48 protein-coding genes and 2 pseudogenes (2 of these 50 cut by a window edge) are annotated in these 57,671 nt (G+C 71.3%); 34 read left to right on the top strand and 16 right to left on the bottom strand.

Translation table 11 applies throughout. The features are described from left to right. Positions 1-153 carry the 5' portion of a hypothetical protein gene (locus tag ACIBCU_RS28635; protein ID WP_362931936.1) on the bottom strand. It extends 630 nt beyond the left edge of the window, so the window shows 153 of its 783 coding nt (coding positions 1-153); the start codon lies at positions 151-153; its stop codon lies beyond the left edge, outside the window. Between the two features lie 312 nt (positions 154-465). On the opposite strand from ACIBCU_RS28635, the gene ACIBCU_RS28630 reads away from it, so the two are divergent. Both ACIBCU_RS28630 and ACIBCU_RS28625 read left to right on the top strand, forming a co-directional pair. Further along, the gene (locus tag ACIBCU_RS28630) at positions 466-1,743 is read left to right on the top strand and encodes a glycosyltransferase (protein ID WP_399234940.1); all 1,278 of its coding nucleotides are present in this window, start codon (positions 466-468) and stop codon (positions 1,741-1,743) included. Between the two features lie 348 nt (positions 1,744-2,091). Further along, a complete protein-coding gene (locus ACIBCU_RS28625; protein ID WP_356716230.1) occupies positions 2,092-2,307 on the top strand; it encodes an I78 family peptidase inhibitor in 216 nt (71 codons plus the stop codon). Positions 2,308-2,400: 93 nt separating this feature from the next. Here ACIBCU_RS28625 and ACIBCU_RS28620 read toward each other — a convergent pair whose 3' ends face one another. Beyond that, positions 2,401-3,453 carry a phosphatase PAP2 family protein gene (locus tag ACIBCU_RS28620; protein WP_399234937.1) on the bottom strand — a complete coding sequence of 351 codons (1,053 nt, stop codon included), beginning with the start codon at positions 3,451-3,453 and terminating at the stop codon, positions 2,401-2,403. A gap of 478 nt (positions 3,454-3,931) precedes the next feature. On the opposite strand from ACIBCU_RS28620, the gene ACIBCU_RS28615 reads away from it, so the two are divergent. Together ACIBCU_RS28615 and ACIBCU_RS28610 are read left to right on the top strand one after the other, a co-directional pair. After that, the gene (locus ACIBCU_RS28615) at positions 3,932-5,665 is read left to right on the top strand and encodes an MFS transporter (RefSeq protein WP_399234935.1); all 1,734 of its coding nucleotides are present in this window, start codon (positions 3,932-3,934) and stop codon (positions 5,663-5,665) included. A gap of 89 nt (positions 5,666-5,754) precedes the next feature. Continuing rightward, entirely contained in the window at positions 5,755-6,984 is a 1,230-nt protein-coding gene (locus ACIBCU_RS28610; RefSeq protein WP_399234933.1) for an acyl-CoA dehydrogenase family protein, read from the top strand. 22 nt (positions 6,985-7,006) lie between these two features. Here ACIBCU_RS28610 and ACIBCU_RS28605 read toward each other — a convergent pair whose 3' ends face one another. Beyond that, positions 7,007-7,447: a cell division protein SepF gene (locus ACIBCU_RS28605; RefSeq protein WP_362931899.1), complete on the bottom strand. Its 441-nt coding sequence runs from the start codon at positions 7,445-7,447 to the stop codon at positions 7,007-7,009. A gap of 307 nt (positions 7,448-7,754) precedes the next feature. On the opposite strand from ACIBCU_RS28605, the gene ACIBCU_RS28600 reads away from it, so the two are divergent. Beyond that, positions 7,755-8,966, top strand: coding sequence for a DUF5685 family protein (locus ACIBCU_RS28600; RefSeq protein ID WP_399234931.1), 1,212 nt, complete (start codon positions 7,755-7,757; stop codon positions 8,964-8,966). Positions 8,967-8,996: 30 nt separating this feature from the next. Here the strand turns inward: ACIBCU_RS28600 and ACIBCU_RS28595 are convergent, their stop codons facing one another. After that, entirely contained in the window at positions 8,997-9,935 is a 939-nt protein-coding gene (locus ACIBCU_RS28595) for an ABC transporter substrate-binding protein (RefSeq protein ID WP_399234929.1), read from the bottom strand. Positions 9,936-10,385: 450 nt separating this feature from the next. On the opposite strand from ACIBCU_RS28595, the gene ACIBCU_RS28590 reads away from it, so the two are divergent. From ACIBCU_RS28590 to ACIBCU_RS28545, 10 genes and pseudogenes are all read left to right on the top strand, one after another. Continuing rightward, on the top strand, positions 10,386-11,252 hold the full coding sequence (locus tag ACIBCU_RS28590; RefSeq protein ID WP_399234927.1) for an amino acid ABC transporter permease: 867 nt from the start codon (positions 10,386-10,388) through the stop codon (positions 11,250-11,252). Next, positions 11,249-13,090: an FAD/NAD(P)-binding protein gene (locus ACIBCU_RS28585; protein WP_399234925.1), complete on the top strand. Its 1,842-nt coding sequence runs from the start codon at positions 11,249-11,251 to the stop codon at positions 13,088-13,090. The genes ACIBCU_RS28590 and ACIBCU_RS28585 overlap by 4 nt, the downstream gene beginning before the upstream one ends. 46 nt (positions 13,091-13,136) lie before the next feature. Then, positions 13,137-14,039: an amino acid ABC transporter permease gene (locus ACIBCU_RS28580; RefSeq protein ID WP_399234923.1), complete on the top strand. Its 903-nt coding sequence runs from the start codon at positions 13,137-13,139 to the stop codon at positions 14,037-14,039. Between the two features lie 35 nt (positions 14,040-14,074). Beyond that, positions 14,075-14,827 (top strand): amino acid ABC transporter ATP-binding protein, encoded by a 753-nt coding sequence (locus ACIBCU_RS28575; protein ID WP_362931934.1) that lies wholly within the window; start codon positions 14,075-14,077, stop codon positions 14,825-14,827. Positions 14,828-14,857: 30 nt separating this feature from the next. Continuing rightward, positions 14,858-15,832, top strand: a complete 975-nt coding sequence (locus ACIBCU_RS28570; RefSeq protein ID WP_362931887.1) for an ABC transporter substrate-binding protein — start codon at positions 14,858-14,860, stop codon at positions 15,830-15,832. A gap of 15 nt (positions 15,833-15,847) precedes the next feature. After that, a complete protein-coding gene (locus tag ACIBCU_RS28565; protein WP_362931885.1) occupies positions 15,848-16,924 on the top strand; it encodes an LLM class flavin-dependent oxidoreductase in 1,077 nt (358 codons plus the stop codon). Then, positions 16,921-18,210 carry an NtaA/DmoA family FMN-dependent monooxygenase gene (locus ACIBCU_RS28560; RefSeq protein WP_362931883.1) on the top strand — a complete coding sequence of 430 codons (1,290 nt, stop codon included), beginning with the start codon at positions 16,921-16,923 and terminating at the stop codon, positions 18,208-18,210. Before ACIBCU_RS28565 ends, ACIBCU_RS28560 begins: the two co-directional genes overlap by 4 nt. A 4-nt stretch (positions 18,211-18,214) precedes the next feature. Continuing rightward, entirely contained in the window at positions 18,215-19,021 is an 807-nt protein-coding gene (locus ACIBCU_RS28555) for a DUF1684 domain-containing protein (protein ID WP_362931881.1), read from the top strand. A 283-nt stretch (positions 19,022-19,304) separates the two neighbouring features. Further along, positions 19,305-20,208, top strand: a pseudogene (locus tag ACIBCU_RS28550) (S1 family peptidase). A 188-nt stretch (positions 20,209-20,396) separates the two neighbouring features. Beyond that, entirely contained in the window at positions 20,397-20,876 is a 480-nt protein-coding gene (locus ACIBCU_RS28545) for a hypothetical protein (protein ID WP_399234919.1), read from the top strand. 12 nt (positions 20,877-20,888) lie between these two features. Here ACIBCU_RS28545 and ACIBCU_RS28540 read toward each other — a convergent pair whose 3' ends face one another. Continuing rightward, on the bottom strand, positions 20,889-21,818 hold the full coding sequence (locus ACIBCU_RS28540; RefSeq protein WP_362931876.1) for a DUF4231 domain-containing protein: 930 nt from the start codon (positions 21,816-21,818) through the stop codon (positions 20,889-20,891). Positions 21,819-22,030: 212 nt separating this feature from the next. On the opposite strand from ACIBCU_RS28540, the gene fxsA reads away from it, so the two are divergent. From fxsA to ACIBCU_RS28515, 5 genes are all read left to right on the top strand, one after another. After that, on the top strand, positions 22,031-22,195 hold the full coding sequence (fxsA, locus tag ACIBCU_RS28535; protein WP_362931874.1) for an FxSxx-COOH cyclophane-containing RiPP peptide: 165 nt from the start codon (positions 22,031-22,033) through the stop codon (positions 22,193-22,195). 111 nt (positions 22,196-22,306) lie between these two features. Continuing rightward, the gene (gene fxsBH, locus ACIBCU_RS28530; protein WP_399234916.1) at positions 22,307-24,583 is read left to right on the top strand and encodes a radical SAM/SPASM protein FxsBH, inactivated beta-hydroxylase extension form; all 2,277 of its coding nucleotides are present in this window, start codon (positions 22,307-22,309) and stop codon (positions 24,581-24,583) included. 150 nt (positions 24,584-24,733) lie between these two features. After that, a complete protein-coding gene (gene fsxC / locus ACIBCU_RS28525) occupies positions 24,734-26,035 on the top strand; it encodes an FxsC protein (RefSeq protein WP_399234914.1) in 1,302 nt (433 codons plus the stop codon). Further along, positions 26,032-29,964, top strand: coding sequence for an FxSxx-COOH system tetratricopeptide repeat protein (fxsT, locus tag ACIBCU_RS28520; protein ID WP_399234911.1), 3,933 nt, complete (start codon positions 26,032-26,034; stop codon positions 29,962-29,964). Before fsxC ends, fxsT begins: the two co-directional genes overlap by 4 nt. A gap of 188 nt (positions 29,965-30,152) precedes the next feature. Then, on the top strand, positions 30,153-31,067 hold the full coding sequence (locus tag ACIBCU_RS28515) for a class I SAM-dependent methyltransferase (protein ID WP_399234909.1): 915 nt from the start codon (positions 30,153-30,155) through the stop codon (positions 31,065-31,067). Between the two features lie 36 nt (positions 31,068-31,103). Here the strand turns inward: ACIBCU_RS28515 and ACIBCU_RS28510 are convergent, their stop codons facing one another. Further along, positions 31,104-31,988, bottom strand: a complete 885-nt coding sequence (locus tag ACIBCU_RS28510; protein ID WP_399234907.1) for an alpha/beta fold hydrolase — start codon at positions 31,986-31,988, stop codon at positions 31,104-31,106. 435 nt (positions 31,989-32,423) lie between these two features. On the opposite strand from ACIBCU_RS28510, the gene ACIBCU_RS28505 reads away from it, so the two are divergent. Both ACIBCU_RS28505 and ACIBCU_RS28500 read left to right on the top strand, forming a co-directional pair. Next, on the top strand, positions 32,424-33,509 hold the full coding sequence (locus ACIBCU_RS28505) for a S1 family peptidase (protein ID WP_362931862.1): 1,086 nt from the start codon (positions 32,424-32,426) through the stop codon (positions 33,507-33,509). 167 nt (positions 33,510-33,676) lie between these two features. Beyond that, positions 33,677-33,802: pseudogene (locus tag ACIBCU_RS28500) on the top strand (hydrolase); the annotation flags it as partial. On the opposite strand, the gene ACIBCU_RS28495 reads toward ACIBCU_RS28500, so the two are convergent. Beyond that, complete coding sequence (locus tag ACIBCU_RS28495; protein ID WP_399234904.1) at positions 33,799-35,121, bottom strand: serine hydrolase domain-containing protein; 1,323 nt, start codon at positions 35,119-35,121, stop codon at positions 33,799-33,801. The pseudogene ACIBCU_RS28500 and the gene ACIBCU_RS28495 overlap by 4 nt on opposite strands. A 222-nt stretch (positions 35,122-35,343) precedes the next feature. Between ACIBCU_RS28495 and ACIBCU_RS28490 the strand changes: the two genes are divergently transcribed. Next, positions 35,344-36,162, top strand: a complete 819-nt coding sequence (locus ACIBCU_RS28490) for a hypothetical protein (RefSeq protein ID WP_399234902.1) — start codon at positions 35,344-35,346, stop codon at positions 36,160-36,162. Between the two features lie 37 nt (positions 36,163-36,199). On the opposite strand, the gene ACIBCU_RS28485 is transcribed toward ACIBCU_RS28490, so the two are convergent. Further along, entirely contained in the window at positions 36,200-37,246 is a 1,047-nt protein-coding gene (locus tag ACIBCU_RS28485) for a DUF3533 domain-containing protein (protein WP_399234900.1), read from the bottom strand. A gap of 156 nt (positions 37,247-37,402) precedes the next feature. On the opposite strand from ACIBCU_RS28485, the gene ACIBCU_RS28480 reads away from it, so the two are divergent. The 3 genes from ACIBCU_RS28480 (at position 37,403) to ACIBCU_RS28470 (ending at position 42,901) form a co-directional block, all read left to right on the top strand. Continuing rightward, positions 37,403-40,861, top strand: a complete 3,459-nt coding sequence (locus ACIBCU_RS28480) for a DNA polymerase III subunit alpha (protein ID WP_362931810.1) — start codon at positions 37,403-37,405, stop codon at positions 40,859-40,861. Continuing rightward, complete coding sequence (locus tag ACIBCU_RS28475; RefSeq protein ID WP_399234898.1) at positions 40,858-41,856, top strand: hypothetical protein; 999 nt, start codon at positions 40,858-40,860, stop codon at positions 41,854-41,856. Before ACIBCU_RS28480 ends, ACIBCU_RS28475 begins: the two co-directional genes overlap by 4 nt. A 160-nt stretch (positions 41,857-42,016) precedes the next feature. Beyond that, the gene (locus ACIBCU_RS28470; protein WP_399234896.1) at positions 42,017-42,901 is read left to right on the top strand and encodes an esterase/lipase family protein; all 885 of its coding nucleotides are present in this window, start codon (positions 42,017-42,019) and stop codon (positions 42,899-42,901) included. 49 nt (positions 42,902-42,950) lie between these two features. Here the strand turns inward: ACIBCU_RS28470 and ACIBCU_RS28465 are convergent, their stop codons facing one another. Further along, positions 42,951-43,973: a lytic polysaccharide monooxygenase gene (locus tag ACIBCU_RS28465; protein WP_399234894.1), complete on the bottom strand. Its 1,023-nt coding sequence runs from the start codon at positions 43,971-43,973 to the stop codon at positions 42,951-42,953. Positions 43,974-44,521: 548 nt separating this feature from the next. Between ACIBCU_RS28465 and ACIBCU_RS28460 the strand changes: the two genes are divergently transcribed. Together ACIBCU_RS28460 and ACIBCU_RS28455 are read left to right on the top strand one after the other, a co-directional pair. Further along, the gene (locus ACIBCU_RS28460) at positions 44,522-44,845 is read left to right on the top strand and encodes a hypothetical protein (RefSeq protein WP_362931802.1); all 324 of its coding nucleotides are present in this window, start codon (positions 44,522-44,524) and stop codon (positions 44,843-44,845) included. A 1-nt stretch (position 44,846) separates the two neighbouring features. Next, positions 44,847-45,842 (top strand): tyrosinase family protein, encoded by a 996-nt coding sequence (locus ACIBCU_RS28455; protein WP_399234891.1) that lies wholly within the window; start codon positions 44,847-44,849, stop codon positions 45,840-45,842. Between the two features lie 119 nt (positions 45,843-45,961). Here the strand turns inward: ACIBCU_RS28455 and ACIBCU_RS28450 are convergent, their stop codons facing one another. Next, a complete protein-coding gene (locus ACIBCU_RS28450; RefSeq protein ID WP_399234889.1) occupies positions 45,962-47,536 on the bottom strand; it encodes an alkaline phosphatase D family protein in 1,575 nt (524 codons plus the stop codon). A 178-nt stretch (positions 47,537-47,714) separates the two neighbouring features. Then, the gene (locus tag ACIBCU_RS28445) at positions 47,715-48,455 is read right to left on the bottom strand and encodes a response regulator (protein WP_362931796.1); all 741 of its coding nucleotides are present in this window, start codon (positions 48,453-48,455) and stop codon (positions 47,715-47,717) included. A 100-nt stretch (positions 48,456-48,555) separates the two neighbouring features. Between ACIBCU_RS28445 and ACIBCU_RS28440 the strand changes: the two genes are divergently transcribed. From ACIBCU_RS28440 to ACIBCU_RS28420, 5 genes are read left to right on the top strand one after another with little or no spacing between them, the layout of a single operon-like run. Continuing rightward, positions 48,556-49,539: a tripartite tricarboxylate transporter substrate binding protein gene (locus tag ACIBCU_RS28440; protein ID WP_362931794.1), complete on the top strand. Its 984-nt coding sequence runs from the start codon at positions 48,556-48,558 to the stop codon at positions 49,537-49,539. Then, positions 49,536-50,066, top strand: coding sequence for a tripartite tricarboxylate transporter TctB family protein (locus ACIBCU_RS28435; RefSeq protein WP_362931792.1), 531 nt, complete (start codon positions 49,536-49,538; stop codon positions 50,064-50,066). The genes ACIBCU_RS28440 and ACIBCU_RS28435 overlap by 4 nt, the downstream gene beginning before the upstream one ends. 3 nt (positions 50,067-50,069) lie before the next feature. Next, positions 50,070-51,557, top strand: coding sequence for a tripartite tricarboxylate transporter permease (locus tag ACIBCU_RS28430; protein WP_362931790.1), 1,488 nt, complete (start codon positions 50,070-50,072; stop codon positions 51,555-51,557). 34 nt (positions 51,558-51,591) lie between these two features. Next, positions 51,592-53,130 (top strand): trifunctional class I SAM-dependent methyltransferase/NUDIX hydrolase/VOC family protein, encoded by a 1,539-nt coding sequence (locus tag ACIBCU_RS28425; protein WP_399234885.1) that lies wholly within the window; start codon positions 51,592-51,594, stop codon positions 53,128-53,130. Between the two features lie 51 nt (positions 53,131-53,181). Beyond that, entirely contained in the window at positions 53,182-54,096 is a 915-nt protein-coding gene (locus tag ACIBCU_RS28420) for a hypothetical protein (RefSeq protein WP_399234883.1), read from the top strand. 59 nt (positions 54,097-54,155) lie between these two features. On the opposite strand, the gene ACIBCU_RS28415 is transcribed toward ACIBCU_RS28420, so the two are convergent. The 3 genes from ACIBCU_RS28415 to ACIBCU_RS28405 form a co-directional block, all read right to left on the bottom strand. Next, on the bottom strand, positions 54,156-54,518 hold the full coding sequence (locus ACIBCU_RS28415; protein WP_399234881.1) for a hypothetical protein: 363 nt from the start codon (positions 54,516-54,518) through the stop codon (positions 54,156-54,158). Positions 54,519-54,601: 83 nt separating this feature from the next. After that, on the bottom strand, positions 54,602-55,096 hold the full coding sequence (locus ACIBCU_RS28410; RefSeq protein ID WP_362931782.1) for a DUF402 domain-containing protein: 495 nt from the start codon (positions 55,094-55,096) through the stop codon (positions 54,602-54,604). Next, positions 55,077-55,997 carry a GNAT family N-acetyltransferase gene (locus ACIBCU_RS28405; protein WP_399234878.1) on the bottom strand — a complete coding sequence of 307 codons (921 nt, stop codon included), beginning with the start codon at positions 55,995-55,997 and terminating at the stop codon, positions 55,077-55,079. The genes ACIBCU_RS28410 and ACIBCU_RS28405 overlap by 20 nt, the downstream gene beginning before the upstream one ends. 69 nt (positions 55,998-56,066) lie before the next feature. Here ACIBCU_RS28405 and ACIBCU_RS28400 point away from each other — a divergent pair, with 69 nt between their 5' ends. Beyond that, positions 56,067-56,441: a GntR family transcriptional regulator gene (locus tag ACIBCU_RS28400; RefSeq protein WP_362931778.1), complete on the top strand. Its 375-nt coding sequence runs from the start codon at positions 56,067-56,069 to the stop codon at positions 56,439-56,441. A 22-nt stretch (positions 56,442-56,463) separates the two neighbouring features. Here the strand turns inward: ACIBCU_RS28400 and ACIBCU_RS28395 are convergent, their stop codons facing one another. After that, on the bottom strand, positions 56,464-57,558 hold the full coding sequence (locus ACIBCU_RS28395; protein WP_362931776.1) for a DUF5925 domain-containing protein: 1,095 nt from the start codon (positions 57,556-57,558) through the stop codon (positions 56,464-56,466). A 106-nt stretch (positions 57,559-57,664) separates the two neighbouring features. Beyond that, positions 57,665-57,671, bottom strand: partial view of a polysaccharide deacetylase family protein gene (locus ACIBCU_RS28390; RefSeq protein WP_362941246.1) — the final stretch only. 782 nt of this gene lie beyond the right edge of the window; only the last 7 of its 789 coding nucleotides appear in the window; its start codon lies off the right edge, out of view — the gene reads right to left on this strand; the stop codon is at positions 57,665-57,667.

Below are 57,671 nucleotides of genomic sequence, written 5' to 3'. Positions count from 1 at the left end.
CGTGCTGGTGCGCTCCTGGTCGGAGTCGCCGGGGGTGCGGCATGAGGTGCAGTCGTAACTGCCTGGGGCACTGTCGCCGACGAGCAGCCGGTCGGCTTCGGCATCGCCGATCTCGGCGCGTACGTCCTCGCTGACGTCGAGCATGCGCGGCACGGGTGGCTCCTCGAACTCGGTGCGTGGGCCGGGCGGTTCCCGGCTCATGGAAGACAACGGAAGACCCGGGGCAGGGGTCACGCGCGAATCGGGAGATTAAGAGACCGGTCAAGCGCCGGCGCCGGCAGGCCGATGAACCGGAAGACCGCGCGGACGAACCGGAGCCCAACCTTCCGTGTAAAGGCCCCATGATGCGCGCGCCTTCGTTCGAAACGTCACGGCTTTGTGCCACTCCTGTGCGAATGCTGTGGCGGAATCTGACGCCACGTAGGGTCCGATGCAGACCAGTCGAACAGGGGAAACGACTACGTAATGCACATTTCATTTCTGCTCCACAACGCGTACGGCATCGGGGGAACGATCCGTACCACCTTCACGCTCGCCAGGACCCTGGCGGAACAGCACGACGTCGAGATCGTCTCCGTCTTCCGGCACCGCGACGACCCGAAGCTCGGGGCACCCGAGGGTGTGCGGATGAGCCACCTCGTCGACCTGCGCAAGTCGAGTCCGGGGTACGACGGGGAGGCCGAGGAGCACGCCAGGCCCGCGTCGGTCTTCCCGCGTGGCGACACCAGGCACGGGCAGTACAGCCGGCTCACCGACAGCCGCATCGCGGCTCATCTGGGAGCCCTGGAGGCCGATGTCGTCGTCGGCACGCGCCCCGGCCTCAACGTCCACATCAGCCGGCAGGCACGGCGCGGCCCGGTGCGGGTCGGCCAGGAACACCTCACCCTCGAGAGCCACGGCTACCGCCTCCGCCGGGAGATAAGTCACCGGTACCAGCAGCTCGACGCGGTGACCACCGTCACCGAGGCCGACGCCCGGGACTACCGCACCGGTCTGCGGCTGCCCGGCGTACGGATCGAGGCCATCCCGAACAGCGTGCCCGAGCCCGCCGGCCCGCCCGCGGACTGCGACGCCAAGTCGATCGTGGCGGCGGGCCGGCTGCACCGGGTCAAGCGCTACGACGTACTGATCCGGGCCTTCGCCGAGATCGCGGCGGTGCGCCCGGAGTGGCGGCTGCGGATCTACGGCGCGGGGGACGCGTCCGGCAACGAGCAGAAACCCCTGCGCGGGCTCGTCGACGAGCTCGGACTCCGGGAGCGGGTCTTCCTCATGGGTTCGGCCGACCCCATGGAGAGGGAGTGGCCCAGGAGCTCCATCGCCGCGGTCACCTCCGAGCGGGAGTCGTTCGGCATGACCATCGTGGAGGCGATGCGGTGCGGAGTGCCCGTCGTGGCGACGGACTGCCCCCACGGGCCGGCCGAGATCATCGACGACGGCACGGACGGGCGGCTGGTTCCGCTGGGGGACACCCACGCGTTCGCCAAGGCCCTGCTCGGCCTGATCGACGACGACGCCCTGCGGCGCCGCATGGGCCGCGCCGCACGGGCCTCCGCGGCGCGGTTCGACCCGGCACCGATCGCCGAGCGGCACGAGAGGCTCTTCGCCGAGCTGGCCGCCCAGGGCGGCGGAACGCGGTCGCAGGGCGTCCTGCGCGGCGCGTACCACCGGTCCAGGGGCGGCGTGCTGGACGGGGCGTACGCGCTGCGTTACAAGGCCGCGGCGGTGATCCGCAGGGGAGCCTGACGGGGCACCCGGACGGCGGGACCGGGAAAGGTAAGGAATGCATAAGGGGGAGTGAATTCGAGGTGGCGTGCCCGTATATTCTTCTTTCCGGGGTCTCCGAAAAGAGGATCGCGCACGGTACCCTCTCCCCCTTGAATTCCCACCCGGCGGCTCTCGCGGGTGCATTTCCTGGGTGCCTCGTAATTCAGCCCGAGTGGAGCCGGGCTGCCGTTCGGGTGAAGTCGTCCCGGGTAAACGCGCGTGGGGATCCTGTGACACAAGCGTGACCGCCGAGGTACACGGAGATGCGTCGGGACCCGTGACCACCACCGCTTCCGCCACGGCGCGGGGCGGCCTACGGTGAGAGGTATGGCATCTGTACCGACCCCTCCCGCCCAGCCGGACGACACCCCCGAGACATACGTCGGCCTCGACGCGGAGGCCGCCGAACGGCAGGCCAGAGCCCGTGGCTGGAGCACGGTCCGGGCTCTCGCGCCGGGCACCGTCATCACCATGGAGTTCCGTGGCGGACGCATCAACTTCGAGGTGGACGCCTCGACCGTGACCCGCTGCTGGGTCGGCTGAACCCGGACCCGACGAGCGAAGGCCCCGACCTGAGTCGGGGCCTTCGCCGTGCGTGGGCGCGGTGACGCGTACGTCCCCGCAGGTCAGGGAGGGTCAGGGAGCGACTGGCCCGCCGGCGACCGGGCGGGACGGGCCCGCGCCGCTCCTCGCCGAGCGGTCCGCGTGGGGCGGGCGGCGCGAACCGGCCGAGGCCGGCGGCGTCCGTTCCGGACGCACAGGGTGTGCCGGATGTGCCCGGGCCCTGGCGGCGGCTCCCGGGTGGCCCGCGCCCGCGGTGCCCGGTGCCCCGGGCGCCGCAGCCCTGCTCGCGGCCCCCTGCGCCCCTTCGGCGGTCGCCCCGCCGCCCAGCGCCTGCGGCAGTAGAACAGGCTCCGGTGTCACGGGAGACGGCGGCACGGGCGTCCGGAGCCGCCTGCGGCGGTTCCGCCACTGCTCGCGCACCGAGAGGATCAGGACCTCGGCACGCGTGATCAGCGGCTCGAACCACGGCAGGGCGAGCAGGATCAGCAGGCCGGCGGCCCAGCCCAGCAGGACGTCGCTGAGCCAGTGGGTGCCGATGTAGACCGTGGTGAGCCCCACGCCCAGCGAGACGAAGGCCGACAGGGCCGAGAGGTAGCGCCTGGCTCGCGGCGTGGTGGCCAGGTAGGCAAGGATTCCCCAGGTCACGACGGCGTTGGCGGTGTGGCCCGAAGGAAATATATCGCCGCCGGCGAAGAGCTCCGCCGAGCCGATCTGGGTGGCGTAGTGCGGGCCGAGCCGCCCCAGGCCGAGCTTGACCGCGCCCACCGACAGATTGAGCAGCAGCAGGGACGCCCCCAGCGTGAGCAGCGGGCGCAGCGTGTGCTGGCGCCAGGAGCGCCAGCCGAGCCAGGCGGAGACCATCACGGCCGTGGGGCCACGCTGGCCGAGCACGACGTAGTAGTCGAGGAAGGCGTGGAGCTCCGGCCACTGCTGGTAGGGCCGGAACAGCATGACCTTCCAGTCGAGGGCCACCAGCCAGGACGAGACCAGCACGGCAACGACGATGGCGAGATAGAACGCCAAAGTCCCGCCGAAGAGAGCGATGCGGTGACGGCTCATCCGCGGGGTCTCTATCTTCGGCGGTTCCGGCTCCCGGTCCAGACGGGCAAAGATGTCGGTACGCACGCAATGGACGTTACAGCGAGTGAGTGTGTGATCCGGCCGATCCCGCGTCTTTGTGATGACGATGTGATGTGGACTTTGTCTCAGGCAGGTATCCATTCCCGGTGCGCCGCGGAATGGGTTTCGACCCGCCGTCCATTAGTTCCACGCGCTATTCGTAGAAATGTTTGGGTGTCGATGGAATGGCGCAGCGTGACCGCGCCGGGGCGCCGCCGTGCCATTCGGAGGGGCCGTCGTCCGACGCACCGACGCGACGCCGGGGGACCGGCGTCGCGGGCCGGGAGCCCCCCTGGCGTGGGAGGCGGAGTGGCGTACGCCACACCCGGTGGCCGGCGAACGTATGAGCTGCACCACGCGTGACCACCTGGAACTCGCGTACGCTGACGGCTCACTCGCCCGTCGATGCCGGGCCCGGGGGGACGCCGTGAGCCGGCCCCAGCAGGTCTGCCGAGCGCGAGGACTCATTGTGGGAGGTACGTACATGACTGGGACGTCCACGGCTGTGAGCAGGCTGCGCGCAGCAGCCGACGGTGCCAACCGCTGGGTCGTCCTGGTCGTCCTCTGTCTCAGTCTCCTGCTCGTCGCGCTCGACGCGACCGTGCTGCACGTCGCCGTCCCCGCCGTCACCGAGGACCTGCGGCCCAGCGCCGTCGGCCTGCTGTGGATCGTGGACGCCTACCCGCTGGTCTGCGCCTCGCTGCTGATCCTCTTCGGCACGCTCGGCGACCGCATCGGCAGACGGCGTGTCCTCCTCTTCGGTTACGCGCTCTTCGGCGTCGCCTCCGCGCTCGCCGCGACGGCCGGCTCGCCCGGTGTGCTGATCGCCGCGCGCGCCCTGCTCGGCGTGGGCGGCGCGATGATCATGCCGGCCACGCTCTCGATACTCCGCCAGGTCTTTCCCGACCGCCGCGAGCGGGCCCTGGCCATCGGTGTGTGGACCGCGGTCGCCGCCGCCGGAGCCGCGACCGGGCCGGTCATCGGCGGCTTCCTCGTCGAGCACTACTGGTGGGGCTCCGTCTTCCTGATCAACATTCCGCTCATGATGGTGATCCTCCCGGTCGGCCGCTGGCTGCTGCCCGAGTCCCGCGGCGTGGACGACGGACCGTGGGACGTGCTGGGCGCGCTGATGGCGGCGGCCGGGGTGCTCGGAGTGGTCCTCGGGATCAAGCGGATCGGCGGCGGCGAAGGGCTGCTGAACCCCGCCACCCTGGTCCCGCTGTTCGCCGGAGCCGCACTGGTCGTCCTCTTCGTACGCAGGCAGAAGCGGCGTACGCATCCGCTGATCGACATCGCGATGTTCTCCCGGCCCGCCTTCACCACCGCGGTCGGATGCATCGTGCTCGCCATGCTGGCCCTGGTCGGCCTGGAGCTGATCGCGGTCCAGTACCTCCAGCTGGTGCTGGACCTGAGTCCGCTGCAGACCGGTCTGCGGCTGCTGCCGCTGACCTTCGCCGCGATGGCTGCCGGTGCCACGGGTTCGTACACCCTGAGCCGCGTCGGTCCCCGCCGTATGGTCGGCTGGGGCTTCGTGCTCACCGCGGCCTCGGTGCTCCTGCTGACCCTGATGGGCCAGCACGACCGGCCCGTGCTGCTGACCGCCGGCTTCGTGCTGCTGGGCTTCGGGCTGCAGTCCACGCTGTTCGGGGCGTACGAGTCGATGCTGAGCGAGGTCCCCGCCGAGCGGGCGGGCGGTGCGGCCGCGATCGGCGAGACCTCCTACCAGCTGGGTGCGGGCATGGGCATCGCCCTGCTCGGCAGCGTCATGAACGCGGCCTACGCGCCCGGGCTCTCCCGGCTCCACGAGGAGGGTGTGCCGGCCGCCGCGGGATCGGCGGCCTCGCACTCGCTGGGTGAGGCCTACCAGGTGGCCGGCCGGCTGGGCGGCCCCATGGGCGACCTGCTGCGGAACACGGCCCGGCACGCCTTCGTCGACGGCCTCCACATCACCCTGCTGGTCAGCGCGGGACTCCTGCTGCTCGGTGCGCTGGCGGCGCTGCGTCTCCCGCGCGTCATGGACTGTCCGCCGGTGAAGCGCGCGTGCCGTGAACGGGAGGCCGCCCTCCCGGAGCAGGCCGTGGGGCCCGGAACGGCCGGGTCCGCACCACGCGGCGAGCACCGTCCGCTCGCGGCGTCCGACGCCGCGGCGCGCCGGGTCCCCCTTCCCTCCCGGCGTGAACCCGCCGAGGCCACGGGCTCTGGACGATCAGCACGCTGAGCCGTAACGTCGGCACGGCGCCGTAACTACCACTGCTAGTTTTAGTACCGTGGCGCGTTTCTGTACCGTGCGAGCCGCCGGAGGCACTCATGTCCACCACCGAGTCCGCGAAGCCGTCCGCGTCGTCGAAGGCCGCGCCGTTCGATCCGGGTGACCCGCTCGGCATCGACGACCTCCTCGACCCCGAGGACCTCGCGATCCGCGACACCGTGCGCACCTGGGCCGCCGACCGGGTCCTCCCGCACATCGCCGAGTGGTACGAGAACGGCGAGCTCCCCGGCATCCGCGAGCTGGCCCGCGAGCTGGGCTCGCTCGGCGCGCTGGGCATGTCCCTGCAGGGGTACGGCTGCGCCGGGGCGAGCGCCGTCCAGTACGGCCTGGCCTGTCTGGAGCTGGAGGCCGCCGACTCCGGCATCCGCTCCCTGGTCTCCGTCCAGGGCTCGCTCGCCATGTACGCGATCCACCGCTTCGGCTCCGAGGAACAGAAGCAGCGGTGGCTGCCCGGCATGGCGGCCGGCGAGACGATCGGGTGCTTCGGCCTCACCGAGCCGGACCACGGCTCCGACCCCGCGGGGATGCGGACGTACGCGGAGCGGGACGGCGAGGACTGGATCCTCACCGGCCGCAAGATGTGGATCACCAACGGGTCGGTCGCCGGGGTCGCCGTCGTATGGGCGCAGACCGATCAGGCGGCCGGCGGCTCGGGGATCCGCGGCTTCGTCGTGCCGACGGACAGCCCCGGCTTCTCCGCCCCCGAGATCAGGCACAAGTGGTCGCTGCGCGCCTCCGTCACCAGCGAGCTGGTGCTGGACGGCGTGCGGCTGCCCGCCGACGCGGTCCTGCCCGGGGCCACCGGGCTGCGCGGCCCGCTCAGCTGCCTCAGCCACGCCCGCTACGGAATCGTCTGGGGAGCCATGGGCGCCGCGCGCGCCAGTTTCGAGGCGGCGCTCGACTACGCGAAATCCCGTGAGCAGTTCGGCAGGCCCATCGGCGGATTCCAGCTCACCCAGGCCAAGCTCGCGGACATGGCCCTGGAGCTCCACAAGGGCATCCTGCTCGCCCACCACCTGGGCCGCCGGATGGACGCCGGCCGGATCCGACCCGAGCAGGTCAGCTTCGGGAAGCTCAACAACGTGCGGGAGGCGATCGAGATCTGCCGTACCTCGCGCACGATTCTCGGCGCCAACGGGATCTCGCTCGAATACCCCGTGATGCGGCACGCGACGAACCTGGAGTCGGTGCTCACCTATGAGGGCACCGTGGAGATGCACCAGCTGGTGCTGGGCAAGGCGCTCACCGGCCTGGACGCTTTCCGGTAGGGCTCTACGGCGAGCGCCCTGCTCAGCTCTGGTTGAAGAAGCCGTCGGCGGGCCGGCCGGCGGCTTCGCCGTTGACCACCTGGGTGTGGGCGGGGGACAGCAGGAAGACCCGGGTCGCCACGCGGTCGATCGAACCGTGCAGGCCGAAGATCAGTCCCGCGGCGAAGTCCACGACGCGCTTGGCGTCGCCGGGGTCCATCGCGGTGAGGTTGACGATCACCGGCACACCGTCCCGGAAGAGCTCGCCGATGGCGCGCGCGTCCCGGAAGCTGTCCGGGGTGACGGTGGCGATCCGGCGGCCCTTGTCCTCGGCCTTCTCGGAGGCGACTCGCACGCGCGGGTCGGTCACCCATGGCTGATTCGTGCCGGTCTCAGCATCCTCGGAGTACTCGTCGTCGTAGTACCGCTCGTCGTTGTCCTCCACGAGGCCCAGCCAGGCGCTCGCCTTGCGCACCGATCCCATGGACGCCTCCTCTCACCGCGGTTCGTTGGTTCCGTATCTCTTTCCTATCCCTATGGTCGTCCATGATGCGGATACAGCGCCAAGGGGATAGTCGCCGCGCAGGCGATTCGTGACGCTACTGGTGCAGAACATGTGGCGATTCGTCAGGGTTCGTACCGCATAGGGGGGCTTGCGGAAGGAAAATATGATGCACCCGTCCGTACGGGTGAGATGGGGGGCGTACGGGTGAACGGACGGCTCGATACGATGCACCCCGCGCAGGCGCATGAGCGCGGCTCGTCAAGTGAACGGCTCCCGGGGGATCGTCGTGTTCGGAATCGTGAGGCCATGTACCCATCGGCTGTCCGAGGGGCTCAAGACCGAGTGGATGGCTCATCTCTGCGGGCTCTGTCTCGCTCTTCGCGCGGACCACGGGCAGTTCGCCCGGGTCGTCACGAACTATGACGGCCTGATCGTCTCGGTCCTGACGGAGGCTCAGTCCGAGCGCTCCGCCGGACAGCGGCGCACCGCGGGCCCCTGCCCCCTGCGCTCCATGCGGACGGCTCCGGTCGCCCGCGGCGAGGGGGCCAGGCTCGCCGCCGCCGTGTCGCTCGTGCTGGCGTCCGCGAAGGTGCGCGACCATGTGGCCGACCGCGACGGGCTGTTGAAGCGGCGCCCGGTGGCCGCCGCCGCACGCCGGGTCGCGGCGGGCTGGGACAGGGCCGGTGCGCGCACCGGGGCCGAGCTCGGATTCGACACCGCGGTCCTGGTCGACGCGGTCGACCGGCAGACCGGCATCGAGTCCCTCGCCGGCCCCGGCACCCCGCTGCTGACCGTCACCGAGCCCACCGAGACGGCGACGGCCGCGGCCTTCGCGCACACCGCCGTACTCGCGGGCAAGCCGCAGAACGCGGAGCCGCTCGCCGAGGCGGGGCGGCTCTTCGGACGGCTCGCCCACCTGCTGGATGCCGTCGAGGACCGCGAAGCTGACGCCGCGTCGGGTGCCTGGAACCCGCTCACCGCGACCGGCACACCGCTCACCGAGGCCCGCCGCCTCTGCGACGACGCGCTCCACGGGGTGCGCCTGGCGATGCGGGACGCGGAATTCACCCACGGCACGCTGGCGCACGTGCTCCTGGTGCACGAGTTGCGGCGCTCCGTTGACCGGGCCTTCGGGCCCGGGGCGTGCTCGCACCGGACCGGCGGGCAGCCTTCGGACGCCTACGGCCCGCCGCCCGGCAACCCGTACGCACCGACCCCGGGGGGTCCGTCCGGTCCTCCTGGTCCGCCGCTCCCGCCCGAGCCGCCCCGCAACCGGCGCGGCCTCATAGCCGGCTGTCTGGTCTGGGCGGGGCTCGCCTGCACCTGTCAGATGTGCTGCGCCGGCAGCTTCAACGACCCGTGGAGCGGTCAGGAGCGCGAAGGGCTCTGCCACAAGGCCGACTGCTGCGACTGGTGCGAGGGCTGCGGGGAGGGCTGCAACTGCTGCGGCAACTGCTGCAGCTGCTGTGAGGGCTGCGACTGCGGGTGCGACTGCTGACGGAAAGTCAGCCGTTCGCACCCGGCGGCCTCACCTGATCTCGGGCGGCGAGATCCGCGACGTCCGGATCGCCGATCCGGTGGTGCCCCACTTCTTCAGGATGCGGTCGTAGGTCCCGTCGGCCTCGAGGCCGTTGACCGCGGCCTGGAAGGCCGGTGCCAGCGGGGTGCCCTTCTTGAAGGCGAAGCCGACGTCGAGCCGTTTGAACTCGTTGAGGAAGCGCAGCCCGTCCAGCTGGGTCACGCCGTAGCGCAGCCCGTTGATCGTGTTCATCACGACATCGCTGCGGCCCTGCTGGAGCGAGATCCAGACCGCGGACGGATCGGAGTAGGTCTTGACCTCGTACGGCTTCTTTCCCGCGTCGGCGCACAGGTGCTTGTTCTCCTCCAGGGTCGCCTCGAAGGTCGTGCCCGCGCCGGTGCCGACGGTCAGGCCGCAGAGCTGCGTGAGGTCGGTGACCTTCTTCAGATCGCTGTCGTCACGGACGGCGAAGCCCTGCCCGTCGTTGATGTAGGTGACGAAGTCGATCGTCCTCCTGCGCTCGTCCGTCACCCCGAAGTTGCCCGTGCCCAGGTCGTACTTGCCACTGCCCAGGGCCGGCAGGATCGCCTCGAAGGACGCGACCTCCCGCTTCAGCTTCAGCCCCAGCGCCTTGGCCGCCGCGTCCGCGAAGTCGATGTCGGCCCCGGCGAGCGTCTTTCCGTCCTCCAGGTAGAAGGCGCCGGGAGGGGCTCCCGTGGCGGTCGCGATGGAGAGCGTGCCCGCGGCGCGCACCTTCCCGGGCAGCAGCTTCGCCGCGTCCTCGTTCTTCTTCACCGACGAGACCACGTCGGTCGTCGGGATCCTGCCCTTGGCCGCGGATCCCGCGCCGGCCGGAGAGGCGGCGGGGCCGCCCGACCCGCAGGCGCTGAGCGCGAGTGCGGCCACGGTGATCAGTGCGAAGGCAGCGGTCTGCCTGGTTCTGGGCATGACGGAGTCTCTCCGGATTCGTCGACCCCGCTCCGGGGCCAGGGCAGCACGGAGCGTCGGGGCGGGAGATCAGCTGTACGAGGGGAGGGTCGAGCCACGTCGTGTACGCGAAGGAACGCAGGGGGATCCGCTCCAGCGCCGGCAAGGGCGCGAGCGGGAGAAAAGGAGACGCAGGGGGGTCAGCTCAACAGGAACAGGACCACACGCGACCGAAGTCGATGTGGGAGCGGGTGACCAGCCACTGCTGCGAATACATGGCCCAAGTGGAACAGGCATCCGGAGGCGCGTCAACTGAACCGATACGTACGGCTCACACTGTGGACAAGCTTGACAACGGCACCGGGTGGCGCTTTTCTCGGAAGCGGACCGGCGCTGAGGGGCCCGGTCCACGTTGTGTTTCGCGCTGAAGGCACGCCCCGTGTTCGATCTCTGCATCCACGGAGCCTTCGCATGTCCGCGCAGACAGAAATCCCTACCCCGTCACTTCCCGTCCCGCCGGACGAGCGCGCCGGGGAGGACACCCCTCGCATCGTCCCCGTACGCCGAACCGGCCGGTGGGCGGCGGCCGTTGCCGTCATGCTCCTCCTCGGGGGAGTCCTGGTCTCGGTCGTCCGCAACGACGCCTTCCAGTGGGACGTCGTGGGCGCGTACCTCACGACCGGCTCCGTGCTGCGCGGCCTCGGTCTCACCCTGTGGCTCACCGGCCTCGTCATGGTGCTCGGCTTCGCCCTCGGCACGCTGCTCGCCGTGTTCAGGCTCTCCGGCAACCCCGTCCTCCAGGCGGTGAGCTGGGGCTACATCTGGCTGTTCAGGTCGACACCGATCCTCGTCCAGCTGCTCTTCTGGTTCAACATCGGCGCCCTCTACCCGCAGATCCTCGGCGTCGACACGGTCAACCTGCTCAGCCCCATCGCCGTAGCCGTCATCGGCCTCACACTCCACGAGGCCGCGTACGCCGCCGAGGTGGTGCGTGGCGGCATCCTGTCCGTCGAGCGCGGACAGCTGGAGGCGGCCCAGTCGCTCGGTCTCGGGCCCGGGCGCCGGTTCCGGCGGATCGTGCTGCCGCAGGCCATGCGCTCCATCGTGCCGCCCGCCGGGAACATGCTGATCGGGACGTTGAAGGGCACCTCGATCGTCAGCATCATCGCCGTGCAGGACCTGCTCTACTCCGTGCAGCTCGTCTATCACCGCACCTACGAGGTCATCCCGCTGCTGCTGGTCGCCACCCTCTGGTACGCGGTGATCACCTCGCTGCTCTCCGTCGGCCAGTACTACGTCGAACGCCACTACGCACGCGGCACGGCGGGTGCCCGGTGAGCGACACCCCGACGCTCGTCGTCATAGGCGGCGGACCGCGTGGCACCGGCGTCATCGAACGCATAGCCGCCAACGCCGCCGAGCTGTACGGCGACCGGCCCCTGGACATCCACCTCGTCGACCCCTACCCGCCGGGCGGCGGCCGGATCTGGCGGCAGGACCAGTCCCCGCTGCTCTGGATGAACTCCATGGCGGAGGACGTCACCATGTTCACCGACGACACCGTCCAGCTGGACGGCCCGGTGTGCCCCGGCCCCGCCCTGCACACCTGGGCCGCGGACGTCCGCGAGGGGCGGACCGTGATCTCCGCCGACCCCGGGGTCCTGGAGGAGATCCGCGGTCTCGGCGGCCAGGGCTTCCCCAGCCGGCGGCTGCAGAGCGCCTATCTGCGCTGGGTGTACGGACAGGCCGTCGCCGCGCTCCCGCCCGGAGTACGGCTCCACGAACACAACGGCCGCGCCCTGCGCGTCTCCGGCTCCCGCGACGGCCGGCAGCGCGTCCGGATCGAGGGGCGCGCCGAGGCGCTCGTCGCCGACCTGGTCGTCCTCACCGTCGGCCACCTCGACGCCGAACCGGACGCGGAACAGCAGGAGCTGGCCGCCTTCGCCGCACGTCACGGGCTGGTCCACCTGCCGCCCGACTTCACCGCCGACACCGACCTGTCCGCCGTACCGGCGGGCGAGGCCGTCCTCGTACGCGGCTTCGGCCTCGCCTTCATCGACCTGATGGTGCTGCTGACCGAGGGGCGCGGCGGACGGTACGAGGACGGGGTCTACGTCCCCTCCGGCAGGGAGCCGGTCCTGTACGTCGGGTCACGGCGGGGCGTCCCGTACCACTCCAAGATCGGCTACACCTGGGACGGCGAACGGCCGCCCCTGCCCCGCCACTTCGGCGGCGCCCAGGTGGAGGAGGTCCTGAGCAGGCCCGGCCCCGTGGACTACCGGCGTGATCTGTGGCCGCTGATCACCAAGGAGCTGGGCCACGCCCACTACCACCGGCTGTTCACGGCCCATCCCGAGCGCACCACCGTGGACCTGGGCGACTTCGAGGAGAAGTACGCCGTCGCCGAGCCCGGCAGCGCCGAGCTCGCCGCGCTCGTCGCCTCGGCCGTCCCCGACCCGGCCGACCGGCTCGACCTCGACGCCCTCGACCACCCGCTCGACGGGGTGCGCCATGCCACGTACGACTCACTGCAGGACGGGCTGCGCGCCTACATCGCCGCCGATCTCGAACGCCGCCACGACCCCGCGCACAGCTCCGACCTCGCGGTGTTCCTCGGACTGCTCTCCGTATACGGGCAGTTGGTCGGCGCCGGTGACATCGGCGAGCGGTGGCACGGCTTCTTCAGCTACCTCGCCTCCGGACCTCCCGGGCCCCGGCTGCGCCAGCTCCTCGCCCTCTCGGAGGCCGGGGTCGTCCGCTTCCTCGGCGCCGGCATGACCGTCGAGTCCGACGAGGAACGGGGCGTCTTCCGCGCCCGCAGCGCCACCGTGCCCGGCGCGTACACGGAGGCCCGCGCCCTGGTCGAGGCCCGGCTGCCCGACCCCTCGCTGCGCAGGACCCGCAGCCCGCTGCTGAGCGCGCTGTACGAGGACGGGGCGGCCGGCACCGACACGGGGCTGCTCTCCGTGGACCCCGCCGACAACCGCGTCCTGGAGCTCGACGGCAGCCCGCACCCGCGCCGCTTCGCCCTCGGCCCCTACACCACCGCGCGTGGCGGCGGCGCCTTCACCCGGCCGCGCACCGGCGGCCCGGCCTTCCGGCAGAACGACGCCACCGCCCGCACGGCCCTCGCGTTCCTGCGCGACCTCTCCTGTCGGGACCGCCTCACCGCGTGAGCACGGCACCCCTGTTTCGCATCCTGTCGCAGAAGGAACCCGCACCATGTCGCTGACCAGCGATCCACCCGTCCGTCCACCGGCCGGAACCGCCACCGACGAGGAGCCCGCAGTCCAGGAGTACGCGGCCCTGAAGGTCGTCCCCGTACGCCACCCGTGGCGCTGGGTGGCCGTCGCGGCCACGGCCGTGCTGCTCGCCCAGTTCCTGAACGGCCTGGTCACCAACCCCGGCTGGGAATGGGACGTCTTCGCCCGCTTCGTGACCACCGAGACCATCCTCCGCGCCGTGTGGATCACCCTGCAGCTGACCTTCTACGGCACGGTGATCGGTTTCGCGCTCGGCATCGTCCTCGCCTTCATGCGGCTGTCCGCCAGCCCGTTCCTCAGAGCGGTGTCGTACGCGTACATCTGGGCGTTCCGCTCGATCCCGCTCATCGTCCAGCTGCTGTTCTGGTTCAACCTGGCGTACCTCTACAAGGAGCTCGAATTCGGCATCCCGTTCGGGCCCGGATTCGTCACCTTCGACACGATGAACCTCGTCGGCGCGATGAGCGCCGCCGTCCTCGGGCTCGCCCTGCACCAGGCGGCGTACGCGGCGGAGATCGTCCGCGGCGGCGTACTCGCGGTGGACAGCGGGCAGTTGGAAGCGGCCGCCGCGCTGGGGATCCCACGGCTGCGCCAGCTGCGGCGCATCGTGCTGCCGCAGGCGATGCGCTCCATCCTGCCGAACGCCGCCAACGAGATCATCTCCCTCTTCAAGGGCACCTCGATCGTCTCCGTGATGGCGATCGGCGAACTCTTCTACCAGGTCCAGGTCGTGTACGGGCGCAACGGACGGGTGGTGCCCCTGCTCATGGTCGCCACGGTCTGGTACGTCCTCCTGACCACCGCGCTCTCCGTCCTCCAGTACTACGTCGAACGTCACTACGCCAAGGGGGCCGTGCGATGAGCGCACCCACAGAAGAAGTCACCGGACCCGACGCCATGGTCGAGATCCGGTCCGTGCACAAGAGCTTCGGTCCGCTCGAGGTCCTCCGCGGCATCGACCTGTCCGTGCGCGCCGGAGAGGTGACCGTCGTCCTCGGCCCCTCCGGGTCCGGGAAGTCCACCCTGCTGCGCACCATCAACCACCTGGAGAAGGTCGACCAGGGCTGGATCAGCGTCGACGGCACGCTGGTCGGCTACCGCAGGTCCGGCAACAAGCTCTACGAGCTCCGCGAACGCGAGGTCCTGCGCCAGCGCACCAAGATCGGCTTCGTCTTCCAGAACTTCAACCTCTTCCCTCACCTGACCGTCCTCGAGAACGTCATCGAGGCCCCGGTCGCCGCGCTCGGCCGTCCCCGCAAGGACGCCGTCGCCGCGGCCGAGAAGCTCCTGGCACGCGTCGGGCTCGCCGACAAGTCCGGGGCCTACCCCAAGCAGCTCTCCGGCGGCCAGCAGCAGCGCGTCGCGATCGCCCGCGCCCTCGCCCTGGAACCGAGACTGCTGCTCTTCGACGAGCCGACCTCCGCGCTCGACCCCGAACTCGTCGGCGAGGTCCTCGACGTCATCAAGGACCTCGCCCACGGGGGCACCACGATGATCGTCGTCACCCACGAGATCGGCTTCGCCCGCGAGGTCGCCGACACCGTCGTCTTCATGGACGAGGGACGGATCGTCGAACAGGGCACGCCCGCCGACGTACTCGACCGCCCGGTCCAGGAACGCACCCGCGCCTTCCTCTCCAAGGTCCTCTGAGCCATGTCCCCGCAATCAAGGAGCAGTCACGTGTCCGTCCGCCGCACCCTCGCCGCCGCCCTCGCCACGCTCACCGCCGCCGGGCTGCTCACCGCCTGCGGCAGCAGCGACGCGACCGAGGACGTGATCCGCCCGAAGGGGCAGAAGGACACGGGCATCAACATCGGCCCCGACCAGGACCGGATCAGAGGCAGGAAGGTGGACTCCATCGCGGCCGAGGTGCCGGCCGCCGTCCGCGAGCGCGGCACGCTCCGGCTCGGCGCGAGCGCCGACGCCTCGCCACCGCTCGGCTTCTACGCGACCGACGACAAGACCCGGATCGGCAGCGAGATCGACCTCGCGACCCTGATCGCCGACACGCTGGGCCTGGAGCCGGAGTTCGAGGAGGTCTCCTGGGAGAACCTCTTCGTCGGTCTCGACAGCTCCAAGTTCGACGGGGTCCTCTCCAACGTCACCGTGACCGAGGAGCGCAAGGAGAAGTACGACTTCGCGACCTACCGGCTCGACAACATTGCCTTCGAGGCCAGGAAGGGCTCCGGCTGGAAGGTGGACGGCCCCTCGGACGTGGCGGGGAAGACCATCTCCGTCGCCTCCGGCACCAACCAGGAGAAGATCCTCGTCGACTGGAGCGAGGAGAACGTCAAGGCGGGCCGGAAGCCGGTGGACATCAAGTACTTCCAGAAGGACACCGACTACTACCTCGCCCTCCAGTCGGGCCGCATCGACGCCTACCTCGGCCCGAGCCCCTCCGCCAACTACCACGTGGCCTCGGCCGGGCAGTCCGAGATCATCGGCACGCTCTCGGGAGGCGGTGACGGCATCCAGGGGAAGATCGCCGCCACCACGAAGAAGGGCAGTGGCCTGGCCGAGGCGTACGGCGCCGCGATCGACCACATCATCCAGGACGGTTCGTACGCGAAGGTGCTGAAGCGCTGGGGTCTGTCGAACGAGGCCGTCGAGAAGTCGGAGATCAACCCGCCCGGCCTCCCCAAGACCGAGAACTGACCCGAGAGGTTCCCCATGTCCGCCACCAGGCCACTCCACCTCGCCGCCGAGATCGGCGGCCCCCCGCGCTACGCCGCGGGTTCCTACGTCACACTCGCGCGCCTCGCCGAAGGGGGAGCGCTCGACTACGTCACCCTGAGTGACTCCTTCGGCCGCCCGGGCCCCGACGCGCTCGCCGTTATGGCCCGGGTCGCCCCGGCCACCACGCGGATCGGTCTCGTACCGACCGTCACCACCACCCACACCGAGCCCTTCCACGTCTCGTCCGCCGTCGCCACCCTCGACTGGGTCAGCAAGGGCCGGGCCGGGTGGCAGGCCGACGTGTCGACGACCGAGGCCGAGGCCCGGCTGTTCGGCCGGCGGTCCGCCGCACCCGCCGGCGCCCTGTGGCAGGAGGCGGGGGAGGTCGCCGACGTCGGGGCCCGGCTGTGGGACAGCTGGGAGGACGACGCGGAGATCCGGGACGTCGCCACCGGCCGCTTCATCGACCGCGACAAGCTGCACCACGTCGACTTCGAGGGCAGCACCTTCTCCGTCCGGGGCCCGGCCATCGTGCCCCGGCCGCCGCAGGGCCGGCCCGTCACCGTCATCGACGGCACGAGCGGCCCCGCCCGGGAGACCGCCGCGCGGTACGCCGACGTCGTCCACGTACGGGCGACCTCGCCCGAACAGGCGGCCGCGCTCCGCGACGACCTGCGCCGGAGTGCCGCGGCCCACGGCCGGGACCCCGACGCCCTGCGGATCCTGGTCGCCCTCACCGTCGATCTCGGGGACGCCGAGAAGGCACCCGAACCCGGTCTGGAGAGCGGTCCGCAGCTCGCCGGGCGGGGGACCTATTTCCGGGGCGGCCCGGTCGACCTCGCCGAACTCATCATCCGGTGGCACCGGGGCGGAGCCGTGGACGGCTTCCACCTCACCCCCATCACACCGGAGCGCGACCTGGAGAGGATCGTCAACGGGACGGTGGCCCTGCTCCAGCACCGCAGCCTGTTCCGCACCTTCCACCCGGGCGGCACACTCCGCGAGCACCTCGGCCTCGGCCGGCCGGCCAACCGTCACACGCTCGCGAGGACCTCAGGGGGCCGTTCATGAAGCAGATGCATCTCGCCGCCCACTTCCCGGGCGTCAACAGCACCACCGTGTGGACCGATCCGCGCTCCCGGAGCCAGATCGACTTCTCCTCGTTCGAGCACCTGGCGAGGACCGCGGAGCGCGGGAAGTTCGACTTCTTCTTCCTCGCGGAAGGGCTGCGGCTGCGCGAGCACAACGGCCGCATCCACGACCTGGACGTGGTCGGCCGCCCCGAGTCCCTCACCGTCCTGAACGCCCTGGCCGCCGTCACCGAACGCCTGGGGCTCGCCGCCACGGTCAACGCCACCTTCAACGAGCCGTACGAACTCGCCCGGCGCCTCGCCACGCTCGACCACCTCAGTGACGGGCGTGCCGCGTGGAACGTGGTGACCTCGTCCGACGCCTTCACCGGCGAGAACTTCCGCCGGGGCGGCTATCTCGACCGGGCCGACCGGTACACCCGCGCCGCCGAATTCGTCTCCACGGCACGTGAGCTGTGGGACTCCTGGACGCCGGACGGCACCTCGCGCCCGTTCGCGCACTCCGGGCAGCACTTCGACATCTCCGGGGAGTTCACCGTCCCGCGCTCCCCGCAGGGGCACCCGGTCGTCATCCAGGCCGGGGACTCCGACGAGGGCCGGGAGTTCGCCGCCTCCGCCGCCGACGTCATCTTCACCCGGCACGGCACCCTGGAGGCCGGCCGGCGGTTCTACGCCGACGTCAAGGCGCGCCTCGCGAAATACGGCAGGCAGCCCGGTGACCTGAAGATCATGCCCGGGGTCACCGTCGTCCTGGGCGACACCGACGCGGAGGCCCAGCAGACCGCCGCCGAGATCCGCCACCAGCAGGTGTCGCCGCAGAACGCGATCCTCGCCCTCGAACAGATCTGGGGCCGCGACCTCTCCTCGTACGACCCCGACGGGCCCCTCCCCGACATCGACCCGGACCCCGGGTCGGACCTGGTCCAGGGCAGGGTCCGGGTCGCGGACCCGCTGGCCGCGGCCGCGCGATGGCGGGAGCTCTCCGAGGCGAAGGGGCTGTCCATCCGCCAGACGGCCATCGAGGCCACGGCCCGGCAGTCCTTCATCGGTTCCCCCTCGACGGTCGCCGCCGACCTGGAGAAGTTCGTCGCCACCGGCGCGGCCGACGGCTTCATCCTCGTACCGCATCTCACCCCGGGCGGCCTCGACGGCTTCGTCGACCAGGTCGTCCCGCTCCTCCAGGAGCGCGGGGCCTTCCGCACCGAATACACCGGCTCCACGCTGAGGTCGCACCTCGGCCTGGCCCGGCCCGTATGGAAAAGTTGACCGCATGAGCACGGACGCACAGCAGGACAGCGAGGAGTTCCACGCCTGGCAGCGCTGGCACGAGCGGCGCATCGTCGCCGTGGCCGCGCCGCACGGCCCGCTCTCCCTCACCGGCACCCACTGGCTCGCCGACCACCCGGAGGGTCGAATTCCGGCCGTGCCCGGTCAGTGGCGCGAGGAGGGCGGCGAGGTGGTGCTCACCGCCACCCCCGAGGACGGGCTGACCGTCGACACGAAGCCGCTGTCCGGCGAGGTCCGCCTCGGCGCCGACCGCGGACCCATCGACACCTCCCGGGTGGCACAGGGCGAGCGCCGCCTGGTCGTGCTGAGCCGCGAAGGCCTTTGGGCCGTACGGGACTTCGACCCCCAGTCCCCGGCCAGGCACGCCTTCCGGACCATCGACGCCACCCCGTACGACCCGAAGTGGTCGCTGGACGGCACCTTCAGGCCGTACGACTCCGACCGGACCGTGCGCGTCGAGAACGCCGACGGGCGCCGGCGGGGGCTGGGGCTCGCGGGCGAGATCGCCTTCACCCTGGACGGCGCCGAGCGCACCCTCCAGGTGGCGGTCGAGCCCGACGGTTCGCTCTGGGCCGTCTTCGCCGACACCACCAGCGGGAACGGCAGCTACCGCTTCCGCTTCCTGAGGCCTCCGGCGCCCGACGCGGAGGGCAGGGTGCACGTCGACTTCAACCGCACCCTGCTGCCGCCGTGCGCCTTCGCCGACCACTTCATCTGCCCCTTCCCGCCGCCGGGCAACACCCTCACGGTGGCGGTCCCCGCGGGGGAGCGGAACCGTATCGACGGCTGAACCGTCCCACCCCGGACGCGAGGCGGAGGCGGCCCCGTCAGCCCGGCCGGCCCCGGTGGCCCCAGGGCTGCCGGGGCCCGCCACGCCGTGCCCGCCCACGTCCGAAAAGGCGCCCTTGCGCGGCCTCCTGACGCCCCTTGATACTCCCGAGCAGCGCCCTTCAGGAGTACGACACATCCGAAATTCGAACGTTTTTCGGAACCCTGTCGTGCCCCATGACCGCGCCTCACGGGTCCGGCCACCCCACATGCGGGCCCCCGATTCCCCTCGGGAGGAATGAAAAGTGAGGATCAAGCGCACCAACCCCCGCAGCGGCAGCACCGCGAGACGCACCCGGATCACGGCCGTCTCCGCAGGCATCGTAGCCGTCGCCGCCCTCGCCGTCCCTGCGGCAAAACGCCGACCAGGCCGGAACATACGGCGCCGACCAGCTGAGAGCGGCCGGAGAGGCCGTGCTCGACGCCGACGTCGCGGGCACCGCCTGGAACGTCGACCCGGCGACCGGACGGGTCGTCGTCACCGTGGACAGCACCGTCTCGCAGACGGAGATCAACCGGATCAAGGAGTCCGCCGGCGCCAACGCGGGCGCCCTGCGCATCGAACGCACCCCCGGCAAGTTCAGCAAGCTGATCTCGGGCGGCGACGCCGTCTACGCCTCCAGCTGGCGCTGTTCCCTCGGCTTCAACGTCCGCAGCGGCAGCACCTACTACTTCCTGACGGCGGGTCACTGCACCGACGGCGCCGGGACGTGGTGGTCCGACTCGGCCCACACCACGGTCCTCGGCACGACCACGGGATCGAGCTTCCCGACCAACGACTACGGCATCGTCCGCTACACCAACACCTCGGTCACCAAGTCCGGCACCGTCGGCAGCCAGGACATCACCAGCGCGGCCGACGCCACGGTCGGCATGTCCGTCACCCGGCGCGGCTCCACCACGGGCACCCACAGCGGCTCCGTCACCGGCCTCAACGCCACGGTCAACTACGGCAGTGGCGACATCGTCTACGGCATGATCCGCACCAATGTGTGCGCCGAACCCGGCGACTCCGGCGGCCCCCTCTACTCGGGCACCCGGGCGATCGGTCTCACCTCCGGCGGCAGCGGCAACTGCAGCTCCGGCGGGACGACCTTCTTCCAGCCGGTCACCGAAGCACTCAGCGCGTACGGCGTCAGCGTGTTCTGACCCGGCCGGGCACCGCCGCACTCCCGTGAGCCCCCGCCGATCCCCGGCGGGGGCTCCCTTTCGGCCCGCGGCTCTTGAGAGGATGTGGGGACGGTCGGTCGCAGGGGTACCACGGGGGGCGGACGCTGTGCGGTCCGGAGGGATGCCTTCCGGGAGCCCTCCGCAGACACCAGGGGGGTTCCAGGTCCGTGAAACGCATCGGAGTGACCGGTCACCGTTCCATCCCCCCGGAGGCCCAGGAGCACGTGCTGGAGGGGCTGAAGGCGGCACTGTGCGGACACGAGGGCTCCCTGGAGGCGCTCTCCAGCCTGGCGGTCGGGGCGGACCAGCTCTTCGCCGACCTCGCACTGGCCCAGGGCGCGGAGCTGACCGTGGTCATCCCCAGCGGGGACTACGAGGAGGGCTTCGCCGACGAGGCTGACCTCGCGCGCTACCGGACGCTCAAGGCACGGGCCGTCCGCGAGATCCGGCTGGACTTCCCGCACTCCACCGACGAGGCCTACTACGCGGCGGGCGCCTGGATCGCCGACCACTGCGACCGGCTGATCGCGGTCTGGGACGGCATGCCCGCACGGGGCCTCGGAGGCACCGGCGACATCGTGACGTACGCCCGCAGCCTGGGCCGGCCGGTCACCGTCATCTGGCGCGACGGTGTGGAGCGCGGCTGAGCCCACGCGCACTCACATCCGGTGCCTGACCAGCCAGTCCGTGTGCTCGGGCGAGACGATCCGCTCGGTCTCGAAGACGGCGGCCGCCCACTGCCGTTCGGTGAGGGTGGTCTCCATCGCGGCCTGCATGTTCTCCAGGTCGTCCTCGACCAGGGAGTGCGCGGTCACCAGAGGATGGTGGCGGCGCATCTCGTTCCAGGCGAGACAGGCGGCGGCAGCGGCGGAGAACGTCCCGGTGAGCGCGAACGACCCGGCGCCGCCGAAGGTCTGCAGCACGGCGAGGACCAGCGCCGGGAGCGTCAGCGCGGCGATGGTGCTGGACCAGACGAGTGCACCGCGCCGCGACACCAGCCTGCGCCTGCGGTACCAGCGCCGCTGCTCGATCAGCCGGTCCCGGATGTACGTCTCCTTGCGTACGGTGAACGCCTTTTCCCGCAACTCCCTCATGGACGCGGTGATGAGACCGCCGCCCGAGTCCGCCATCTCCTCCCTCGGGTCGTCCCATCCCACCTTCCGCAACTCCTGGAGCCCCTCCTCGAGCCGGCTGGCGAACACCGCCTCGGCGTGCTGGACGGAGGAGTCGAAGGGCGAGCCGTGGACCGCGTAGCGCCAGCAGTTGGACTTGATGAACTCCGCTGCGGAGCGGTTGAGTTGCCAGTGCGACTTTGCTTTGCGCCGGGAGCCGAGGTAGGTCGTGATCAGGACACCGAGGTACGCCAACACCGCGATACCATTGAGGAGTTGGATACCGGACCCGATCTCGGCGTGCCAGGGCAGGGCGGCGGGCACGGTGCCCAGGACGAGCAGGACGAGCTGGCCGCGGGTGGTGTTGACCGCCTCGCGCTGGCGTGCGACGGCCACGGCGTCGGTGTGGTGGAAGAGTGCGGGCAGATCAGCGCTCCTGAAGACCATGCTCTGCAGCGGTCCTGGAATCGCCGTCATGATCACCCCTGTATTCGATGTAGTGGTCACCCCGGGCGGTGCCTGAATGGGTTACGGCCCATTTGGAGTAGTCCCGCAAATCACTCGGGTTACGGCTGTACGAGTCGAGTTGCACACCGGGGCCATGAGAGTAAAGTCGTGCCGCCGGACACTGCAATGGTGCAGGTGCCGGTGCTGTTTCCGTGTCCGGAACGAGCCCCTCAAGGACGGCCGTGAAGACCTACGAATCCATCCCGAGCTTCGCTGTCGCGAAGCGTCGTGTGCCGCTTGCGAAGATCGACGCATCCGGCAGTGCAGCAGCTGAGAAGATGGGCCGGGTGCTCGCGACGGCAGGCGGCCGTCCGACACAGATCTCGACATTCAACTCCTCGCTGTAGGAACAGCAGGGCCGCCGCTGCCGTAAAGCTGTAAGAATTCCACCCGTTCGGCCGATCGGCTACTGTGGCCCGTCGTCCGGATTCACGGCGCGGCTGGACTAGAGTGGTGGAATGACAGGCCCCGCGGTCCCGTTCCGCGAAATCGTCCTGAAGGTTCACAGCAGGTGTGACCTAGCCTGCGATCATTGCTATGTCTACGAACATGCTGATCAGAGCTGGAGAACCCGGCCGAAGACTGTTTCTGATCATGTCATCTCCAGAACGGCGCAGCGCCTCGCTGAGCACGCGAAGACACACGCACTGCCCTCCGTGTCAGTGATCCTGCACGGAGGGGAGCCTCTGCTCGCGGGCCCCGCCCGGCTGCGGCGCGTCTGTGAGGAGTTCGGGTCGGCCCTGGCGGGCGTCGCCGATCTGGACCTCAGGATCCACACCAACGGCCTTCAGCTCAGCCCCCGTTATCTGGACCTCTTCGACGAGTTCGACGTCAAGGTGGGTATCTCCCTCGACGGCGACCGTACGGCCAACGACCGGCACCGGCGATTCGCCGACGGACGCAGCAGCCACCCCCTCGTGCTGAAGGCGGTCGAGCTCCTCCGGCAGGATCGCTACCGCCATCTCAACCTCGGGCTCCTGTGCACCGTCGACATCGAGAACGACCCGCACGCGGTGCTGGACGCCCTGGTGGCACTCGATCCGCCGCTCATCGACTTCCTCCTCCCGCACGCCACACGGGACGAGCCGCCGCCCCGCCCGGACGGATCGCCCACGGCCTACGCCGAGTGGCTCCTCGCGGTCTTCGACCGCTGGCAGGAGGAGGGGAGCCCGGTGCCGGTGCGCCTGTTCTCCTCGGTGCTCTCCACGCTGAGCGGCGGCCCCAGTCTCACCGAGTCCCTGGGGCTCGCCCCCACGGACCTGGTGGTCGTCGAGACGGACGGTCAGCTGGAACAGGTCGACTCGCTCAAGAGCGCCTACGAGGGCGCCGCGGCCACCGGGTTCGACGTGTTCTCGCACTCCTTCGACGACGTGGCCGCCCACCCCGGGGTCCGGGCGCGGCAGCTCGGCCTGGCAGGCGTCAGCGAGACGTGCCGCCGGTGCCCCGTCGTACGCTCCTGCGGCGGTGGGCTCTACACCCACCGGTACAGCTCGGCGAACGACTTCGACAACCCGTCGGTCTACTGCGCCGACCTGGAGGCGCTGGTGCGGGGCATCCAGGCGCGCACGAGCGCGTCCGCCGTGTCCCCGGCCCTGGCCGACCGGCGTGAACTGGCCGCCGAGCAGCACGACCTGACCCGCACGCTCCTCGCCGGCCTCCACGAGGCGCTGGACGGCCGTGGCGGAGCCCGGTGGGACGAGGCATGGGGGCTCGCGGGCGTCCTGGAGTCCTCCGGCGAGGGCGCCGCGGGGCTCGACCGCGTCGTGGCGCACCCCTATACGCGTACCTGGCTGCTGGACGTCCTGGAAGGGCTGCACGCCGAACGGCCCGAAGCCGTCGGCCAGGCGCTGCGACTGTCGTCGTACGTCGCGGCTGCCGCGGTCCGGTCCGGCCTCGGCCTGGAGGTGCCCTGTGACTACCGGGACGGGAGGCTCTTCCTTCCCACCCTCGGCGAGCTGCGGGTGGCCGGGCCTGGCGGGACGGGACGGGTTCTCGTACGAGCCCTCGGTGAGGGGTTCGCGGTCCGGCGTGAGGGCGGCGGTGAGCGGATCGTCGCGAGCGAGGCGGAGGGGTCCGACTGGCTCCCGGTGCGGCACGTCGCAGCGGGAGGCGCTCCCCGGCTCGCCCTCGACGACCTGGACCCGTACCGGGACTGCTTCGACGCTCCTGCCGCGCCCCGCCTGAGCCCGACGGACGCGGAGGCCTGGGCCGAGGGCGTCGGCCGGGCGTGGGAGCTGATGGAACGGGCCGCGCCACGCCAGGCGGCGGACGCCGCGGAGAGCCTGACCACGCTGACCCCGCTCGTCGCCGGCCGCAACACGAAGCGGCCGCACGGCCACGGGACCGTCGGACTCGTGTGGGCCGAGGACACCCGGGAGCTCGCCCTCGCGCTGCTGCGCGGTCTGCGACGGGCCAGGCTGCGGGCGCTCCTGGACGTCACGGATCTCTACGCGCTGGACGGAGCCTGGGAATACCGGCTGCCCTGGGAGCGGAATGTGAAGGTCCCCTTTTCCGGGCTCCTGGCCGGCACGTACGAACGCGTGGGACTTTCCCTCCTCGTTCCCGGATTCATGGACGGAGTGCCCGAGGCGCTCGACATGATGGACGCGGCGGCCGAACCCACTGTCGGAGGAATGCGACTGCTGGGGGCGCTCCGTGACGAGGCGAGAGGTGTACATGGGACAAGTGGGATGAACATCCTCATGAATGCCGTGGATCAAGAACCTGTTCGATGATTCCTGGGTATGGATGACTGAAAAGCGGCGTTGATTGACCGAACGCCGTGGGGGTGGAGCACGGTCCGCTCCGGAATGATGAATTCGCTCGCACCCTCTCCACAGTCCTGGGATGCGGGTGCTCACACAGGACGGGGGTCGTGTGCACGCATGACGCAACAGCGAGCGGACCATCGGCCGTACTTTTTTCTGAGCTACGCGCATACACCGGGGTACGGCGGTGGATCGGACCCAGACATGTGGGTCGAACGGCTTTTCCAAGATCTCTGCGGTCATGTGATGGCGATGACCAATCTTCCCGCGGGATCCCCGGCCGGATTCATGGACCGGGAGATACGCTCCGGCGAGGGCTGGTCCGAACGGCTGGGCAATGTTCTGGCCAACTGCCGGGTCTTCGTCCCGCTCTTCTCGCCGCGCTACTTCGCCAGCGAGATGTGCGGCAAGGAGTGGTACGCCTTCGAGCAGCGCGCCATTCACCACCGGGCCCGGTCGAACCAGCCGGCGGAGGCGATCGTGCCCGCGCTCTGGGTGCCGGTGCAGCCGAGCCAACTGCCGGGCCCCGCCGAGCGGTTACAGTTCAACCACCGGGACTTCGGGGACCGGTACGTCAGCGACGGGCTCTACGGGCTGATCAAACTCACACTGTTCGCCCAGGACTACGAGCAGGCCGTCTACCAGCTGGCCAAACGCATCGTCCACGTCGCCGACAGCGTGCAGATCGGCTCGGGCAGACCCCTCGACTTCCGCCTCGTCCCCAGCGCCTTCGGCGCGCCGGGCAGCGGAGCGGGCGCCCCGAGGCCCATGCGGATCACCATCGCCGCCCCCACCCGCCACGACCTGCCGGAGGGCCGGAACCCGGAGTACTACGGCGACAATCCGCAGGAGTGGAACCCCTACCATCCGGCCGCCGCCAGACCGCTGGCCTACGTCGCCGAAGAGCTCGTGCGCTCCCTCAACTACCAGGCCGTCATCACCTCGTTCGACGAGGAACCCGGCCAGCGGGAGGGCAAGCAGCCGCCGAGCTCCCCCGAGATCCTCCTGGTCGACCGCTGGGCCCTGCGGGACGAGGACCTGAGACGCCGGCTCGCCGCCTTCGACCGGGAGAACCGGCCCTGGGTGACCATGGTCGTCCCGTGGTGCAGGGAGGACCATCAGAGCAGGGCGGCCGAAGCCGAACTGACCGAGAAACTCGAGCAGACGATGCCGGTCAAGATGCAGCAGGGGCGGGCCTTCTGCCGTGTCGCGGCCAAGGGGGTACTCAGTATGGAAGCGTTCGGCCAGATCCTGCCCCAAGTGGTCGAGGTGGCTGCCCAGCAGTATCTGAGGCACGCCACGGTCTATCCACCGGCCGGTGGGCGGCACAGCGAGCGGACGCGGCTGATGGGGCCCATGGGCAACACCCAGTTCATACCCGACATGCACGACCCTGCGACGGATGCGGAGGACGTATGACAGCCGGTCGTGACGGGCGCATCGTCACTTTCTACTCGTACAAGGGCGGTACGGGGCGCACCATGGCCCTGGCCAACACCGCCTGGATCCTGGCCGCCAACGGCAAGCGGGTGCTGGCAGTCGACTGGGACCTGGAGGCACCGGGGCTCCACCGGTTCTTCCACCCCTTCCTCGACCCCTCGACGCTCGGGGCCACCACCGGCGTGATCGACCTGATCACCGAATACGCCTGGGCCGCGACCAACCCCGCCCAGCGGGCCGACGACTGGCACCGCGACTACGCCCGTATCCAGCCGCACGCCGTCTCGCTCACCCCCGAGGCGCTCGGCTGGGAGTTCCCGAGGGGCGGCACCCTCGACTTCGTCTCCGCCGGACGGCAGAACCGCGAGTACTCCGCGACCGTCTCCACCTTCGACTGGGACAACTTCTACGACCGGCTCGGCGGCGGCCACTTCTTCGACGCCCTGCGGGACGACATGAAGGCCAACTACGACTACGTCCTCATCGACAGCCGTACGGGTCTCAGTGACATCGCCGACATCTGCACCGTCCACCTCCCGGACGTGCTCGTCGACTGCTTCACCCTCAGCGACCAGTCCATCGACGGTGCGGCCTCCGTCGCCCGGCAGATCGCCGAGCGCTACACCGGCCGGCCCATCTCGATCTTCCCCGTCCCCATGCGGATCGACGAGGGCGAGAAGGAGAAGGCTGACGCCGGGCGGGCGCTGGCCCGGCTGAAGTTCGACCGGCTGCCCCGTGACCTGTCGGGCGACGAACTCACCGCCTACTGGGGCGCGGTGGAGATCCCCTACCGCCCCTACTACGCGTACGAGGAGACCCTCGCGACCTTCGGCGACGAGGCCGGGCTCAGCAACTCCCTCCTGTCCGCGTTCGAGCGTCTCACCGCGGTCGTCACCCAGCAGGAGATCACCTCGATGCCCCCGGTGGGTGAGGAGGTCCGGCTGCGCATCCGCGACGCGTTCACCCGGCGCAGGCCGGCTCTGCCCGCCGATCTCTTCCTCAGCTATGTGGCGGAGAACCGCATGTGGGCCGACTGGATCGAATCTGTCCTCACCCGGGCCGGGTTCCGGGTGGTCCCGCGCGACGTCTCCGCCGAGCCCGGCCCCTTGGACGCGAACCACGCCGTCGAGACCGCGACCCGCACCGTCGTCCTGCTCTCCAGCGCCTACCTCAAGTCCCAGCGGGCCGTGGACCTCTGGGAGCGCGCGGTCTCCGAGGACCCCGGTGGCGGGCGGCGTCAGCTGCTGCCGCTCAGGGTGAGCGACGTCCGGCTCTCCGCGCCGTACATCGACCGCAACCCGGTCGACCTCTTCCGGCTGGACGAGGTGCACGCCACCACGGCCCTGATGCGCGCCCTGGACCGGCCGGTGCAGCTCGGCGACGGGATGTCGCCCGGCCCCCGCTTCCCCGGCACCGTGCCGAGGATCTGGAACGCACCGCCCCGCAACCCCGGCTTCACCGGCCGCTCCCTGGTCCTGGAGCGGATGCGCGACCAGCTCGGCGGCGGCATGGCCGTCGTGCTGCCGCAGCCGCAGACCCTGTACGGCCTGGGCGGCGTCGGCAAGACGCAGGTGGCCCTGGAGTACGTGCACCGCTTCATGGCCGACTACGACCTGGTGTGGTGGATATCGTCGGAGCAGATCGACGACGTCGTGGCCAGCCTCGCCGAACTCGCCGTACGGCTGGGCGCCCAGGGCGGGGACGACATGGCGGCCGCCTCGCAGGAAGCCGTGGACCTGCTGCGGCGGGGGGTGCCCTCGGAACGCTGGCTGCTGGTCTTCGACAACGCCGATGATCCGGAACGCCTCAGCCGGTATTTCCCGCAGGGCGGATCCGGTCACATCCTCGTCACGTCGAGGAACCAGTCCTGGTCGCAGCACGGTGACGCGCTGCCCGTCGACGTGTTCCTGCGGGAGGAGTCGATCGAGCACCTCCAGCGCCGTGCACCGGGGCTGAGCGACGAGGACGCCGCCCAGGTGGCCACCGCGGTCGGCGACCTGCCGCTGGCGGTCGAACAGGCGGCGGCCTGGATCGCGGAGACCGCGACCCCGATCGACACCTATCTGGAGCAGCTGGCCCAGCAGGCCCCGGAGGTCCTGGCCCTGAACCAGCCGGCCGGGTATCCGCAGCCCGTCGCCGCCACCTGGAACATCTCCATCGAACGCCTCAAGGAGCGCTCACCCGCAGCGGTGCGGCTGCTCCAGCTCTGCGCGTTCTTCGCGCCCGAGCCGATCTCCGCGAATCTCCTCTACAGCAAGGAGATGATCGAGGCGCTGAAGCCGTACGACGCCTCGCTCCAGGAGAAGCTGGTCCTGGGCCGGGTCATCCGGGAGATCGGCCGCTTCGCCCTGGCCAAGGTCGATCAGGTGTCGAACTCCATCCAGGTGCACCGTCTGGTGCAGGCGGTGATCAGGGCCCAGCTCAGCGAGGAGGAGCAGCGCGAGGCGCGGCATGTCGTCCACCGCATCCTGGCGGGCGCCCGGCCCGACGACGACGAGCCGATCGACAACCCGGCGACCTGGCCGCGCTTCGCCACGATCTGGCCGCACCTCGGCCCGTCGGACGCGCGCAACTGCAAGGATCCGGAGACCCGCAGGCTGCTGATCGACCGGGTGCGCTACCTGTGGAAGCGGGGAGACGTCCGGACGGCGGGCCGGCTCGGGGACGAACTCCGCGACACATGGCGGGAGATGCTGGGCAACCAGGATCTGCAGTACCTCTACCTCTGCTTCCACCTCTCCAACATCCTGCGCACCCGTGGCCGGTACGTGGAGGCCAAGGAGCTCGACGAGGTGACCCTGGGCAGGCAGCGAGCGGTGCTGGGGCCGGAGCATCCGCACACATACATGACCACCAGCAGCCTGGCGATCGACCTCGGCCTCCTCGGTGACTACGGCAAGGCGATCGAGCTGGCGACCGCGGCGCACGAGGGGTTCAGCCAGATCTTCCACGACAGGCATCCCCGGACGCTGGCAGCGGCGAACAACCTGGCACTGAACCTGCGGAGCGTGGGGCAGTACGCCCGAGCCAGGGAGATCGACCAGGACGTCTACGACCTGCGGTCCGAGGTCCTCGGTCCCGAGCATCCGTACAGTCTGTCCTCCGCCATCTCGCTGGCACGTGATCTGCGCGAGGTGGGGCGGTACGAGGACTCGGTCGGTCTGCTCAGCCGGACCTACGACGCGTACAAGGCCACCCTCGGCCGGACCTACCCCACCACGCTCAGCGCCGCCAAGAGTCTGGCGGTCTCGCTGCGCAGGGCGGGGCAGCTGGAGGACGCGCGGAGGCTGACGGTGGCCACCCGGGCGAGGTACCGGGCCAAGTACACCGCGGCCAACCCCGAGTCACTGGCCTGCGACCTCAACCTGGCGTCCGACCTGTTCGCCGCGGGGGAGGCCGTCGAGGCGAGGGACACCGCGCAGGAGGTGGTGGACCAGTACATGAACGTGCCGGGGGAGCACCATCCGTACACCCTGGCCGCGCAGAACAATCTCGGCGCCTACCTCGCGGGGACGGGCGCACCGCTGGAGGCGGAGAAGCTGCTGACGCGGGTGGTCGCCTCGATGCGTGAGGTGTTCGGCCGTGAGCACCCGAACACGCTGTTCTGCGTCATGAACCTGGCGAACGCGACGGCCGCGCGGGGCGATCTCGAACTCGTCCTGGAGACGGAGCGGCGGGTCGCCGGCCAGCTCCGGGATGTTCTCGGGGCGCACCACCCGGAGACCCTGGCCATGACGTCGAACCTCTCGGTCACGCTCGACGCGATGGGACGCAAGGACGAGGCGCTGAGTCTGCGGGCGGAGACGGGCGACGAACTGGCACGACAGCTCGGTGACGAGCACCCGCTGGCCCGGATAGCGCGGGACGATCGGAGGTTCTGGCGCGAGCTGGAGCCGATGTCGGTGTGACACCGGGGAGTTGAGGCACGGAGGGGCGGCCCGGTGAGGATCCGGGCCGCGCCGCCGGGTCCCCCGTGCCGTCGCTCACCGTTCATCCACCGGCCGGCTGACGTGTGCCCGGCGGCTGCCGTGCGGGTGCCCCGGGCCACTAACGTCGCACCGTTCCCGGAACGCTCCACCCTCTCGGAAGGTGCGCGATGTCCTTGCTCACGTCTCCGCCCGTGAAGCGGGCACTGCGCCCCGTCCTCACGGCCCTCGACCGCAGGATCAAGCGGCTCGCCAGGCTCGAGAACACGGAGCTGCGCCGACAGCTGGAGGAGACCCGGCGGCAACTGGACAGCGTGGCGGTGAAGAGCTACGCGGTCGAGCTGCTGCTGGGGCGCGCCGGACGGGGCAGCCACCGCACCCCCACCCGGACCCAGGTGGGGAAGCTGGCCGGAGAGGTACGCGAGGTCACCGGCGTCGACACCGCCGAACGCCATGTCCACCTGGCCTACCGCACCCTCGTCGTGCTCGAGGCGCTGGGCTCCGGGCGGGTGGCGGGCGGCACGATGAACGTCGTCGGCAAGCTGTCCGCCGTCCCGCTGCTGAAGCCGCCGAACGACGACGTGCTGGAGATCGGCACGCTGCACGGCCTGTTCGCGGCAGGCCTGGTCCGGCAGCTCGTCAGCGCGGGCTACGCCCCCCGCCTGACGATCGTCGACCCGCTGGCCGAGGTCCAGCTGCAGCCGGGCCACGTACTCGGCGCCGATCCGTCCGGAACCCCGATCAGCGAGAAGGTCGTGCGCGCCAACCTCGGGCTGTCCGGCCTGCCCGAGGAGCGGATCCGGCTGCGGCGCGGCTTCTCGAACGACCCCGGGGTCCGAGCCGCCGTCTCCGACCGTGAGTACGGCGTCGTCGTCATCGACGGTGACCACTCCGAGGAGGGCGTACGGGAGGACCTCGAATGGGCCGAGACGCTGGTGGCGAGCGGTGGTGTGGTCGTCCTCGACGACTACACCGACAGGAACTGGCCGGGCGTCGAGGCCGCGGTGGAGAAGCACCTCGAGGGCGACACCCGGTTCACCTTCATCGGCCGGACCTCGACCTCCGGTTTCCTCCGGGCCAGGTGATCCGGTGGGGCTCCGGCGCCGGAGCCCCACCGCCGGTCAGCCGACCGCGGCCTCCCGTTCGTCCAGCAGCCAGTTGAGCACCTCGGGCAGCACGGACAGCGCGTCGAAGTGCGCCGCCGCCGGTTCCAGTACGGCGGTGGCGCCCGGGATCTGTCCGGCCAGCCATCGGGAGTGGCCCACAGGGGAGAACACGTCCTTCACGCCGTGCCACAGCATCACGGGACACCTGATGTCGGCGGGGTCGAACCCCCACGGCCTGCTGAACGCGAAGACGTCGTCGATCCAGCCGTACGCCGATGTACGCAGCCCCTCGCGGAAGTTGGCGAGTAGCATCATGCGGATCCCGGCGTCGTTGACCACGGTGCGGTCGGAGTCGGTCAGCTCCCGGCGCAGGTCGTCCAGGAGCCGGGCCGGGTTCTGCCGGATCTCCGCCGAGCGGCTGATGAAGGACTCGGCCAGCCCGGCCGGATCCGCCGCGGCCCGGGAGTACGCGAGCACGTTCGAAGCGGCCATTCCTTCGAACCAGTCGAGCCCTTCGGCGTTCGGGGGAGCCAGGCTGACGAGAGCGGCACCGCGGGTGACCCGTTCGGGCATCAGCGCGGCGCAGGCCAGAGCGTGCGGTGCGCCGCCGGAACGGCCGACCACGGCGAAGCGTTCCAGGCCGAGGGAGTCCGCGATCGCCCGTACGTCCTCGGCGACGTCCATCACCCGTCGCCCCGGCAGCCGGTCCGAGCCGCCGTACCCCGGGCGGTCGTAGGCGATCAGCTGCATGTTCCGCTGGTAGAGGACCATCCCGCGTGGAGCCGGCCCCAGCCGGCTGCCCGGCATGCCGTGCAGGAGGAACACCGGTCTGCCGCGGGGGTCCCCCTGTCGCTCGACCATCAGATGCCGTCCGTCGGCCACGCGCACCCGACTCCGCACGACGTCCCTCCGCTCATCACCCCGCTCGGTCCGGACATCAACTGCCCGGTGTGTACTGCCAGTTCGATAATGACCTATCGGAGGCGATACCGGCACTCCCTGTCGGAACGAGCCGGTGGTGTTCGGGACGTCCGGGGGCATTCGGTGGTGTTCGGCTTCAGGAGTGCCCTCCACAGCATCCGGACTCCAGGAGCCATTACAGGACAGGACCAGTCCTCACCCGCTGTCGACGGGTCATCGCCCCGGGTGTTCGCGAACGGAACCGACGTGGTGCGACACCCGGGTTGTGAACACGGCGCGGGCGAACCGTCGTCGTCGTGTGCGCGTCCGGAAGTCGACCTTGTGTGCTATCGACCGCATCGGAATAGTGGGCGCCCCATCCTCCGTGCTCCGGACACCCCACTTGTCCGTGCACGGCCCCACAGGAGGTCGAAGTTGAAGCACCGACGCATACCCAGGAAGCGTGTGGCCCTGGCCGGATCGGCCGTCCTCGCACTGGTCGCGGCAGGAGTCACGTTCCAGACCGCGAACGCGAGTGACGACGTACACGAGTTCACTGCGAAGACCCTCAACGCCCACTCGGCCGGAAGTCTGGCCACCACCCTGGACAAGGCCCTGGGCGGTGACAAGGCGGGCTCGTACTACGACGCCAAGGCCAAGAACCTCGTCGTCAACGTCATCGACGAGGCGGCGGCCGAGCAGGTCCGCCAGGCCGGCGGCAAAGCCAGACTCGTACAGCACACGCTCGCCGAGCTGACGAACGCGCGGCAGACCCTCACCGACAAGGCCACCATCCCCGGCACCTCGTGGGCGGTCGACCCGGTCAGCAACAAGGTGGTCGTCACGGCCGACCGTACGGTCGACGGCGCGGCCTGGGACAAGCTCGGCAAGGTGGTCGACGGGCTCGGTACCAAGGCCGAACTCAAGAAGTCCGCAGGGGAGTTCAAGCCCCTCATCGCGGGCGGCGACGCCATCTGGGGCGACGGCGGACGCTGCTCGCTCGGTTTCAACGTGGTCAAGGGCGGCGAGCCGTACTTCCTGACCGCCGGCCACTGCACCGAGGGGATCACCAGCTGGTCCGACACGCAGGGCGGCACGGAGATCGGCGCCAACGAGGGCTCCAGCTTCCCGGACAACGACTACGGCCTGGTCAAGTACACGTCCGACGTCGAGCACCCCAGCGAGGTGGACCTCTACAACGGCTCCACCCAGGCGATCACCCAGGCGGGCGACGCGACCGTCGGCCAGACGGTGACCCGCAGCGGCTCCACCACCCAGGTCCACGACGGTGAGGTCACCGCGCTGGACGCCACGGTCAACTACGGCAACGGCGACATCGTCAACGGCCTCATCCAGACCACGGTCTGCGCCGAGCCCGGTGACAGCGGCGGCTCGCTCTTCGCGGGCGACACCGCGCTCGGTCTCACCTCGGGCGGCAGCGGTGACTGCTCCGCCGGCGGCGAGACGTTCTTCCAGCCGGTGCCCGAGGCACTGGCGGCCTTCGGCGCCGAGATCGGCTGACCTCCGGCCCCCTTCGGTTCCGGTGAACCGGCGAGCCCGCCCCCCTCACACGAGGGGGGCGGGCTCGCCCGCTTGAAGGCGGCGTTTCAGCTCGGGTGGACCGCGTCCTCGATACGGGCGAGTTGGGCGGCGAGGATCTTCTCGAACGCGGCGCGACGGTCCACCCCGCGCGGCTCTACGAGGCGTGGTTCGGCATGATCGACCCGTCACGCGACTGCAGCGTCTACGCCATGTCATGGGTGGGGCCTTCGGCCTCGCTGATATCGACCGTCGCGGACCTCAACCGTCTTCACCGCAGTTGCTCGGGTGCGACCAGACGCCGGGGCACAGGAGAGGCGCCGGGGGCCCGGTCGGCGGGGGCGCCGCTCAGTGCTCCGTCCATGTATCCGAACAGTGCCTCGCCGATCGGGTCCGGCAACGGCTTGCCGTCCTCGCCGAACCGCTCGTACTTCATCAGGTTGTAGCCGATCGCGGCCTGCCGGCGCCCGTCCTCCGAGGACAGCGCCCAGGTCCCGGCCCCGAACACGCCACCGTCGTGGCCCCAGTACCAGTCGCCACTGGGCATCTTGAGCGTGTAGAGGCCGAGGCCGTACCGCATCGCCACCTCCTGTCCCGGGGCCGGCTCGTAGGCGGGAACCGTCGTCTTCATCTCCCGCAGCTCCGCCGCGCCGAGCAGCTTCCCGCTCAGGAGCCGGCGGTAGAAGTCGTTGAGGTCGCTCATCGTGGAGACCATCGCACCGGCCGTCCCGGCCCAGGACATGTCGTAGACGCTGTAGTCGCGCGCCGGCTCGATGGTCGCGTAGAACGACTCGTACATCTTGGCGTGCGGCCCCGATATGCGGGCGGAGCGCGGGAAGTACGTGTGCCGCAGCCCGGCCTTGCGGATGACGTTCCTGGTGATGTACGACTCCGGGTCCTGGCCCGTGGCCTTCTTCAACAGCAGGCCGGCGATGACGTAGTTGGTGTTCGCGTACGAGTGGGTGCCCCGGGGTGCCTGCGGCTCGGCGGCCAGGCCGAGGCGGGCCAGCTCCTCGGGGGCCATCCTGCGGAACCGGCCTTCGTCCAGGGCCTGTCCCGGGTCCGTCACCAGTCCGGGGAAGGCGGGCAGTATGTAGTCCGCGATGCCGCTCGTGTGGTTGAGCAGCATCCGCACCGTCACCTCCCGGCCCCGTTCGCCCGGCACCAGCTCCGGAAGGTACTCGCCGATGGGGGCGTCCAGGTCGATCCGGCCCTTGGCCACCTGCTGGAGGACGGCCACCGAGGTGAAGGTCTTGGTGATGCTGCCGATCCGGTGCTCGTAGTCCGGGCGCATCGGCCGCCCGTCGGCGATATCGGCGACGCCTGCCGCTCCGCGCCACTGCTCGGAGCCGTCCCTGACCGATGAATAGGCCCCGTACATCCCCGCCCGGTGGAACGCCTCGAGGGAGGCGCGCAGCGCCTGCCGGTCGAGGCCGGACGTGACCGGGGCGGATGCGGTGGCAGTGGCCGGCGGCGGGGAGGCCGCCCCGGCCGGAAGCGCACCGACCGCGAGCGACAGCAGGGCCGCCGATGCCACGGCGGCCAGGCGCAGTCCCCGGCGGTCGGGGTGAGGGCTCGGGTGGGTGTTGCGCATGGGGGACCCCGTCTCGTCAGGTGTGCGTGGCGGAGCTCCCCATCCTCTGCGCGTCGCACCGGTCATCCATCCTCCTTGGGAACGACCTTGTGCACAGGAAGAGATGACGTTTGTCAGGTGTCGGCCCGCGGCCGCAGGCACCGGGAGCCGTCACGCATCCGTCCGACGCTGTTCCGGCCGGTGGGCCAGGGCCGCCCCGCGACGGTTGGATACGGTGGGCCGATGTCCTTGCCTCCCGGCCGAATCGCCCTCGACGGACTCGACGGACTCGACGCCCGGCTGGAGGCACTGTGGCGCGGAACGGACCTGCCTGCTCCGGAGGATCCTGCCGGTCCTGTCCCGGACGGGGCCGCTGAGCTGGTCCGCTGGGTCACCGACCGGCTCGATGGCATTCCGCGCGAGCCGGAGGGCCCCTTCACCCGCCAGGTGGGCAGCCTGCTGGAGGAGTTCCGCAGCCGTCGCAGTCCGTGGAACGCGGCGGCGCTGCGGTTGCTCGGTGATCCCTACAACTTCGTGGCCACCGGCCCCCGGCTCCACGAGGACTGGGCGTACGACGTCATTGCCGTGCTGCACCGCTCGGTCCTCGATCCCCGCGGCTGGGTCAGGCTCGACCCGGACCGCGACAACACCAGCCGTGACCAGGTGCCCGCGTATCCCTTCGATCCGCCGGCGGCCTCCCGGTTCCCCGAGCGCCTGTACCCCATCGGGACGGCGGCGGCGGTCGCCGCGCTCGCCGTCATGACCGAGGAATGGCAGTCGGAACCCGCCCCGGTCCGTTCCCGCCCGGACCAGGACGCCGTCCTCGCGGACGCCCGGACCCTGCTCGGCCGGTACGGCTCCACTGCGGGCTACTGGACCAACGCGACGGCCGGCGCCTCGGGCCCGGAACCGGACTTCCTGGCGGCAGGCCTCGCGGGCACGGGTTCCCATTCCTTCCTCACGGGGGAGTACATCAACGGCCTCGACCTGTTCGAAGACCTGGGCCTGATCGCGGTGAACGACGAGGAGGTCGGCGTCTTCTGGTCGGTCGGGGCGTACTGAACCGTGGCCGGCCCGCGACGGTCTCCGGTGCCGGACCTCAGCCGAGGCGCGAGCTGCCGCCGGAGGCGCCCGCCGCCCGCCGGGCCTCGTCCGGGCCCCGGCGGCGCATCGACAGGAGCAGGGTCAGGGCCGTGCCGACGACCGCCCAGGCGGAGAGCACCAGCAGGGGGCCGGTGACCGCGTTGCCCTTGAAGTACGCGATCGAGCGGGCCACCCAGGTGCCCGCTCCCGGTGGCAGGGCGGGGCCGATCGCCCGCCAGAAGTCCGGCAGCATCGGCAGCGGGAAGGCGCCGCCGGCGCTCGGGTTGCCCGCGATCACGATGAGCAGGACGGCCAGGCCGATGCCGACGATGCCGGTGAGCGCCTGCAGGGCGAGCGTGATCATGCCGACCGCGAAGACGGTCAGGGCGCCCAGGCCGGCCAGGGCCCAGACGCTGCCCGGGAGCGCGCCGAGGACCGGGCCGATGATGACCGCGCCGCCGATGCCGCCCGCGATCGAGTACAGCGCCATGACCGCGGTGCGGATCACCGCGCGCTGCCGGTTGGCCGGCTTGGTGCCCGCGCTGATCGCCAGGATCGAGGCGCAGAGGTAGCCGCCCACGCACCAGCCCACGACCAGGTAGAACGACGAGAGGCCGTCGAAGTCGTGCGGGGAGGCGGGGGCCACGTCCACGGTCCGGACGGTGCGCTGCCGTGGCCCCTCCGCCTCCTTGATGATCGTGGTCAGTGAGGTGGCCAGCACGGTGCCGCCCCCGGACGCGACGAGCACGGTGTCCGTCGCCCCGGTGGGGCTGACGATCAGGGCGCCGTCGATCTCGCGGTTCTGGATCTGCCGGCGGGCCTCGGCCTCGCCGGAGACCGCGCGCGCATCGAGCGGGCCGCCCGGCAGATCACTCAGCCGGGTGACGAGCCGCCCGGACACCTGCTGCGGGGCGACGACCCCGAAGGGGACATCCGTCGGGTCGGGCCTGTGCAGCGCGCCGACGTACGAGGCGATGAACAGCAGCTGCAGTGCCAGGACACCGACAACCAGTAGCGCGGCCCGTGTGGTGACGGCGCTCTTCACCTCGTCAGCGAAAGTCATGCCCCCACGGTCCGAGGAGTCCGGCGTTCGCGCAGGTGGGGCCGGGCCGAATGGCGGAGAAGTGGCCCCACACCCGGTTATCGTACGAACGTTCGAAACTTGGTCTATGGTGGAGAGCGAGGGGGTGGTGAGTACGGATCGGTCCAGGAGGTGCGGATGCCCGGGTTCACGCATCTGCATACCGTTTCCGGGTTCTCCCTGCGGTACGGGGCATCGCACCCGGAGCGGCTGGCCGAGCGTGCCGTCGAGCGGGGGATGGACGCCCTCGCGCTGACCGACCGCGACAGTCTCGCGGGCGCGGTCCGCTTCGCCAGGGCCTGCGAGAAGGCCGGGATACGTCCGCTCTTCGGGGCGGAGCTCGCGGTGGCGCGGCAGGTCGGCGAGGGGGGTCGTACGCACAGACCGCGCACGCCGGTCCGCGGAGGTGCCTTTGTCGATGAATCCGCACCCCGGGTCACCTTCCTCGCCCGGGACGGTGCCCGCGGCTGGGCCGAGCTGTGCCGGCTGGTCACCGCCGCCCACGCCCCCGGTGCCGGGGACCCTGACGCCAGGCAGCCCCTGGTCGGCCGGGACGCGCTGCCCGCCGGAGGGCTCACCGTGCTGCTCGGCCCCGCCTCCGAGGTGGGCGCCGCGCTGGCCGCGGGCCGGCCCGACCGGGCCGCCGCGCTGCTCGCCCCCTGGCGGGAGATCTACGGCGACGCCCTGCGCCTCGAAGCCGTCCATCACGGCCGCGAGGGCACCGGCCCGGGATCGCTGCGGCTCGCCGCCCGTACCGTCGGCTTCGCCGCGGAGCAGGGGGTGCGGGCCGTCCTGACCAACGCCGTCCGGTACGCCGACCCCGGGCAGGGCCCCGTCGCCGACGTGCTCGACTCGGCCCGCAGGCTCGTCCCCGTCGACCCGCGCCGTTCTCCCCTCGACAGCGGGGAGCGCTGGCTCAAGGACGCCGACGCGATGCGGGAGACCGCCGAGCGGATCGCCTCCGCCGCGGGGCTCGGACGGGACGCGGGGCAGCGGCTGCTCGCGGAGACCCGGCACACCGCCGACGCCTGCCTCGTCGACCCGGCGGACGACCTGGGGCTCGGCAGCGTCCACTTCCCCGAACCGCACCTCGTCGGCGCGGGCCGGCGCACCGCCCAGCGGGTGCTGGCCTCCCGCGCCGCCGCCGGCATGGTGCGGCACGGCTACGACCGCAGGCGCGACTACTGGGACCGGATGCACCACGAGCTGGACATCATCGCCCACCACGGTTTCGCCTCCTACTTCCTGACGGTCTCCCAGGTCGTCGACGACGTGAAGGGGATGGGCATACGGGTCGCCGCACGCGGCTCCGGGGCCGGTTCCCTGGTCAACCACCTGCTCGGGATCGCCCACGCCGACCCGGTCGAACACGGGCTGCTCATGGAACGCTTCCTGTCCAAGCGGCGCTTCGTGCTGCCCGACATCGACATCGACGTCGAGTCGGCCCGCCGCCTGGAGGTCTACCGCGCGATCATCGGGCGCTTCGGTGCCGAGCGGGTCGCGACCGTCTCCATGCCCGAGACCTACCGGGTGCGCCACGCCATCCGCGACGTCGGCGCCGCGCTCTCCATGGACCCGGCCGAGACCGACAGGCTCGCCAAGGCCTTCCCGCACATCCGGGCCAGGGACGCCCGCGCCGCCATGGAGGAACTGCCCGAACTGCGCGCCGTGGCCGGGCGGAAGGAGAAGTACGGCCGGCTCTGGGATCTGGTGGAGTCGCTGGACGCGCTGCCGCGCGGCATCGCCATGCACCCGTGCGGGGTGCTCCTCTCGGACGACTCGCTGCTGCGGCGTACGCCGGTCATGCCCACCAGCGGCGAGGGTTTCCCGATGTCCCAGTTCGACAAGGACGACGTGGAGCACCTCGGGCTGCTCAAGCTCGATGTACTCGGCGTGCGGATGCAGTCGGCGATGGCCCACGCGGTGACCGAGGTGAAGCGGGCCTCGGGGCGGGAGGTCGACCTGGACGCCGTACCGCAGGGCGACCCGGAGACGTACCGGCTGATTAGGAGCGCCGAGACGCTCGGCTGCTTCCAGATCGAGTCGCCGGGCCAGCGCGACCTGGTCGGCCGGCTCCAGCCCGCCACCTTCCACGACCTGGTGGTCGACATCTCACTGTTCCGGCCGGGGCCGGTCGCCGCCGACATGGTGCGGCCGTTCATCGAGGCCAGGCACGGCCGCGCGCCCGTGCGCTACCCGCACCCCGATCTGGAGGAGGCGCTGCGCGGCACCTATGGGGTGGTCGTCTTCCACGAGCAGATCATCGAGATGGTGAACATCATGACCGGGTGCGGACGCGGCGAGGCCGACCGGGTGCGGCGCGGACTCTCCGACCCCGAGTCGCAGGCCCGGATCAGGGTCTGGTTCGCACAGCGGGCGGCGCGGAGGAAGTACGGCGCCGAGGTGATCGCCCGTGCCTGGGAGATCATCGAGGCGTTCGGGAGCTACGGCTTCTGCAAGGCGCACGCGGTCGCCTTCGCCGTGCCGACGTACCAGTCGGCCTGGCTCAAGGCGCACCACCCGGCGGCCTTCTACGCGGGGCTGCTCACGCACGACCCCGGGATGTACCCGAAGCGGCTGCTGCTCGCGGACGCGCGGCGGCGCGGGGTGCCGGTGCTTCCGCTGGACGTGAACCGGTCGGCGGCCGTCCATAGGATCGAACTGGTGTCTGGCGACAACGGTGATAAATGGGGATTGCGGCTGGCCCTCTCGGATGTCCACGGCATCAGCGAGGCCGAGGTCGCCCGGATCGAGGCCGGGCAGCCCTACGCCTCGCTGCTGGATTTCTGGCAGCGGGCCAGGCCCGGGAAACCGGCCGCCGAACGGCTGGCCCAGGTCGGCGCGCTGGACGCCTTCGGCGCCAACCGCCGGGACCTGCTGCTGCATCTGTCCGAGCTCCACCGCGCCCAGCGGAGCTCCGGTTCCGGCGCGGCGGGCGCCCAGCTCCCGCTCGGCGGCGGGCACAGGACCGGCACCGTCGGACTGCCCGACCTCAACGACGCCGAACGCCTCAGCGCCGAGCTCGGCGTCCTCAGCATGGACGTGTCGCGCCACCTGATGGGCGATCACCACGCCTTCCTGAAGGAGCTCGGCGCGGTCTCCGCCCAGCGGCTGCGGGAGGCGGGGCACGGGGAGACCGTGCTGGTCGCGGGGGCCAAGGTGGCCACCCAGACCCCGCCGGTCCGTTCCGGGCGCCGGGTCATCTTCACCACCCTGGACGACGGGACGGGCCTGGTCGATCTCGCCTTCTTCGACGACAGCCACGCCGCCTGCGCGCACACCGTCTTCCACTCCTGGCTGCTGCTCGTGCGCGGGGTGGTCCAGCGGCGCGGCGCGCGCAGCATGAGCGTGGTCGGCTCGGCGGCCTGGAACCTGGCGGAGCTGGCCGAACTGCGGCGCACCGGCGGCCTCGACGCGGTCGCGGCACGGCTGGCGGAAGAGCCCGCCTCCGGTGAGGAGGAGCCACCCGACGACGGCCGCCGCATCCAGCTGCCGACCGGCTACGAGATGAACCCGTGGTCCGATCTCCAGCCGGCCGGTGAAGGGACGCCCACCGGAAGGAAGCTGTGGCACCGGAGCCAGGGGAGCGCGGGATGAACGACCAGCCGGCCGTCCTGTGCCTGCGGTTCCGCCGGATCGGCGGCGGACTGCCGGACAGTGCGGGTTACGAGGGACTGCTCGCCCTCCTCGGGGCGTTCACCCCGGTCGTCGAGGCGGCTCCGCCCGGCGCCGCGCTCGCCGATGTCAGCGGCGCGCTGCGTTACTTCGGGCAGGACGCGGCGGGTCTGGCCTCCGTGATCCGGGTGCGCGCCCTCGCCCTGCACGGCGTGGACTGCGCGATCGGTGCGGCTTCCAACCCCATGCTGGCCAGGATGGCCGCACGGCAGGCGACGCCCGGCACGACCTTCGTGGTGCCCCCCGGTGAGCACGCCGGCTTCCTCGCGTCCAAGCCCGCCGCCGCGCTGGACGGTGTCGGGGCGGCGACCGCGCGCACCCTGTGCGGATACGGGCTCGACTCCATCGGCCGGATAGCCGCCGCGCCGCTCGCCACCCTGCAGCGGATCACCGGCGTACGGACCGGGCGCGAGCTGTGGGAGCGGGCCAACGGCATCGACCGTACGCGGGTCGTGCCGAACGCCGCCGCCCGGTCGATCGCCGCCGAACGCTCCTTCCCCCGCGACGAGCTGGACCCGGAGCAGCACCGCCGCGCGCTCCTCTCGCTCACCGAGGAGCTGGGGGCCAGGCTGCGCGGCGACGGCCAGGTGTGCCGCTCGCTCGCGGTCTCCGTGCGCTACGCCGACCGGACCGGTTACGCGACGCTGACCCGCAGCCGTACGCTCCAGGAGCCCACCGCCCACTCGGCGGCGCTCACCTCGCTTGCGTACCGGATCCAGGACTCGTTCGCCCTGCAGCGGGCGCGGGTGCGGGGGATCGGGCTGCGGGCGGAAGGGCTCCATGACGCGGAACGTGCCGCCCATCAGCTCACCTTCGACCCGGTGGACGAACGGGCCCGGCGGATCGAGGCGGTCTCCGACAGGCTGCGGGCCAGGTTCGGGCCGGGGGCCGTGAAGCCGGGGCGGCTCGCGGCCTGACCCCGGAGCACCGGAATCTTTTTACCGACGCGTAACTTCCCCCCTGACCTTACCCGTGCGTAACTTGACATGAGCACGTTGAAAAAACGTCATTCGCTGTGGTCCGGACCGCAGGGCGCACCGACATCGCAACTCCCTTGAGCCGCAAGGAGACCACCCGATGCTGCCCTGGACCATTGCCCGGCGCTCCCCACGCGCACGCCGCACCCTCGCCGCCCTGCTCCTCACCCTCGCCGCGCTCGTCGCCCCCACGGCGACCGCGACCGCGGCGGAAACCGCCGCTCCGTCCCGTGGATGGAACGACTACTCCTGCAAGCCCTCCGCAGCCCACCCCCGGCCGGTCGTCCTCGTCCACGGAACCTTCGGGAACTCGGTCGACAACTGGCTGGTCCTCGCGCCGTACCTCGTCAACCGGGGCTACTGCGTCTTCTCGCTGGACTACGGACAGCTCCCGGGCGTGCCGTTCTTCAACGGACTCGGCCCGATCGACAAATCGGCAGGACAGCTCGACGCGTTCGTCGACAAGGTGCTCGGCGCCACCGGCGCGCCCGAGGCCGACCTGGTCGGCCACTCCCAGGGCGGCATGATGCCCAACTACTACCTGAAGTTCCTCGGCGGAGCCGACAAGGTGAACGCCCTCGTCGGGATCGCCCCCGACAACCACGGCACCACGCTTCTCGGCCTCACCCGGCTGCTGCCGTACTTCCCGGGCGCCGAGGACCTCCTCACGACGAACACCCCGGGCCTCGCCGACCAGATCGCCGGCTCCGCCTTCATCACGAAGCTCAACGCGGGCGGCGACACCGTGCCCGGGGTCCGCTACACCGTCATCGCGACCCGGTACGACGAAGTCGTGACCCCGTACCGCACGCAGTACCTGGACGGGCCGAACGTACGCAACGTCCTGCTCCAGGACCTGTGCCCGGTCGACCTGTCCGAGCACGTCGCGATCGGCACCATCGACAGGATCGCCTTCCACGAGGTGGTGAACGCCCTCGACCCGGCGCACGCCACCCCGACCACCTGCGCCTCGGTCATCGGCTGAGACGCGCGGCGGGGCCCCGGAAGTCCGGAGGCCCCGCTGTCACCAGCGGTCAGGCGCGGTGCGCGCCGCCCGAGGACCTGCGGCGGACCGAGACGAACAGGGCGCTCGCCCCGAGGGCCAGCGCGGCGACTCCGCCCACCGCGAGGTACGAGGTGCTGCTGCCGCCACCCGTCTCGGCGAGGGCCTCGTCCGCCGGGGCCGTGTCCGCGGGGGAGGCGGCGACGTTGTTCGGCTCGGGCGCGTTCGCCCCGGTGGCCTCGGCCGGGGCCGCCTCGGTGACCTCCGCGCCGGTCGAGGCGTCGTCGTCCCCATGTCCGCCATGCTCGACGGATGACTGCTCCGCGCCCTCGTCGATCTCCTGCTCGGACGGGGCGGACGCGGTGGGCGCGGGCGCGGCCGCGACGGAACCGCTGCCGGACTTCTCGCCGCCGAAGACCACGTCGGAGCAGGCGTAGAAGGCCTCGGGGGAGTCCGACCGCTGCCAGACCGTGTAGATCAACTGCCGTCCCGACGCCTCCGGCACGGTGCCGTCGAAGACGTACGAACCGTCCTCCAGCGTCGGGTCGGTGGCCGTGGCGAACGGCTTCTCCTGGAGGTCCGACCACTTCAGGGGCTGCGCCGGGTCGTAGCTCGCCTTGGTCAGGTACAGCTCGAACGAGCCCTTGTGCGGAGCCGTCGCCCGGAACCGGAAGGTGTGGCTGCCCGCCTCGATGGGCGTGGACGGCCAGTCGGCGCGCGGCAGGTCGAGCCCCTTGAACTTGTCGTTGCCCGCGCTGCACAGCTTGCCGTCCGGGATCAACTCGCGGTGCTTACCGGCGGCGTTGGCGATGTTCACGCCGTTCCAGTCGTACAGCGCCTGGGTCCCGCCCGCCGCGACCGCCGCCTGGCAGGCCGCCGACCGCGGGCTCTCCGGCCCCTCCGCGAAACAGGCCGAGACCCGGCTGACCGGATCGCTCAGCGAACCGTGGGCGGCGGCCGGGGAGGCGGACAGCCCGGTCAGCGCGAGCGGCGCGACGCCGAGCGCGACGACGGCTCCGGCGACCTTGCGGCGAGCGGTGGTGATGACGGCCATGGTGGTGGTTCTCCTTCGGCGGCACGGCTGTTGGCTGTTGTCGACCAGGTCTGGTGATCGGCAGGCTAGCCGCCACGGGGAGCGGATTCGGGCGGGAAAAGGCGCAGGTGGGGATCGTTATGGCGCCCTTAAGGGACGGTTAGGGGAGGGCTCAGGAAGCGCCCGCCGAGAAGCCGTTGCGTAGGGGGCGGTCCTCGGCGGACGCGTCGCCCAGGAGTACATGACGGTCCGTCCGCCTCGCGGCGGGTGGTTCCGCGTGAGACGACCGCCGGTCGCCGCCCTTCGCCCGTCCGCGCAGTGGGCCGGGCCCGTCCGGGGAGCGGGACGGCCTGCCTGTGGCAGCGCTCTGTCACGACGGGCGGACGGTCCGCGTCGGCCGGCCCGGAGCTCCGGCCGTTCCGCCGGTCGGCTCGCGCGGCGAGCCCGAGGCCGCGCGTCTCTCGCCCGAACGGCCGAGTGGCCGGTCCCGGCCCGTGCAGGGATGGTGGAGACGGAGGGGGGCCCGCTCCCCGGTTCCCGGGGAGCACCTCGTCATCAGGGAGTCAGCCATGACACCGGACATCGATGCCGCAGAACTCGCCACGCCGGACCCACTCGCACGGTTCCTGGCCGAGTCGGGTCCGCCAGGAGGAGAACACGCGCACGGCCCGTCGCAGTCGGTCCGCACGGCGCAGCACGGAGGACACAGGATCGCCCTCACCACGACCTACGACCTCACCGTGGACGGGACGCCCGTGTCGGCCCGGCTGCACGTCGGTGACGAGGGCACGCTGTACAGCCCCGGTCTGCCGTATCACCGGTTCGCTTCGGCTCTGGACGCCGTGCGGGCGCTGATGTCGGCCTATCCCCACCACTTCGAGGGAGGCAGCTGAGATGGTCCCGGTCCGCAACAACGTGCTGTCCGACCAAAGCTCGCTGAACCAGTTCCTCGCGGGGGTCAGCCTGCTCAAGAAGGAGAAGACCGCCTACACCACCAAGCGCTTCGGTATTCCCGGCCCGGACAACCCGGTGTACACCTACGACTTGTTCGTGTTCTGGCACATCGGCGCGACGAATCTGGCCATCCCGCGGGGCGGTGATCCGTCGCTGCGCAACGCCGCCCACCGGGGGCCGGTCTTCCTGCCGTGGCACCGGCTCATGCTCATCAGCCTGGAGGCGAACCTCCGGCGGGTACTCAAGAACGACGATTTCGCTCTGCCGTACTGGGACTGGTCGGCCGACGGCGACGACGGCTCGCCGACCGATGCCCCGATCTGGTCGGCCGCCTTCATGGGCGGGCAGGGTGACCCCGTCTCCGACGGGCCGTTCGGCTACTTTCCGGACGATCCGGGCCGCTTCACCGTCCGCATCGAGAGCGACATCAACGGGAAACCTGTACAGGCCGGGGGCGGTACCGGACGGGGACTGGTCCGGACGTTCGCCCAGGAGCCGCCGGATGGCTGGACGAAACTGCCGGACAGCGAGGACGTGAAAGCCACCCTCAACTACACGCCTCCCGGAATCGACCCGGAAGACCGGTACGACGTAGTCGACTTCAGTGCCGACTCCGACGGTTTCCGCGGCCGGCTCGAAGGCTGGCTTCCGAGAGGGCGGCCCTGGATGCACAATCAGGTCCACCAGTGGGTCGGTGGAGACATGGGCCCGTCGAGTTCTCCCAACGATCCTGTGTTCTACCTGCATCACTGCAACGTGGACCGGATCTGGGAGAGCTGGATGGAGCAATACGGCCGCCTCTACGCCCCGACGACGGCCCCGGACCCTCCGTACGGAGGCGAACGGATCGACGACATCCTCACCTTCGGCGGCAGCCAGCAGTTCACTCCGGGAAACATGCTGGATGTGAGCAGGCGCTACACCTACGGGCCCTAGCTCCGAGGGCGTCCGCCGCGTCCGCCGTCGCGCCACACCGAGACGGCCGGCTCCGGCACCGGTCCGCAGGCCGGCCGGCGGCTCCCGGGAGCGGGGAGCCTCCGGCCACGGGGGAGGCGTCAGACCTGGACGCCCGGAGTGCCGTCCTCCACGACCACGCTCGCGCGGGTGCTGATCGTGGCGTCCGGCTTCGTCACGAACGGCAGGACGCGGAAGTCGCTCGTCCACCGCTCGCGGTCCACCGTGACGCGTACGTAGCCGCGCTGGTTGTTGAAGAACTTCATGTGCGGGTTCGCCGCGAGGAAGGTCTCGCCCTGAGCCGTCATGTCCGCGCCGTCACCGCCGCTGGTGATCGAGGTGCCCACGAACTCCGAGCCGACGGTCGCCGACTCCGGGTCGGCGAAGTCGCGCTTGAGGTCCCAGGCGTAGTTCTGGTGGCGGTCACCCGTGATCACGACCAGATTGCGCACCCCGCGGGTGTCCGCCTCCGCGAGGAGCCGGTTGCGCTCGGCGACGTAACCGTCCCACGGATCCATGAAGACGTTCGTCGCCGGGCCCGGGTCCTGGTCGGTCTGGCCCATCGGGGCCTGGTTGCCGAGGATCCGCCAGCGCGCCTGCGAGCGGCTGAAGCCCTTGAGCACCCAGGCCCGCTGCCGGGCCCCGAGCAGGGTCCGGCTCTTGTCGAAGCGGTCGTCGCAGTCGGCCGACGAGCCGTCGCCGCACGGCTGGTCGTCGCGGTACTGGCGGGTGTCGAGCATGGTGAAGTCGGCGAGCCGGCCGTAGGAGAGCCTGCGGTACATCTGGACGTCGGGGCCCTCGGGCAGCTGGGGCCGGCGCAGCGGCGCGTGCTCGTACAGGGCCTGGAAGGCGTCGGTCCTGCGCTGCAGGAAGGTCTTCGGGTCCTCGTTGTTCTCGGAGGTCTCGTCCGCCCAGTTGTTCTCCACCTCGTGGTCGTCGAACGTCATGATCCACGGGAAGTTGGCGTGCGCCTCGCGCAGCGGGGCCTCGGACTTGTAGAGGCCGTACTGGAGGCGGTAGCGGGCGAGGTCGAGGGTCTCCGTGTGGAACTTCGGATCCGTCGTCACGCCGCGCTTGTTCGTCTTGACGCCGTGCTCGTACAGGTAGTCGCCGAGGTGCACCACCAGGTCCAGGTCCTCCTGCGCCATGTGGTGGTACGCCGTGAAGTAGCCGTCCTGCCAGGCCTGGCAGGAGGCGAAGGCGAACTTCAGCCCGCGCGGGTCGTCCGAGGGGGCCGGAGTGGTGCGCGTACGGCCCACGGGGGAGATCGCGGAGCCGGCCTTGAAGCGGAACCAGTAGGTGCGGTCGGGGGCGAGCCCGTGCACCTCGGGGTGGACGGAGTGCGCCAGTTCGGGAGTCGCGACGACGCTGTCCCGGCGTACGACCCGGCGGAACCGCTCGTCGAGCGACACCTCGTAGTGGACACGGACCGGCTTCGCCGGCATGCCGCCGAGGCCGTCCTGTGCGAAGGGTTCGGGAGCCAGGCGGGTCCAGAGCACGACGCCGTCCGACGTCGGGTCGCCCGAGGCGACACCCAGGGTGAACGGGTCACCCTTCAGGGTGGGCGCGGCGAACGCGGACTGAGCCTCCCACGCCCCCGTCCCGAGCATCAGCGCGGCGGCTGCCGCCCCGCCGAATCCGAACATCTGCCTGCGGGACACGGAATTCGCGACCACGGGTTACGCCCTCCTCGGTTGATCTGCGCCAACCTCGGACACGCTGCCGGGAATTGATGTCATGCTCACACGCAGCGTATGGCCGGGGGCCGAGCGTTACGTGAACAGGACAGCTATGCGGCGAGCGGCTCGGGGAAACCGGCCGGGACGGGGACGCCGCCCCTTGCGCCGGCCCGTCTCAGGACACCGCGCGGTAGCGGCGCTCCGGCCGGCCCGTGCCGCCGTAGCGCAGCGACACCTCGGCCCGGCCGGTCTCCGCGAAGTACTCCAGGTAGCGGCGCGCGCTGACCCGGGAGAGGGTGCCCGCCTCGGCGCACTCGGAGGCCGACAGGCCGTCCGGGTGCTCGCGCAGGACGCGTTCGACGAGGTCCGCGGTGTGGGCCGCCAGGCCCTTGGGGAGCTCGCGGGAGCCCGGGGGACGGGTGCCGAAGATGCGGTCCACATCCTCCTGGCGGGCCTCCTGGCGGGCCTCGTCCAGCGCGTCCAGGCGATGGCGCAGCGAGGCCACGTGCTGCAACTGCTCCTGGAGGGCGGAGCGGTGGAACGGTTTGATCAGGTAGTGCAGGGCGCCCGCCCGCAGGGCGGCCCTGACCACCCCGGCATCGCGGGCGGCGGTGATGAAGAGGGCGTCCGCGCTGTGGGCGCCGCCGTCCCGTTCCTCCGCCGCCCGCAGCTCCCGCAGGACCTGTATCCCGTCCATGTCGGGCAGGTAGATGTCGAGCAGGACCAGGTCAGGACGCGTTCTGCGGGCCGCGCGCAGGGCATCGGCGCCCGTGTGGGCCACGCCGACGACCGTAAAACCGTCCAATGCGGACACATACCGGCTGTGCAGCTTCGCGACCATGAAGTCGTCGTCCACCACCAGCACTTTCGTCACGCGGCCACGGTAGGGCGCGACCACAACGACCACAACGTCCATTGATTCCGGAAAGGCGACAGGTCGTTAACGCGCAGGCAACATGTGGGCCACCTCACACGCGATCACACCCGTACACGTAGAGCTCGAAAGGCGGCATCCGGTGCGACTGCGCACTCCACTCGCCCTGTTCGGGGCAGCGCTGCTGGTGCTCGTCGGGCCACCTCTGCTGTCCACCGGCAGTGGCTCCGACACCGGCACGCAGATCCCCGGACTGCGCTTCATGGTTCCCAACACACCCGGCGGCGGTTACGACATCACGGCGCGCACCGCGGCGAAGAACGCCGAGGACGCGGGCCTCACCCACGGCATCGAGGTCTTCAACCTGCCCGGGGCGGGCGGCACCGTCGGGGTGACCCGGCTGGCCGCCGAGCACGGCAACGGCAAGCTCGCCATGTCCATGGGCCTCGGTGTCGTGGGCGCCGTGCACACCAACAAATCGTCCACGACCCTGTCCGACACCACCCCGATCGCCCGGCTCACCGAGGAGCAGGACATCGTCGTCGTCGCCAAGGACTCCCCGTACAGGACGATCGGCCAGCTCCTCTCCGCCTGGAAGAAGGACCCGGGGAAGATCCCGGTCGGCGGCGGCTCCTCGCCCGGCGGGCCGGACCACCTGGCACCGATGCTGATGGCGAAGGCCGCCGGGATCGCACCCAAGCAGGTCAACTACATCCCGTTCGACGGCGGCGGTGAACTGCTCGCCTCGATCCTCGGCGACAAGGTCGGCTTCGGTGTCTCCGGCGTCGGCGAGTACCTCGACCAGATCGAGGCCGGTGAGCTGCGGCTGCTCGCCGTCACCGGCCCGAAGCGGGTCCCCGGCCTCGACGCCCCCACCCTCCGAGAGGCCGGTCTGGACACCGACTTCACCAACTGGCGCGGCATCGTCGCCCCGCCCGGACTCTCCGACGCCGAACGCGACAAGCTGATCGGGCTGGTCAGCGAACTGCACGACTCGAAGCAGTGGCGGGACTCCATGAAGAAGAACGGCTGGGACGACGCCTTCCTCACCGGCGACGACTTCGGCGACTTCCTGGACGCCCAAAACCGGCGTGTCGCCACCGTCCTCAAGGAGCTGGGACTGTGACGGACGAGACCACACCCTCCCGGCCCACCACCGCACGCGCCTGGCTGCGCGAGCACTCCGAACTCGGTGTGTGCGTGCTCCTGCTCGTGCTGGGCGCCCTCGTCCTGACCGACGCCCTGACCATGAGCGTGGACATCACCCAGCGCGGGCCCGTCGGCCCCAGGACCGTCCCTGTCGTGGTCGGCATCGGGCTGCTGGCCGTCGCCGTGCTGCTGGCCGTCGACGTCCTGCGCGGCGGACGCGGCGAGGCGGAGGCCGGCGAGGACGTCGACCTCGACGAACCGGCCGACTGGCGCACCGTCGCCCTGCTCACCGGCGTCTTCCTCGCCTTCGCCGTCCTCATAGGTCCGCTCGGCTTCCCCATCTCCGGCGCCCTCCTCTTCTGGGGGTCGGCCTACGCGCTGGGCAGCCGCCACTTCGACCGCGATCCGCTCATCGCGGCAGGACTGTCCCTGGTGACCTACTTCGTCTTCGACAACCTGCTCGGGGTGCCCCTCCCGGGCGGCCCGCTGATGGGGGTGCTCTGACCGATGGATTCCCTCAACTCCCTCATCGACGGCTTCGGCACGGCGCTCACGCCGGTCAACCTGCTCTGGGCCGCGCTCGGCGTCCTCCTCGGCACGGCCATCGGTGTGCTCCCCGGCATCGGCCCCGCCATGGCCGTGGCACTGCTGCTGCCGGTGACGTACGGACTCGAACCGACCGGTGCCTTCATCATGTTCGCCGGGATCTACTACGGCGCGATGTTCGGCGGCTCCACCACCTCGATCCTCCTCAACACCCCGGGGGAGAGCGCGGCCGTCGTCGCGGCGATCGAGGGCAACCCGATGGCGAAGGCCGGGCGAGGCGCACAGGCGCTCGCCGCCGCCGCCGTCGGTCACTTCGCCGGCGGCATGATCGGCACGATCCTGCTGGTCGTCCTCGCCCCGACCGTCGCCTCGCTCGCCGTCGACATCGGCGCCCCCGACTACTTCGCCATCATGGTGCTGGCCTTCATCGCCGTCACCTCCGTCCTCGGCTCCTCCCGGATCCGCGGCCTCGCGTCGCTCCTCATCGGCCTCACCATCGGCCTCGTCGGCCTGGACCAGATGACGGGCCAGCAGCGTCTCACCTTCGGCTCGCTCCAACTCGCCGACGGCATCGACGTGGTGATCGTGGCCGTCGGACTCTTCGCCATCGGGGAGGCCCTCTGGGTCGCCGCCCACCTGCGCCGCACCAGCGGGAAGCCGATCCCCGTCGGCCGTCCCTGGCTGGGCAGGGACGATGTCCGGCGCACCTGGAAGTCGTGGCTGCGCGGGCCGCTCATCGGCTTCCCGTTCGGCGCGATCCCGGCGGGCGGCGCGGAGATCCCCACCTTCCTCTCGTACGTCACCGAGAAGCGGCTCTCCAAGCACCGCGACGAGTTCGGCAAGGGCGCGATCGAGGGCGTCGCCGGGCCGGAGTCGGCGGCCTCCGCCTCCGCCGCGGGAACGCTGGTCTCCATGCTCACGCTCGGCCTGCCCACCACGGCCGTCGCCGCCGTCATGCTGGCCGCCTTCCAGCAGTACGGCATCCAGCCCGGCCCGCTCCTGTTCGAACGTGAACCCGAGCTGGTCTGGGGCCTGATCGCCTCCCTCTTCGTCGGCATGGTGCTGCTGCTCGCCCTGAACCTGCCCCTCGCGCCGCTCTGGGCGAAGCTGCTGCGGATCCCGCGCCCCTACCTCTACGCGGGCATCCTGTTCTTCGCCGCAGTCGGGGCGTACGCGGTGGGCGGGGAGGCCGTCGACCTGGTGATCCTGCTGGTCATCGGGCTGATCGGCTTCGGGATGCGGCGGTACGGTCTGCCGGTGCTGCCCGCGATCATCGCGGTCATCCTCGGCCCGTCCGCCGAACAACAGCTGCGGCGAGCCCTCCAGATCAGCGACGGCAGCGTGACCGGACTGGTCAACACCCCGTTCTCCGTGACGGTCTACGTCATCGTCGCGCTGATCCTGGCCTGGCCGCTGGTGAGGAAGGCGCTGGGGCGGAACCGGGGCTGAGGGATTGTCGGTGGCGGCTGAGAGGATTGCGGACATGACCACGATCGACTGGGACGCCGCCGCCGACTCCTTCGACGAGGAGCCCGACCACGGCCTCCGCGACCCGGTGGTCCGCAGCGCCTGGGCGCGACGGATGGAGACCTGGCTGCCCACCGCGCGCTCCGCGGTCCTCGACCTCGGATGCGGTACGGGCAGCCTGGCCCTGCTCGCCGCCGGCCAGGGGCACCGCGTCACCGCCGTCGACCGCTCGGCCCGGATGGTGGAGCAGGCGCGGGCCAAGCTGGCCGGGACGGGCACCGAGGTGTTCGTCGGCGACGCGGCGCACCCCCCGGTCGGCAAGCAGCGGTTCGACGTGATCCTCGCCCGGCACATCGTGTGGCTGCTGCCCGACCCGGCGGCCGTCCTGCGGCACTGGTTCTCGCTGCTGCGGCCCGGTGGCCGGCTGGTGCTCGTCGAGGGAGTGTGGAACGGCACCGGGATCCCCGCGGCCGACCTCACCGCACTCCTCGCCGAGCACACGGAGCGCGTCCACCACGAGCCGCTGTCCGGGGACTCCCGGCTCTGGGGCAAGGAGGTCGACGACGACAGGTACGCCCTGGTGGCCCGTGCCGAGCCGCCGCACCGGCACACCGAGGTCGTCGACGTGCACCTCATCCTGCGCAGGGGCTCCGACGTGCTGCTCGCCCGGCGGGCAGGCACGGGCTATGCCGACGGGCTGCTCCACGCCCCTTCCGGCCACGCGGAGGACGGCGAGGACGTCCGGGCGGCGATGATCCGGGAGGCGGCGGAGGAGATCGGCGTCGAGCTGGATCCGGACGAGCTCCGGGTGGCCCTGGTCATGCAGCACAGGGGGCCGGGCGGCAACCCCAGGATGGGCTGGTTCTTCGAGGCGGATCACGACCCCGCGCGCCCGCCCCGGAACGCGGAGCCGGACAAGTGCTCCGAGCTGGACTGGTTCCCCCTGGACGCGCTGCCCGACGACATGGTGGCGTACTGCCGTGCGGGCCTCGACGGGTACCGCGCCGAGCAGCGCTTCCTGATCCACTGGCACGAGGACGACGACACCGTCGCGTACGCACCGCGGGGCACCCGGCGCGCCGTCCCGCTGCCGGTCGCGGCGGCTCCGACCGGCCGGCTGCACCACGTCGAGCTGTGGGCGCCCGACCCGGCCGAGGCCGACGCGGAGTGGGGCTGGCTGCTCGGACGCCTCGGCCATGTCCCGTACCAGCGCTGGGCGCAAGGCCGGAGCTGGCGGCGCGGCGACAGCTATGTGGTGGTCGAACACACACCGGGCCCGACCGACGGCCGGCACGACAGCCGGCGCCCGGGCGTCAGCGGCCTGGCGTTCCACGTCCGCGACCGTGCCACGCTCGACGCCCTGCTGGGGGACGCCCCAGGGCACGGCTGGCGGCCGCTGTCGACCGGCCTTCCTCCGTACGCCGACGAGAGCGGGCCCTACGCGGCCCGCCTGACGAACACGGCGGGTCACGAGGTGGAGCTGGTCGCGCCCTGGAGCCGAACGGTTCCGGCGACGGCCGAGTTGGGCGTCGGGACCGGAGGGCTGACCCGGTGAGCTTCCGTCCGGCGACCGCACGGCCCTTACGGAGAGGGCAGACTGGGCGCCGTGGGGCATCCGGTGGAGAAGTGGTGGGACGAGGTGTGGGCGGGCACCCGGCTCGTCGAGGTGCTGGCCGGGGGAGAGGGCCCGGAACCGCTGGACGAACGGACGGTGCTCGCGCGGATCGACTCGGCGGAAGCTCTCGCGGAGCTGAGGGCCCTGTCGACGCGGGGCACCGTCGGGGACGACCGCTGCCGCTGCCTCGGCAGTACGACTCTCGCTCTGCGCGGCGGCGAGGGGCAGTTGCTCGGACGGGCGAGCCTGCACGGGAACGACGCCCTGCTGTGGGAGGGCGGCCGGTTCTGCGGCAACCTCGACCTCGCCGACCCGGCCGGACTCCTGCTCCTGCTGGCCCGGCAGGGGACCGCCCGGCGGCTGGCTCTCCTCTCCACCCGGCTCGCGTACGCGCTGGAACTGCGCGAGGGGCGACCGCAGTTCCGGCAGGCGGGCGGAGGGCCGCACGGGGCGGGTCTCCTGGAGGCGCGCCACGTGCCGGGCGCGCTGCGGAGGCGGCTGAGGGAGGTGTCGGGGCGCGAATGCGCCGATCTCGACGCAGCGCGCGTGGATGAGCTGAGCGGTCTCCTGGCCGAAGCCGAGCCGGACGGACACCGGCGCGCGCTCGCCCTGCTGGCCTGGCTGGGCAGGCTGCCGGAACCGATGGAGGCCGGGTGGGGCGAGGGCGTTCTCGCGCGGGCGCTGCTGCGCGGCCTGGACCCGGTCGCGGCCGCCGCCGGCAGCGACGGGGAGGACGATCCGCACCTCGTGCTGGGGCTGCTGCGGTGGGCGGATAGTGCGGAGACGCCGGAGGAGACGGCCACGGACATGGACGCGGGCACGCTGGCCGACCTCGTCGCCCCGGTGCTGCGACGCTTCCTGCCCCCTGAGCCCGGCCGCGTGGCGGCTGAGCTCCCGTCAGGCTGAGACCGTCCGCCGGTGCTGCCCTGGCGGGTGGCACCGGGGCAGGCGACGGCCAGGGTGTGTCACCCCGTGTGATCCACCGAGAGCAGCCACCGCCAGCGCCGCCGTTCGGTGACGAGCGTGGCGGCGGCCAGGAGGGACACGAGGACGGCCGCCCAGGCGGGCCAGGCCGCCCACGCGGAGATCACGGCAGCGGCGAGCTGCAGCAGCACCAGCAGGATCGTGACCGAGCCCGGCACCGGGACGATCACCTGGGCCTTGTCGCCAGGGGTCGAGAAGACCGTGGGAAGGCCGATCAGGACGACCACCGCAAGGACGGCGGGCACCCAGGAGTGTGCGGCCAGCGCCCAGGGTGTGGCCACCCAGGCGACGAGTTCGGCCGCGAAGCGCACGGCGGATGCCGTGCGGTCGTCCGGTCGTTCCACGGATTCCCCCGGATTCGTTGGTGACGACGAGCGCAGATGCCTGGGCACGGGGCCGCCCGCCATCGGGAGGGCCCGCACCCTGCTCAGGTGACGAGCCCCGCCAGCCCCTCGGTGCGGGCGAGGTGTTCCAGCTCGTCGAGGGCCCGGACGGCCGCCTGCGCCGCCGACGGGTCGCGGGCGGCCAGGCCGCTCTCCTCGAACTCGTCCTCGTCCAGACGCAGTACGGACGAACCGTCCGCCGACACCCACAGATCCAGGTCCAGGTCCTCGACCAGGAGTTCGGTGCCCCGCAGCACGGCGGGCCGGGTGACGTCGCAGTACCAGCCCTTCAACTGCCCGCCCCCGGTGCGGACCTCCTTCACCGCGTACCACCGGTCACGCCAGTAGTGCTCGGTGAGGACATCGCCCGGCTCGAACCGTACGAATCCGAAATCACGGGCGTGCGGCGCCGCCCAGGGGGCCCGGACGGTGATGCGGGTGCCGTCGTCGCGGACGAGGGCCGCCGGATAGCGGATCTTGGTGCTGCCCGCCTTCACCAGCTTGACGGACAGGGCGTTCTCAGGGGAGACGGCGGACATGGCGCACCTCCGTGGCGCAGATCTCGTAGCCGAACCAGCGGTTGACCGCCAGCATCGGACCGTTGCCGGCGTCGTTCCCGGTGTAGGCGTCCGTGTATCCGGCGGCGCGCGCCCGGTGCAGCGAGTCGCTCTTGGCGAGCTTCGCCAGCCCTCTCCCCCGGAAGGCGCGCAGGGTGCCGGTCATGGCCGACGAGTAGCGGGTGAGACCGTCGGTCATCGCCGCGCTGAACGCCGCGATCTGCCCGTCCACCGTCACGACGGTGGTGAGCGCGTGGTCGAGGCCGGGCCGCCGCCAGGTCGTGGCCAGCCAGTCCTCGTAGTCGGAGAACTCCACCTTGACGTCGCTCGGCTCGTCCGCGGTCGTCTCCGCGTCGGCCTCGAACATCGGGCGGGGATCGTCCTCGAAGTCGGCGGCCGTGAGCAGTTCGGCCCCGGCGGGGAGCTCCGGGAGCGGGGGCAGGGCGCCCTCCGCCAGACCGAGACGGAGGAAGTGCGCCGGCCTGCGCGCCGCATAGCCGCGCTTCCCGGCGAACGCCCGGTTGTCCGGTTCGTCCAGCACCCAGGTGTAGACGGCGGCCGCGCCCACGTCCTTCAGATGCTCCTCGCCGGCCCGCGCCAGGAGCGACCCCGCGCCCCGGCCCGTCCTGTCCGGATGCACGTACGGATTGCAGAACCCCTGGCCCGGCTCCGGGCTCTCGTGGGAGATGCCGACCTGCGCGGTCCCGGTCACCTCGCCGTCCTCCTCGGCGACCAGCAGCCGGTAGTGGCGGCCGGGGTGGGCCTCGGCCAGGTCGCTCAGGACCTGCTCCGGAGTCGTCACCATGCAGGGCAGCGCGGCGCGCCGCACCTGTACCCAGGCCTCCGCGTCGGAGGGCCGGAAGTCACGCACCATCACCGTCATGCGCCGGACGGTACGCGGGTGACCCGCCCGGTCGCCTCCGATTTTCCGGCGGTGGGAGAGAATCGGGGTGTGACCCTGAAGATCGCCGTTGACCCGGACTCCGCCACCGCCCCGTACGAACAGCTGCGCGCCCAGCTGTCCGAACAGGCCCGCTCCGGCGCCCTGCCGGTCGGCTACCGCCTCCCGACCGTGCGCGGCCTCGCCGGGGAGCTGGGGCTCGCCGCCAACACCGTGGCGAAGGCCTACCGGGCGCTGGAGGGCGACGGGGTGATCGAGACGCGGGGGCGCAACGGGACGTTCATCGCCGCCGCGGGGGACGCGGCGGCCCGCCACGCGGCGACGGCGGCGCAGGAGTACGCCGAGCAGGCCCGGCGCCTCGGTCTCTCCAGGGCCGACGCGCTGGCCCTGGCCGAGGACGCGGTACGGGCGGCCTACACGCGGTAGCGCGGCCGGTCGGAGACACAGCTCAGAGGTACAGCCCCGCGTCGGCACCCGCGTCCTGCTTCGGCACGGACGCGGGACCGTTGCCCCGCCGCAGGGCGTACAGCTCGGCCAGGGTCGCGCCCTCGCGGCCGAGCCCCTCCTCCGTACCCAGCCAGGAGACCGACTCCGCACGGGTCAGCGAACCCACCTCGATACGGGCGAGGCAGCGGCCCGGTCTGACCACCGCGGGGTGCAGTCGCTCCAGGTCCTCGTTGGTGGTCACCCCCACCAGCACATTGCGGCCCTGACCCAGCAGGCCGTCCGTCAGGTTGAGCAGCCGGGACAGTGCCTGACCCGCCGTGTGCTTCGCCTCACCGCGGATCAGCTCGTCGCAGTCCTCCAGGAGCAGCAGCCGCCAGCGCCCCTTCGCCGAACCGTCGTCCTCGCCGATGGCGATGTCCATCAGATAGCCGACGTCGTTGAAGAGCCGCTCCGGATCCAGCACGCAGTCGACCTGGCACCAGTCGCGCCAGGACCGGGCGAGGGTGCGCAGCGCCGAGGTCTTGCCGGTGCCGGGAGGGCCGTGCAGCAGGAGCAGCCGGCCGGCGATGTCGTCAGGGGTGACCTTCATCAGCCGGTCCATCGCATCGGCCACCGGAGCCGTGTAGTTGGACCGCACGTCCTCCCAGGTGCCGGCGGCGATCTGCCGGGTGGTGCGGTGCGGGCCGCGGCGCGGGGAGACGTACCAGAAGCCCATGGTCACGTTCTCGGGCTGCGGCTCCGGCTCGTCCTGGGCACCGTCGGTCGCCTCGGCCAGGACCTTCTGGGCCAGCTCGGCGGTGGTGGCGGTGACCGTGACGTCGGCACCCCGGTTCCACCGCGAGATCAGCAGCGTCCATCCGTCGCCCTCGGCGAGGGTCGCGCTGCGGTCGTCGTCACGGGCGGACCTCAGGACCTTGGCCGCCGCGGGCAGCAGAGTCGCTCCCGACTTGACGCGGTCGAGGGAGGAACTGTGGGAGTACGGCTGCTCGCCCGTCGCGAAGCGGCCCAGGAACAGCGCGTCCACGACGTCGGACGGCGAATCGCTGTCGTCGACGTTGAGCCGGATCGGCAGGGCGGACTCGGGGTTGGCAGACATGGCGCCCATGATCCGGTACGGCGGCGCCCCGCGCACCCAGGTTTCAGGAGCTGCCCCTGGGGTCTTCCGCCCGGACCGGGGCGGAAGACCCCAGGGGAGCGGGGGCTCAGCCC

The sequence above is a fragment of the Streptomyces sp. NPDC051064 genome, assembly GCF_044455985.1.
Lineage (GTDB): Bacteria > Actinomycetota > Actinomycetes > Streptomycetales > Streptomycetaceae > Streptomyces.
Note: the sequence above shows the minus strand (reverse complement) of the source record. Positions and strands in the feature narration are given on the sequence as shown.

Coding starts and splice junctions, on each gene's coding strand:
- ACIBCU_RS28630 (WP_399234940.1), top strand. CDS start 466: ATGCACATTTCATTTCTGCTCCACAACGCGTACGGCATCGGGGGAACG.
- ACIBCU_RS28625 (WP_356716230.1), top strand. CDS start 2,092: ATGGCATCTGTACCGACCCCTCCCGCCCAGCCGGACGACACCCCCGAG.
- ACIBCU_RS28615 (WP_399234935.1), top strand. CDS start 3,932: ATGACTGGGACGTCCACGGCTGTGAGCAGGCTGCGCGCAGCAGCCGAC.
- ACIBCU_RS28610 (WP_399234933.1), top strand. CDS start 5,755: ATGTCCACCACCGAGTCCGCGAAGCCGTCCGCGTCGTCGAAGGCCGCG.
- ACIBCU_RS28605 (WP_362931899.1), bottom strand. CDS start 7,447: ATGGGATCGGTGCGCAAGGCGAGCGCCTGGCTGGGCCTCGTGGAGGAC.
- ACIBCU_RS28595 (WP_399234929.1), bottom strand. CDS start 9,935: ATGCCCAGAACCAGGCAGACCGCTGCCTTCGCACTGATCACCGTGGCC.
- ACIBCU_RS28590 (WP_399234927.1), top strand. CDS start 10,386: ATGTCCGCGCAGACAGAAATCCCTACCCCGTCACTTCCCGTCCCGCCG.
- ACIBCU_RS28580 (WP_399234923.1), top strand. CDS start 13,137: ATGTCGCTGACCAGCGATCCACCCGTCCGTCCACCGGCCGGAACCGCC.
- ACIBCU_RS28575 (WP_362931934.1), top strand. CDS start 14,075: ATGGTCGAGATCCGGTCCGTGCACAAGAGCTTCGGTCCGCTCGAGGTC.
- ACIBCU_RS28565 (WP_362931885.1), top strand. CDS start 15,848: ATGTCCGCCACCAGGCCACTCCACCTCGCCGCCGAGATCGGCGGCCCC.
- ACIBCU_RS28560 (WP_362931883.1), top strand. CDS start 16,921: ATGAAGCAGATGCATCTCGCCGCCCACTTCCCGGGCGTCAACAGCACC.
- ACIBCU_RS28555 (WP_362931881.1), top strand. CDS start 18,215: ATGAGCACGGACGCACAGCAGGACAGCGAGGAGTTCCACGCCTGGCAG.
- ACIBCU_RS28540 (WP_362931876.1), bottom strand. CDS start 21,818: ATGACGGCGATTCCAGGACCGCTGCAGAGCATGGTCTTCAGGAGCGCT.
- fxsBH (WP_399234916.1), top strand. CDS start 22,307: ATGACAGGCCCCGCGGTCCCGTTCCGCGAAATCGTCCTGAAGGTTCAC.
- fsxC (WP_399234914.1), top strand. CDS start 24,734: ATGACGCAACAGCGAGCGGACCATCGGCCGTACTTTTTTCTGAGCTAC.
- fxsT (WP_399234911.1), top strand. CDS start 26,032: ATGACAGCCGGTCGTGACGGGCGCATCGTCACTTTCTACTCGTACAAG.
- ACIBCU_RS28515 (WP_399234909.1), top strand. CDS start 30,153: ATGTCCTTGCTCACGTCTCCGCCCGTGAAGCGGGCACTGCGCCCCGTC.
- ACIBCU_RS28495 (WP_399234904.1), bottom strand. CDS start 35,121: ATGCGCAACACCCACCCGAGCCCTCACCCCGACCGCCGGGGACTGCGC.
- ACIBCU_RS28490 (WP_399234902.1), top strand. CDS start 35,344: ATGTCCTTGCCTCCCGGCCGAATCGCCCTCGACGGACTCGACGGACTC.
- ACIBCU_RS28485 (WP_399234900.1), bottom strand. CDS start 37,246: ATGACTTTCGCTGACGAGGTGAAGAGCGCCGTCACCACACGGGCCGCG.
- ACIBCU_RS28480 (WP_362931810.1), top strand. CDS start 37,403: ATGCCCGGGTTCACGCATCTGCATACCGTTTCCGGGTTCTCCCTGCGG.
- ACIBCU_RS28475 (WP_399234898.1), top strand. CDS start 40,858: ATGAACGACCAGCCGGCCGTCCTGTGCCTGCGGTTCCGCCGGATCGGC.
- ACIBCU_RS28470 (WP_399234896.1), top strand. CDS start 42,017: ATGCTGCCCTGGACCATTGCCCGGCGCTCCCCACGCGCACGCCGCACC.
- ACIBCU_RS28465 (WP_399234894.1), bottom strand. CDS start 43,973: ATGGCCGTCATCACCACCGCTCGCCGCAAGGTCGCCGGAGCCGTCGTC.
- ACIBCU_RS28460 (WP_362931802.1), top strand. CDS start 44,522: ATGACACCGGACATCGATGCCGCAGAACTCGCCACGCCGGACCCACTC.
- ACIBCU_RS28455 (WP_399234891.1), top strand. CDS start 44,847: ATGGTCCCGGTCCGCAACAACGTGCTGTCCGACCAAAGCTCGCTGAAC.
- ACIBCU_RS28445 (WP_362931796.1), bottom strand. CDS start 48,455: ATGGACGTTGTGGTCGTTGTGGTCGCGCCCTACCGTGGCCGCGTGACG.
- ACIBCU_RS28430 (WP_362931790.1), top strand. CDS start 50,070: ATGGATTCCCTCAACTCCCTCATCGACGGCTTCGGCACGGCGCTCACG.
- ACIBCU_RS28425 (WP_399234885.1), top strand. CDS start 51,592: ATGACCACGATCGACTGGGACGCCGCCGCCGACTCCTTCGACGAGGAG.
- ACIBCU_RS28410 (WP_362931782.1), bottom strand. CDS start 55,096: ATGTCCGCCGTCTCCCCTGAGAACGCCCTGTCCGTCAAGCTGGTGAAG.
- ACIBCU_RS28405 (WP_399234878.1), bottom strand. CDS start 55,997: ATGACGGTGATGGTGCGTGACTTCCGGCCCTCCGACGCGGAGGCCTGG.
- ACIBCU_RS28395 (WP_362931776.1), bottom strand. CDS start 57,558: ATGTCTGCCAACCCCGAGTCCGCCCTGCCGATCCGGCTCAACGTCGAC.